Here is a 54031-nt window from a genome sequence, read left to right as displayed (position 1 = left end):
GGGCGAGCAGCGGAGTGAAGGGTCTGGGCGGTGACGACGAGCAGGCGGTGGGGGCCGTGGCGTCGCCGCGTCCCCGGGGCGCCAGACGGCGACGGTTCACGCGGGTGTTGCTGGTCGTCTCCGGCATCGTCCTGCTGCTTGCCGGGCTGTTGTGGACGCAGCGCAAACCGATCGCCGACGATCTGGTCCGCCGCGAACTGGAAAAACGCGGCGTCTCCGCGCGCTACCGCGTGGCGGAGATCGGGACGGGGCGGCAGCGGCTGGTCGATGTCGTGCTGGGCGATCCCAAAGCGCCCGACCTGATCGCCGACTGGATCGACATCGACACCAGCATCTCGCTGAACGGTGCGAAGGTCACCGGCGCGCGCGTCGGGCAGGCGCGGCTGCGTGCGACGCTGCGGCCCGACGGGACGGTATCGTTCGGACAGATCGACCGGCTGTTGCCGCCGCCGTCGGGCAAGCCGTTCGCGCTGCCCGATTTCGACGTCGGCGTGGACGATGGGCGTATCCGTCTTGCCACCCCCTATGGCGTGATCGGTGCGAAGCTCGCCGGGCGCGGCAATCTGGCGAACGGCTTTACCGGAAAACTGGCGGCGGTGTCGGAGCGGCTGTCGCTGAACGGCTGCGGGATCGACCGGCTGGCGGCGAACCTGTCGCTGCGCACCGCCAGCACCGGCCCGTCGCTAAGCGGCCCGATCCGGGCGCGGGCAGCGGCGTGCGGTGACGTGCGGCTGGCCGGACCGGTGGTGGCGGTCGAAGCGCGGCTTTCGCCCGGTTTCGACCGCTGGCGCGGACGGGCGGAGGTCGCGGCCGATCGCATCGCTGCACCTCAGGCACAGGTGGCGGCGCTATCCGGCACGGTCGGTTTCGACGGACGGGCGGCTGGAACCACCGGCACGCTCGATCTGCGGTCGGGCGACTTCGTCCTGCCACAACTGGCAGGGCAGGGGCTGTCGATCGCCGGGCGCTATGCGATCGGCGGCGTGCCGGCATTCGAAGGACGGATCGGTGCGCGCGGGGCGCGGCTCGCGCCCGCCATGGTTGCGCGGATCGCCGGCGGCGCGGATGCCGCCGCCGGAACGCCGGTCGCGCCACTGGCGACGGCGGCGATGGCGGCGGTGGTCCGGGCGACGCAACGCTTCGATCTTTCGGCCGAGGTCGCCGCCCGGCCGCTGGCGGCACGGATTGACCGGCTGGCCTTCGTTGCCGCCAGCGGCGCGCGCGCGACCTTGCGTGACGGGCCGGTCCGCTGGGTATCGGGCAAGGGCGTGACGCTGAACGGCACGCTGGCGATGGGTGGCGGCGGGTTGCCAGTCGCCAGCGTCCGCCTGTCGCACGCCGGCCCCGGCGCTCCGGTCACCGGTACGGCGACCATCGCCCCTTATGCGGAGGGTGACGCGCGGCTGGCGCTCGCGCCCGTCCGCTTCCGTGCCGATGGCGATGGCGCGACCCGGATCCAGACCCGCGCCGAACTGTCGGGACCGTTCAGCGGCGGGCGGATCGACCGCCTCGCGCTGCCGATCGATTCGCGCTGGGACGGGGCGGGGCGGCTGGTGGTGAACGACGGCTGCGTGCCGGTCGCCTTCGATCGGTTGCGGGTGTCCGCCCTGACGCTCGATCCGGCACGGCTGCGGCTCTGTGCGGCGGATGGGGGCATGGTCCGGCTGGCCGGGGGCAAGGTCGGCGGCGGCATCGCTACCGGCGCCACCCGGTTGACCGGCAGGCTGGGCGGCACCCCCGTCACTCTCGCGGCGGGAAGCGGACGGTTCGGCCTCGCCGATCTTGGCTTCGTGCTGGCAGATGTGAAGACGCGCCTGGGCAATCCCGACCGGGTCAGTGTCCTCGACCTCGGTACGTTGACCGGACGCGTCGCGAACGGCGAGGTCGCGGGGCAATTCGCACGGAGCGAGGGGCAGATCGGCAACGTGCCGCTGCTGATCCGCGATGCGTCGGGCGACTGGAAGCTGGCGGGTGGCGTGCTGTCGCTGAAGGGCGATGTCGGCGTACGCGATGCCGATCCGCAACCGCGATTCGAACCGCTGCGCAGCGACGATTTCACCCTGACGCTCAGCGGCAACGACATTCGCGCGGGCGGCACGCTGAAGCGTCCGACCAAGGGCGTGAAGGTCAGCGACGTCACCATCGTCCACAACCTCGGCACCGGGCGCGGCAAGGCGGTGCTGGCGGTGCCGGGCATCACCTTTGGCGATTCGTTCCAGCCGAACGAGCTGACCCGGCTGACCTTCGGCGTCGTCGCCGATGTGAAGGGCACGGTATCGGGACGCGGTGACATCGCATGGACGCCCGATGGTGTCACCTCGACCGGCACTTTCCGCACCGCCGGCACCGATCTTGCCGCCGCCTTCGGTCCGGTCAGCGGGCTGGCGGGCGAGATACGCTTCACCGACCTGCTCGGCCTCGTCACTGCGCCGGGACAGGTCGCGACGATCGCGGAGGTTAATCCGGGCATCGCGGTGACCGACGGCGTGGTCCGCTATCGCTTGATCGAAGGTATGCGGGTCCAGATCGACGGGGGCCGCTGGCCGCTGGGCGGGGGCGAAATGGTGCTGGAGCCGACCGTCCTCGATTTCGCCGACGACCGGGAACGCCGCATGACCTTCCGCGTGACCGGGGTCGATGGCGGGCTGTTCCTGCAGCAGTTCGCCTTCGACAATCTCAACGCCTCGGGCGTGTTCGACGGCGTGCTGCCGATGATCTTCGACGCCAATGGCGGCCGGATCGAAGGCGGCAAGCTGCAATCGCGCGGCCCTGGAAATCTGTCCTATGTGGGTGAGGTGTCTAAGGAGGATGTCGGCTTCTGGGGCAACCTCGCGTTCCAGGCGCTCAAGTCGATGGACTATCGCCGCCTGACGATCGAGCTGGACGGGCCGCTGGCCGGTGAGATGCTGACCGCGATCCGCTTCGCCGGGGTCAGCCAGGGGCAGGGGACGTACAGCAACTTCCTGATCCGGCGGCTGGCGAAGCTCCCCTTCGTGTTCAACGTCCGGATCAAGGCGCCCTTCCGCCAGCTGATCGATTCGGTGCAGAATTACTACGACCCGAAACGGCTGATCGAACGCAACCTGCCCGCGCTCCAGGCCGAACAGCGCCGCCGCGAACAGGGCTTGCCACCGGCGCCGCTCGATACCACCATTCAGCCCTCCGAAAGCGAGACTGTGCCATGAACGACAGCGTGACGATGTTCAGAGCCTTGATGATCGGTGGCACGGCGTGTCTTGCCGGCGGGTGCGTCAACGTGTCCGCGCCGGACAAGCCGATCGTCATCAACCTGAACATCAACATCACGCAGGAAGTGGTGTATCGTCTCGATGGTGAGGCGAAGACGCTCATCCAGGACAATCCAGGGATTTTCTGACCATGCACGCATATGTCAAATACGGCCTCGCCGCTGCCGCCTTCGTCGCGGTCGCCGGGATTGCCGGCACCGCATGGGCGCAACGCGACCCGGCCTATCAGGCCGCACGCGCGGCGGGGCAGGTGGGCGAGCAGCCCGACGGTTATCTGGGCGTCGTCGGCGGCGGCACGCCGGAGTTGCGCGCGCTGGTCGCCAACATCAACATCCAGCGCAAGGCGGCGTACACGCGCGGCGCGCAGTCGGGCGCGACGGTCGAACAATTCGCGTTCGTCTCTGGATGCAACCTGATCGCGCAGACCAAGCCGGGCGAGAAGTACAAGACGCCGGGCGGTAGCTGGGAAACGCGCGGCAGCGGCCCGGCGGAGCGCGACGCGCGCTGCGTGTGAGGGTTGAAAAAATCGGCCAGTTAGAATAAATGCTAATTGCGACTTCAACAGAGTATCGCCTCCTTGAACCCCGGTCATGCCAGTGGCCGGGGTTCTTTGCATTCGGGGGCCGAGCGAACCCGGCCCCCTCCCGTTATTTCGAACGGGCTACCTCGATGATTTTCAGCACCAGGGTAGTGAATGCCACCATCAGCGTGCCAGCGCCGATGATGATCGTTGCGACTTCAGGGGTCAGAGTAATCACCCCCTTTCTGACCGACGTATCGGCCGGCTCAGGTGATAAGCACCAAGCTATGGCCGCGTCATCGGGAAAATTCCTTGAAGTTTCCAGTTGACTGGTGCGGCACGTGCGTAGCGCCCGTTCATCCTCCGGAAAGCTTTCCGCGCGAACGCTATGGTTGACTCGAAACCGTCACCTTCCTAAAGCGCGCCTGCCTTGGCGGGCTCGCCATCCGGCGGATTCCGGCCCGGCCACTATGGCCCTGGGGAGGAATGATGGCGGAGAACGAGCCTGGACTAGACCCCTTGCCCGAAGATGCCCGGATCACCTCGCTCGACGAGCGATTGCGACGGGCGAAGACGGATGAGGCGATCCGGACCGGTCAGGCGCGCGACGAAGCGGGGGAAAAAAACTACCGCCTCGGCAATCGCGTGCTGGCCGAACTGATCGGCGGGATGGTCGGGGGGGCGGTGATCGGGGGAACGCTCGATTATCTGCTCGGCACCTCGCCATGGCTCCTGCTCGTGCTGCTGTCCCTCGGGATCGTCAGTGCGTTCAGGAATATCATCAGAATTTCGAACCGGCGTCCGGACTGACAGTCCTCGGGCGCCTTGGCATATCGGGGCGAAGCGACGTGGCGCAGGCAGGCAAGATCGATCCGATGCACCAGTTCGAGGTGCAGACGATCTTCAACATTCCCCTGGGCGATCACGTCCTGCCGTTCACCAATTCGGCGCTGTGGATGATCGTCGCGGCGGTCGCGCTGTTCGTGTTCATGATCGGCGGGATGAAGCAGCAGCAGGTGCCCGGCCGCTGGCAGATGGCGGTCGAGGGCTTCACCGGCTTCATCGACAAGCTGCTCGCCGCGAACATCGGGCATGAAGGGCGCAAGTATCTGCCCTATGTCTTCTCGCTGTTCATGTTCATCCTGTTCGCGAACGTCGTCGGCCTGCTGCCCTTCGGCCTGATCGGCCTGCACCCGTTCACCGTCACCAGCCATTTCACCGTGACCGGCGTCCTCGCCATCGCCAGCTTCTCGATCGTGCTGGTCGTCGGCCTGTTCAAGCATGGCCTGCGCTTCTTCAGCCTGTTCGCGCCGAAGGGCACGCCGATCCCGGTGCTGCTGCTGGTCGCGCCGATCGAGTTCGTGTCGTTCATGGTCCGCCCGTTCAGCCTCGCGCTGCGACTGTTCGTGGCGATGACCGCCGGCCACATCCTGCTGAAGGTGCTGGCGGGCTTCATCATCAATTCGACCGCGACCGGCGCCGGCATCGGCGTGCTGGTCAGCGTGCCCAGCTTCGCGCTGATGGTCGGCGTGTCGGCCCTCGAAATGCTGGTCGCCGGCGTGCAGGCCTATGTCTTCGCGCTGCTGACCTCGCTCTACATCAACGATGCCGTGCACCTGCACGACCATCACTGATCCCAACCCAAACACAGATTTTTCCAAGGGAGTTTTCGACATGGAAGCAGACGCCATCAAGTTCCTGGGCGCCGGTCTCGCAGCCATCGGTGCCGGCCTCGCCGCACTCGGCGTGGGCAACGTCTTCGCCGCCTTCCTGCAGGGCGCGCTGCGCAACCCGTCGGCCGCTGCCGGCCAGCAGGGCAACATGTTCATCGGCTTCGCCGCCGCCGAACTTCTCGGCCTGCTGGCGTTCGTCGTCGCCGTGCTGCTGATCTTCGTCGCGTAACATGCGTGACGCCCGGCGCGGGGGCTTTGCCCTGCGCCGGACCCGCCGGTCCGTCTGACGGACCGGTTTCGGCCGGGCGATGGCGCCCGGTCGACCAGACCAATACGGGACGTTTCATGCCGCAAATCGAGCAGCTCGCCGCGACCTGGGGGTCGCAGGTCTTCTGGCTGGTGCTGACCTTCGGCATCGTGTTCCTCGTCGTGGGCCTCGGCATGGTGCCCAAGGTGCAGGGCACGGTCGACCAGCGCGACCAGGGCATCGCCGCCGATCTCGCCGCCGCCGAACAGGCGCGTGGCGCGGCGGATGCGACCGAAGCGGCATGGCGTGCCCGCGAAAATGCCAGCCGCGAGGCTGCGCAGAAGCTGCTGGCCGAAGCCCGTGCCAAGGGCGCGGCGGCGGCGGCCGAACGGCTGGCCGCGGCCAATGCCGACATGCAGGCGCGCGTCGCGCAGGCCGAAGCCGATATCGCCGCCCAGCGCGGTGCGGCGATGGCGCAGGTCGAACAGGTCGCCGCAGAGGCCGCCCAGGCGATCGTCGAGCGCGTGTCGGGCGTGCGGGTCAGCGAACGGGACGCGCAGGGCGCGGTGAAGGCGGTGCTCCATGGCTAATCCCAATGTCGCGCACAACAGCCCGACGCTGAACGAAGCGATCCACGAGGAAGGCCTGCCCAGGACGGGTACGGAAGCCGTCGAGGGCGCGCACGGCAGCACGACCGGGACGGCCCATGTCGATCCGACCGCGCTGGGGCTGAACGCCACGGCATGGGTCAGCGCGGCGATGCTGCTGTTCCTGCTGGTGCTGGTCGTGAAGGGCGTTCCCGCCCTGATCGGCCGTCTGCTCGACGGACAGATCGCGGCGATCCGCACCCGCCTCGACGAAGCGCGCATCCTGCGCGCCGAAGCCGAGGCGCTGCGCGACGAATATACGTCGAAGATCGCCGGGATCGAGGCGCAGGCGGCCGAGATGGTCGCCCATGCCGAGGCCGAGGCGCAGGGCCTGCTCGCCAAGGCCGAGGCCGATGCCGCCGACCTGACCCAGCGCCGTGCCAAGATGGCGACCGACAAGATCGCCGCCGCCGAACGCGCCGCCATCGCCGAGGTCCGCGCGACCGCCGCCGATGCCGCCGCCAAGGCCGCCGGCACGCTCATCGCGACGCACCTGTCCGGCGACGCCGACCGTGCGCTGGTCGACCGGACCATCGCCGGTCTGGGCGGTAGCCGGCTGAACTGATAGGATATTTCCCGCGCGACGACGCCGCCCCGCCATCCGGCCGGGCGGCGTTTCGCGTTTCGGCCTTGGCGTCTCTTTCGGGTTTCCGGCGCGCGGCCCATCTTACCGAGCCCGTGACAGGAGAAGCGATATGGCGTGGGCCATTCTCGCGGTTGCGGTGGTGTGTGAGATCATCTGGGCGCTGAGCCTGAAATGGGCGTCGGGGCAGGGGACGTTGCTCGCTTCCGCCGTGCCGATCACGCTGTCCTTCGTGAACATGGGGCTGCTGGCGTTGGCGATGCGCGGCATTCCGGCCGGCACTGCCTATGCGGTGTGGACAGGGCTGGGGGCGGTGGGCGTCATCATCGGCGGTGCGGTGCTGTTCGGCGAACGCATCGCGCCGGTGCAGGCGGGCTTTATGGTGCTGATCGTCGTCGGCGTGGTCGGGACGAAGCTGTTCGCGCAGACGTGATCGCCCCGCGGCTATAGGCAGCGCCGCCCGCCGCTGGCATGATGTCCGCAAACGACGGTGGAGCGGACCGATGCGGTGGCGGGCAGGGATGATGGTCGTGGCACTGGCGCTGACCGCGTGCGGCGGTGGCCGGCAGATGGCGTCGGACTCGATGCAGGCCTTCGACGTGGAGGAGCCGCTGGCCGAAGCGTCGGCACCACCCGCCGCGCCGGGGGCACAAATCGCCTATGCGTACAGCGTCAGCTACGCCTTCGATCGCCGAACCGTCGCGGCGGTGCAGGGCGAGCAATTGGCGTTGTGCCGTAAATTGGGGCCGGCGCGGTGCCTCGTGGTCCGCTCGACGCTCAACACCCCCGGCCCGGACGACCATATCGTCAGCGACGAGGCGGTGCTGCTGATCGACGCGCGCCAGGCCGAGGCACTGACCCGCCGCTTCGATACCATCGCCGAGGCCGGCGGCGCGCGGCGGTCGCGCCGGGAGGTCGTGGCCGAGGATGTCACGAAGCAGATGATCGATGCCGACGCGTCGGTGCGTGCCAAACAGGCGCTGTCCGAACGGCTGCTGGCGATCATCCGGTCGGGCAATGGCAAGGTCGGCGAACTGGTCGAGGCGGAGCGCGCCTATGCCACCACCAACGAGGAACTGGAGGCGGCCAGGGCCACGCGCGCCGCGCTGGCGCAGCGGGTGGCGATGTCGCGGCTGACGATCGGCTATGTCTTCAACGACATGCCGGGCGGGTCGTCGCCGGTCGCCGCAAGCATTGCGACGGCGGGTGAGACGTTGTCGACCAGCGTGGCGGCGCTGGTGACGTTCCTGGTTGCGGCGTTCCCATGGGCGATCGTCGCCGGACTGTTGCTGTTCGGTCTGCGTCGACTTGCTCGGCGCCGTGGCTGGCGCTGGCCGTGGCGACGGCACGCGCTGGCGGGCAACGGTCGCGCGCCGCTTGGCGATGGCGGGACGGGGCGCTAAGCCCTCCATGGGCACGATGCCCATGGAGGGTTCCCTGTGAAATTCCTGATGACTGCCATGCTGATCGCGACCCCGGTCGCCGTTGTCGCCCAGACCGCACCGACATCCGCTCCGGCGCCGGCCGCCGCCGCCAAGCTGACCATCGACAGCAGCATCGAAACCATCGCGGCCGATCCGAAGGGCAAGGCGATCCTCGACGCGAACTTTCCCGGCATGGTCGCGCATGAATCCTATCCGATGTTCAAGGGCATGAGCCTGAAGCAGGTCCAGCCCTATGCCAATGGCCGCATCACCGACGAACAGGTCGCGAAGGTTTCGGCCGAACTGGCAAAGCTGAACTGACATGGTGCGCGTCGGCCTGATCGGGTTCGGCCTGGCCGGCGCGTCGTTCCACGCGCCGCTGATCGCGACCGTCGAGGGGATGGAACTGGCGGCGATCGCCACCTCCCGCCCGACCGATCGCTTCCCGCAGGCGGTGCGGCACGGCGACCCGATGGCGCTGATCGACGATGACGCCCTCGACCTGATCGTCATCGCCACCCCCAATGACAGCCACGCCCCGCTGGCGCAGGCGGCGCTGGCCGCCGGACGCCATGTCGTCGTCGACAAGCCGCTCGCCACCGACGATCCCGATGCCGTCGCACTGGTCCAGTTGGCGCGCGGTGCGGGGCGGCGGCTCAGCGTGTTCCACAACCGCCGCTGGGACAGCGATTTCCTGACGGTCGAACGGCTGCTGCGCGAGGATGCGCTGGGCGAGGTGCACCTTGCCGAACTGCGCTGGGACCGGTTCCGCCCCGCGATCAAGCCAGGCTGGCGGGAAGAGGGCGGGCCGGGTAGCGGGCTGCTGAACGACCTCGGCCCGCATATGATCGATCAGGCGATCCGCCTGTTCGGGATGCCCGATGCGGTCGCCGGCGACGTGACGACGCAGCGCGACGGTGCGGGCGCCGACGATTACTTCGAGATCGTCCTGCGCCATGGCGCGCGGCGCGTGACCATCGGTTCCGCCTCGCTGGTCGCCGCGCCCCGTCCGCGCTTCGCGCTGCACGGGACGAAAGGCAGCTACGTCAAATACGGCATCGATCCGCAGGAGGCGGTACTGCGCGCCGGCGGGATGCCGACCGACAGCGGCTATGGCATCGAACCCGACAGCGCATGGGGGCTGCTGACCGACGCGGAGGGCAACGTCCGTCCGGTCCGGTCGGAGGCCGGCGACTGGCGCGGCTTCTACCGCGCGATGCGCGACGCGATCCGGGGTGAGGGCGACGTGCCGGTCGATCCGGTCGATGCGGTGCGGGGCTTGCGGATCATCGACGCGGCGCGGGCGGGGTGAGCTACGTGGCAAACCGCAGGCGGGCTTGCGCCCGGTTCGCCATGATGGCCGGTTGACCAGACATCTTCCCTGTATCGTCATTCCCGCGAAGGCGGGAATCCATATACGCCGACGTTTTTGCAAGAGGCGCTGCCGCGGCGTCTATGGATCCCCGCCTGCGCGGGGATGACGGTTGCTGCGCGGTTGCAGGTGTTCCAACTACCCGTCTGGCGCAACCGCCCGGCACCTCCTAAATCGGCGGCAATGTCGGAAACCCCCAACGCCCCCAATCGCTTCCATGAGGACAAGGCCAGCTTCACCGTGCGCGGATCGGACGCGCCGGACATCGACGCCGGCGTCGCCGCGATCCGCAACGTGCTGGCGACGCTGCCCGCGCGGCCCGGCGTGTACCGGATGCAGGATGCGCGCGGCGAGGTGCTCTACGTCGGCAAGGCGAGAGCGCTGAAGAACCGCGTCGCGAACTATACGCAGGTCACCCGCCTGACCAAGCGGTTGCAGCGCATGGTGTCGCAGACCCGGTCGATGACCATCGTCACGACCAATAACGAGGCGGAGGCGCTGTTGCTCGAAGCGCAGCTCATCAAGCGCTACCGCCCGCCGTACAACGTGCTGCTGCGCGACGATAAGTCGTTCCCGTTCATCCTGCTGCGCGCCGACCACGAATTCCCCCGCATCCAGAAGCATCGCGGGGCGCGGCGGGCGAAGGGCAATTATTACGGCCCCTTCGCCAGCGCCGGGTCGGTGACGCAGACGCTGAATGCGCTGCAGAAGCTGTTCCTGCTGCGATCGTGCACCGACGGTTTCTTCAAGACCCGCGACCGGCCATGCCTGCTGTACCAGATCAAGCGCTGCTCGGCCCCCTGTGTCGGCCGCATCGATCAGGACGCCTATGCCGAACTGATTTCCGACGCGAAGGATTTCCTCGGCGGCAAATCGACCAAGGTACAGGCCAAGCTGGGCGTGCAGATGCAGGCGGCAGCAGAGGCGATGGACTTCGAACTTGCCGCCGTGCTGCGCGACCGGTTGAAGGCGCTGACCTTCATTCAGGGCAGCCAGGCGATCAACGCGGACGGCGTCGGCGACGCCGACATCTTCGCCATGGCCGCACGCGAAGGAACGATCGGCATCCAGGCATTCTTCATCCGCGGGGGCCAGAATTGGGGCCATCGCAGCTTCTTCCCGGCACACACCAACGACGTGCCGGAGGACGAGGTGCTGTCCGCCTTCCTGATGCAATTCTACGAAGAGGTCCCGCCGCCGCGCAACGTCTTCGTCGACCGCGACCTAGCGGAAGGCGAGATACTGGCCGAGGCGATGGCCGAGCGCGCCGGGTTCAAGGTCGCGCTGTCGGTGCCGCAGCGCGGGGTGCGCCGCCGCCTGCTCGACCAGGCGAAGCGCAATGCCGAGGAGGCGCTGGAGCGTCGCAACGCCGAATCGACCACGCAGGCCAAGCTGCTGCGCGAGGTCGCCGACCTGTTCGAGTTGGAGGGACCGCCCGACCGGATCGAGGTGTACGACAACAGCCATATCCAGGGCACGAATGCGCTGGGCGCGATGGTCGTCGCCGGGCCGGAGGGGTTCCGCAAGGGTCAGTATCGCAAGTTCAATATCAAGCAGGCGCAGACCAACGACGACTTCGCGATGATGAAGGAGGTGCTGACCCGCCGCTTCGCCCGCGCGCAGGAGGAGAATCCGGATCGCGAAACCGATCGCGACGGCAATGGCTGGCCCGACCTCGTCCTGATCGACGGTGGCAAGGGGCAGTTGAACGCAGCAAAGGCGGTGCTGGAGGACCTCGGTATCGAGGATGTCTGCATGGTCGGCGTGGCGAAGGGGCCGCACCATGGCCGCGACGGGCGCGAGGTGTTCCATCTGATGGACGGGCGCGAACTGATTCTGCCGGTCAATTCGCCGGTGCTGTTCTACCTCCAGCGGCTGCGCGACGAGGTGCACCGCTTCGTCATCGGCGCGCACCGCGACAAACGGTCCAAGGCGATCGGCGCCAGTCCGCTGGACGACGTGCCCGGCATCGGCCCGGCACGGAAAAAGGCGCTGCTGATGCACTTCGGCACCGCCCGCGCGGTACGCAACGCCAGCCTGGAGGATTTGCAGAAGGCGCCGGGGGTGAGCCGGGCGATGGCGCAGGGGGTCTATGACTTCTTCCACGCCCGCTGAGATTACGCTCGACCCGGCACTGGTGGCGCGGGCGCAGGCGGCGGGGGTCGATGTCGCCGCGACCTGCCACGCGGCGTTGCTCCGGGCGGTCGATGAGGCCGTGCTGGCTGGAAGGCGGACGGAGACGGCTGCGGCGATCGCCGAATGGAATGACTGGGCAGGGACGCCAGATTCCTGACCTCATCGTCACTCCGGATCAAGTCCGGGGTGACGATGGATATAAGATCAACGGACACCCCGCTGGATGAAGCTGCGGATCGCTTTCCAGCGCTGGGCCTCGCCGGCATCGCCACGGTTGCCGGCGCGCGTGCTGTGCGATCCGGCAATATCCGACGCAGCGCGGCCGTGGCGCGCGACGAGGAAAATGGCGTCGGTGCGGTCGATGTCGTCGATCATCCAGCCCTCCGGTGATAAAGTTACGCCGCCTAACGACGTGTTCGCGACGCCTGTTCCCCGTGTCGACCCCGTAATTCCCGCAAATTGCGCAAGGTTTTCGATACGCAGCAGTAACAATACGTGCAGCTTCGGCGATAGCGTGGTTAACGTCGCAACGGTACGCTGCGTACGAAATGTGCAGTGCAACTGGCGCGGCTTTATGGGATGTTTACGCGACCCCGTGCAGGACACGCCCATGGCAACGCCGGTTTTCCTGACGATCGACACCGAATTGATGTGGCGGCACCATGCCGCCGACCTCCCCGCGCCGATGGTCGTCGCCCGCTCGCTCGAACCCGCCGGGGTCGGAGTGACGTGGCAGCTCGAGCGGTTGCGCGACCATGGGCTGAAGGCCTGCTTCTTCGTCGATCCGCTCCCCGCGCGAATCTATGGTATGGCGGCAATCGCGCCGACCGTGGAGGCGATCCTGTCGGCGGGGCAGGAGGTCCAACTGCACATGCATCCCAATTGGGTCGGCGCGGCGGTCGGCGACCGGGGGCGGGCGCATGGGCATTTCGAACTGGTCGACCTGTCGCGGCAGGAACAGGAAGACCTGCTGGGCGAGGCCCGCGACCTGTTGCGTGCTGCCGGTGCGCCCGACCCGGTGGCCTTCCGCGCCGGCAGCTACAGCGCCAACGACACGACCATCGACGCGCTGGCCGCATTGGGCTTCGCCTATGACAGCAGCCATAATGGCGCGCACCATCCCTGGCCCAGCGCGATCACCCTGTCGCCCGACCGGATCGCGCCCGTCGCGCATCGCGGGCTGGTCGAACTGCCGGTGACCACCATCGCCATGCCCGGCGGCGGGCGGCGGCATTTCCAGATTTGCGCGCTGTCGGCGGCCGAGATGCGCGCGGCGCTGGCCCATGCCGCCGCCAACGACCATGCGGCGGTGACGATCGTCAGCCACGGCTTCGAACTGGCCAACCGGCAGGGCACGCGCGCCAACGGTGTCCATGTCCGCCGGTTCGAGGCGCTGTGCCGCACCCTGGCCGCGCGCGCCGACGTACTGCCCACCACTCATTTCCGCGACCGTCCGGCGCTGCGGCTGGGGCAGGACGACCGTCCGCTCCCCGCCAGCGCGCTGCGCACGCGGTTGCGGCAGGTCGAACAACTCTGGTCCAACTGGGTCGAGGAGCGGGCGGCATGACGATCGCCCAGCCATGGCCGCTGAAGTTCCAGATCGGCGCGCGCACGCTGTTCTCGATCCGCCGCCGGCTGGTGCGGGTGCCACTGGAACTCAGCGACGTGCTGTCGGGGCAGGCACCCGTGCTGCCGCCGCTGCCCGCCGGGGCGGATGGCTGGTCGGTCACGTCGCTCCCCGAGCCGTTGCTGGACGCGGTGCGTTCCGACAGTGGCTTCGCTTTCGTCCGCCAAAGGTACACCCGCTATCATACCGACCTGACGATCGGCTTCGACGCATGGTTCGCCGGACTGTCGGGCAATGCCCGCTCCGGCCTGAAGCGCAAGGCGAAGAAGCTGGCCGAGGCGAATGACGGCAGCCTCGACGTCCGCACCTATCGCACCGCGCAGGAAATGGCCGAGTTCCACGGCCTCGCCCGCCGCGTCGCCGCGCGGACCTATCAGGAAAAGCTGCTGGGGGCCGGCCTACCCGACACCATGGCGTTCCGCGCGGCGATGCAGGGCAAGGGCGCGGCGCGCGAGGCGTTCGGCTGGCTGCTGTTCGTCGGCGGCACGCCCATCGCCTATCTCTATTGCCCGATGACGGCGGGCGACGTCCGCTACGACTATGTCGGCCACGACCCGGCGTGGAGCGAATGGTCGCCCGGCAGCGTGCTGCACTTGGAAGCATTCCGCACGCTGTTCGCGGAAAGCGCGGCGCTGCGCTTCGACTTCACCGAGGGTGAGGGCCAGCACAAGCGCCAGTTCTCGACCGGCGAGACCCCCTGCGCCGACCTGCTGCTGCTGCGCGGGACGCTCGGCAACCGGGCGACGGTAACGGCGCTCAAGGCGTTCGACGACGGCGTGGCGCGGGTCAAGCGGGCGCGCGATTGGCCGGTGGTTGGCCCGCTGGTGGCGCGGGTGCGGCGGGGGTAGCCTCTATCGCATTCCCTATGAGCCGCACGTCATCCCAGCGAAGGCCGGGATTTCCGGGTCGTAGCGCGGGACAAGCGCCGCTTGATGCCCCCGCCTTCGCTGGGGCGACGTTTCTGGTCAGGTGGATCGAACTTCATCCCATCGGCGGGTGCCATTCGCGGCGGGGTTACTCGACGCCGGCGTGCTGACGAATGGCTGGTATCAGTAGCGCCGGATAGATCGATGCCAGCGACGCAGGGTCGGATCGGACCATCGCCGCCGGTGTGAAATCGCTGACCTCAAAACGGGTCCCTTCGATCGCCACGATCCGCATCGCCCCTTCGACACGATTTCCGGTGTCATCTTCGGCACGGACCCAGGCATAATATTTGGGGTAGGAAACGCCGCTCTGGGTCGGCCCCCTCCGGAGCAGTTCGATTGCCACGCGCTTCGCCAGGAGCTGGTTGGTGCCGAGATATGCCTTCACATCGCGTCGCAACAGCACCATGAACTCGGCGTCCGACGGTAGGTTTGCGGCGATATGGCCGGACCGCACGTCCTGCATCGTCCGCTGCGGTTCGGCGGTCGACTGGCGGGGTTCTGCCGAGCAACCGGCCGATGCGGAAAGTGCAAATGCCAGCAAGGCGACGGTGAAGCGTTCGATCATAGCACCGTCGATGCCATATAATTATGGCGGGTCAACGACGGCGATTTTCTGAGCCGCGCCGATCCTGCTAAACCAACCCCATGCACCTGACCGCCGCCGCGATCCTCCTGTCCGCCCGCCCGCACGGCGAGCACGGCGCGATCGTCCGGGCGCTGACCGAACACGCTGGCGTCCAGCCCGGTTACGTCCGCGGCGGGCGGAGCCGGGCGATCCGGCCGATCCTGCAACCCGGCAACCTGATCCGCGGCGACTGGCGCGCGCGGACCGATACGCAGTTGGCCGCGCTGACCGTCGAATTGATCGAGAGCCGCGCGCCGCTGTTCGCCGAGCCGCTGGCCGCCGCCGCGATCGACTGGATGTGTGCGCTGATCGCCTATGCCCTGCCCGAAGCGCAGCCTTATCCCCGCATCCATGCCGCGCTCGACGGGCTGTTCGCGGCGATCGCGGCGGCTCCCGGTGCGCGCGACTGGGTGGGGGCGCTGGTGCGGACCGAATTGCTGATCCTGTCCGAACTGGGCTTCGGCCTGTCGCTCGACGAATGCGTCGCGACCGGCGTCACCGACGACCTGACCCATGTCAGTCCCAAGAGCGGCGGCGCGGTGTCGCGCGGGGCGGCGGTCGGCCTCGAACCGCGCCTGCTGCCGCTGCCCGCCTTCCTGATCGAAGGGGGCCGGGCCGAGTGGGCGGCGGCGTTCGATGGGCTGGCGTTGTCGGGCCATTTCCTGTCGCGCGACCTGCTGGGGTTGAAGGGGCAGGACGTGCTGGCGGCGCGCACCCGGCTGGTCGAGCGGTTGAAAAGGACGGTTGCGTGAGCGGCCCCGACTGGGGCAGAGGCAGCCCCGCGCAATCTTCGTGCGTGAACCATGGATGATATGATGGCTTTGATCGCGATACTGCCCGGCGACGGGATCGGACCGGAAGTGGTGGCGGCGGCGCGCCAAGTGCTGGATGCGCTCGATCTGGGCCTGACCTTCGAGGAAGCACCGGTCGGCGGCGCGGCGTATCGCGCGCATGGCCATCCGCTCCCGCCCGCGACGCTCGATCTGGCCAAGCGTGCCGATGCGGTGCTGTTCGGCGCGGTCGGCGACCCGGAGTTCGACAATGTCGCGCGCGAACACCGCCCGGAACAGGCGATCCTCGGCCTGCGCAAGGAGTTGGGCCTGTTCGCGAACCTGCGCCCTGCCAAGCTGTTCGCGGGGCTGGAGGACGCATCGGCGCTCCGCCCCGAAGTCGCCGCCGCGATCGACATGGTGATCGTGCGCGAGCTGACCGGCGACGTCTATTTCGGCGAGAAGGGTCGCGGCACGACTGTCGATGGTCTGCGCGAAGGCCATGACCTGATGCGCTATGACGAGGCGGAGGTCGCCCGCATCGCCGGCGTCGCGTTCGAAACCGCCCGGACCCGCAACCACAAGCTGTGTTCGGTCGACAAGGCCAACGTGCTGGAAACCTCGCAGCTGTGGCGCGATGTCGTGATCGAGGTGTCGGCCGGCTATCCCGACGTGGCGCTGACCCATATGTATGTCGACAATGCCGCGATGCAGCTGGTGCGCAATCCGGGGCAGTTCGACGTGATCGTCACCGGCAACCTGTTCGGCGACATCCTGTCGGATCAGGCGAGCATGTGTGCCGGATCGATCGGGATGCTGCCCTCGGCCGCGATCAATCAGGACAAGAAGGGCCTGTACGAACCGATCCATGGTTCTGCACCCGACATCGCCGGACAGGGTAAGGCGAACCCGTTGGCGACGATCCTGTCGGCGGCGATGATGCTGCGCCACTCGCTGGGCTTGGCAGAGGCAGCGGACCGGATCGAGGCGGCGGTCACCGCCGCGCTGGTCGCTGGGCACCGCACCCCCGACCTGGGGGGCAAGGCGACGACGCAGGACATGACGAACGCGGTGCTGGCGGCATTGTGATCCCGGCGCGCACCCGTATCCCCGCGCAGGCGGGGATACAGAGCCAGATGCGGTGACGGTAGCGTTTGGAACTCTGGACCCCCGCCTGCGCGGGGGTACGGTAGCGCGGATATGACCCCAATCGACCTCGCCATCGTCGTCCCCGTCTTCAACGAACGCGGCAACGTGCCGCTGCTCGTCGCCGCGCTCGACGCCGCGTTGCAGGGCATCGCGTGGGAAGCGATCTTCGTCGACGACGACAGCCCCGACGGCACCGCCGATGTCGTGCGGGACATCGCCCGCCACGACCCGCGCATCCGCGTTCTCCAGCGGATCGGCCGGCGCGGCCTGTCGACCGCCTGTATCGAGGGGATGTGCGCCACCGCCGCGCCGCTGGTCGCGGTGATCGACGGCGACCTGCAGCATGACGAGGCGCTGTTGCCGCGCATGGCGGCAGCACTGACCGCCGATCCGGCGATCGACCTCGTCATCGGGTCGCGCTTCGTCGCGGGCGGCGGGACGGGGGCATGGGATGCCGACCGCGTCGCCAAATCGGCGCTCGCCACCCGCCTGTCGCGTCGCGTGCTGAAGGCGGACCTGTCCGACCCGATGAGCGGCTTCTTCATGATCCGGGGCGCGGTAATGCGCGGGATCGTGCCGCGCCTGTCGGGGATCGGGTTCAAGATCCTGCTCGACATCCTGACCGCCGCGCCGCAGCCGCTGGCGTTCGTCGAACTGCCTTACGTCTTCCGCACCCGCGCGGTGGGGGAGAGCAAGCTCGACCATGTCGTGGCGCTCGAATATCTGATCGCGCTGTACGACCGGATGTTCGGGCGGGTGGTGCCGGTCCGCTTCGTCATGTTCTCCGCGATCGGTGCGGCGGGGGCGATCGTCCATCTGGCGGCGCTGGCGCTGTGTCTGGAACTGGGCGCGGGCTTCATCGCGGCGACGATCGTCGCGACCGTCATGGCGATGACGTTCAATTTCTTCCTGAACAACCTGCTGACCTATCGCGACCGGCGACTGCGGGGGGCACGGGCGCTGGCGAACGGCTGGGTATCGTTCTGTGCGGTGTGTTCGGTCGGCGCGGTCGCCAATGTCGGCGTCGCGGCGTTCCTCTATGACGTGCGCGGCGGGGCGTGGGCGCTTCCGGCACTGGCGGGGATCGCGGTCGGCGCGGTGTGGAATTTCGCGCTGTCGTCGCGGTTCACATGGGGGCGGTACGGGCGGAAGCGGGCGGCTTAGTTTCACGCGGAGGCGCGGAGAGAAGAAGGAGTTTGTTCGCGCAGAGGCGCAGAGGGCGCGGAGAAGTTGCGATCGGGAGACGTAACCTTCCTACCCATAGAGGTTAAGAGCCTGTCGCGGCAGCCGCAACCCCTCTGCGTCCTCTGCGCCTCTGCGCGAAAATCCTACTCTTCTCCGCGCCTCCGCGCCTTCGCGTGAACCCAACTTCTTCCTGCGTTACCGCCAGCTATCGAACCACATCCACCGGTTGAACGCCTGCGGCCCCGACAGCGGCGCGGCGGAGATGATCGGATGGAAATAAACGAACAGCATCAGCACCGGCACCGCGAACCATTCGTCCGCCCGGGCGAACCGCCCCTTGGCAAGCCCATGGAACGCCGCCGCCAGCGCGAGGCACAGCCAGATGCTCGACAGATGGTAATAATAATAGAAGCCGAGCGATTTCGGGATCACCGCCCACACCGCGAGCGACCCGACCCACAGCAGCCCGACGCCCCAGAACGCCGGAGCGCGCCGCCGCAACCCCGCCCACAAACACGCGACGACGGCGACCAGCCCGCCCCACATGATCGCCGGATTGCCCAGCAGCAGCACGCCGCGCTGCACGCCGCTGTCGGGTTCGTAGAAATACCAGATCGGCCGGATCAGCAGCGGCCAGCTCCACCAGCTCGACTGATAGGGATGAGGGGCGAGGATCTGCGTCTGCCGCTGATACATCTCCAGCTGGAACGGGATCAGCCGCGCCAGCGTCAGCGGGTCCTGCGCATAGAAGAAGGCGGGGGCGAAGGTCGCGAAATAGGTGCCGATGCTGACCGTGCCGAACAGCGCGAGCGCGGGGAACAGCGGCAGCCCCGGCCAGTAATCCCGCCCATCACTCTTGCCCCAGATCAGCAGCAGCCCGGCGCCCGCGACATAGGGCACCGCCGCCCACTTCACCCCCACCGCCAGCCCGAACAACACCGCCGACAGCGCCAGTCGCCGCGCCGGCCGCCCGCGCATCGACCAGAGCAGCGCCGCGATGGCGAGCGTGGTGAACGCGCCCAGATACACTTCCAGCATGGCGGTGCGCGCCTCGACCAGCAGCGTCTGGTTCAGCATCGCCAGCACCGCGCCGAACGCCGACACATGGGTCCGCCGGAACAGCAGGTGCAGGCACGCGAACACCCCCAGCACGGTCGCGGTCCCGGCCAGCGTCCCCATGATCCGCCAGCCCCAGGGATTGTCGCCGAACAGCGCGATGCCGGCGGCGATGAACGCCTTCGCCACCAGCGGATGTTCGGTATTGGCGGGATAGGCCAGCGCCAGCAGCGTGCGTGCGGCGGGTACGTAATGCACTTCGTCGAACGACAGCTTGCCCGGTCGCCCCAGGCCCCAGCTGAACAGCAACTGCGCCATGGCGGCGATCAGCAAGGCGGTGGTCCACGGGCGATCGCGCAGGCGGGAGAGCATGGCGCGGGTGTGTAGCGGATGCTTCGGGGCGTGCCTATCCTCCCCGGTGCGGGGAGGATGGGGAGCTTGCTCCAACCACACCGAACTGGACGTCATCCCAGCGAAGGCTGGGATCTTCCGGTGGTAGCGCACGGCAGGAGCCGCTTGAGGCCCCAGCCTCCGCTGGGGCGACGTTTCCGTGTCGGTGGATCGGGCCTCGATATGCGTCCCGCCAATCACTTGCCACAATCCGCCCGTATTGGATCGTGCATGGCACTGATCGACACGTTTCTCGCCCGTACCGTGCGCCGCGGTACGCTCTTGCTGACCCATGCCGATGGCCGCACCGTTACCTTCGGCAGCGCCGATCCCGCCTTTCCCGACGTCGCGATCCGCTTCGTAAAGCCGGGCGTCGCCGGCCGCATCGTCCGCCATCCGGCGCTGGGCGCGGCGGAGGCGTATATGGACGGCGACCTCGTGATCGATCGCGGCGACATTCGCGACCTGATCGAATTGCTGACCTCCAACACCCCGTGGGGCCGGGGCAGCTCGCTCAAGCCATCGCTGCCGATCCGGCTGTTCGACGCGGTCCGCCACCGGATCGACCGGGTCAACATGGCCCGCCGGTCGAAGCGCAACGTGGCGCATCATTACGACCTGTCCGACCGGCTCTACGCGCTCTTCCTCGATAATGACCTGCAATATAGCTGCGCCTATTTCACCGATCCCGCCAACAGCCTCGAACGGGCACAGGCGGACAAGAAGGCGCATATCGCCGCCAAGCTGGCGCTGAAGCCGGGGATGCGCGTGCTCGACATCGGCTGCGGCTGGGGCGGGATGGCGCTGTATCTGCACGAAAAGACCGGCGCCGAAGTGCTGGGCGTCACCCTGTCCGAAGAGCAGATCAAGGTCGCCCGCCGCCGCGCCGCGGAGGCCGGCGTCGCCGACAAGGTCACGTTCGAGCTGATCGATTATCGCGCGGTGACCGGCCAGTTCGACCGGATCGTTTCGGTCGGCATGTTCGAACATGTCGGTCCGCCGCACTACGGCGCGTTCTTCCGCAAATGTCGCGAACTGCTGACCGACGACGGCGTCATGCTGCTGCACACCATCGGCCGCATGGGGGTGCCGGGCGTCACCGACACCTTCACGACGAAATATATCTTCCCCGGCGGCTACAACCCGGCGCTGTCGGAGATCGTGCGCGGCTATGAAGGGACCAAGCTGATCGCGACCGATATCGAGGTGCTGCGCGTCCATTACGCGTTGACCATCGATCACTGGTACGACCGAACGGTGGCGGCGAAAGATCAGATCGTCGCGCTGTACGACGAGGGATTCTACCGCATGTGGACCTTCTACCTCGCCGGCGCGGCGGCGGCGTTCCGCCATGGCGGCATGGTCAATTATCAGGTCCAGCTCGCCCGCAGCCGCCTCGCCCTGCCGCTGACCCGCGATTACATGGTGGAGGAAGAACGGCGGTTGCGGGGGTAACAGTCGGACAGCCGACCCTCTACCGTCACCCCGGGCTTGACCCGGGGTCCCGCTTCTTCTTCGACGGAGGATAGAAAGCGGGACCCCGGATCAAGTCCGGGGTGACGGTTAGGCGGGTGATCGGACCCTCAAGCATCACAGCCCTTGCCGAGCGACCCGCGAAGCGCGAAAATACGCCATGCGCAGGTTCGGCTGGCTTTTCCGGCAATCGTCCAAGCCGGTCCAAACCGACGGGTTCGGCCAAAGTCTCCTCGACGACCTGCTCTGGATCGGGCGCGTGCGTCGCTACCGGCAGATGGCGATGACATGGCGCAAGCCGACCGCTGACGAAGAAGTCGCGATCGTCGCCGATCCGCTGCTCGGGCGGTTCGGCGACGACACGATCGGCCTTGCGGAGATCAACGGGCTTCGCTGCATCGTGCGCGATCACGACTGGTTCGGTTGGCCCGATCCGCCGCGCTTCGTGTTCTTCGCGTTGGCGGGGAACCGGGTCGTCGCAGCAGCGGGCTTCCACGACTGGCCATCGTGCTGGACCCCGGCACCGCCCGATTACTCGATCGTCACCCCGACGACCTTCCAGTCGCCCCCTTCCTGATTCAGCGTCACCGTTTCGACCTTCTCGCCACCGGTCGCGAAGCGGGTGCGGAACTTCAGCATCTCGACGCCGACGGGGGGCACGGGAATGGTTTCCTGCCCCAGCAGCGACCGCGATACGACCGCGCCCAGCGGCGGGCGCACGCGCTGCGATACCTCGCTCCACACCTGTTCGCTGTTCAGCTTGCGGAACGCCGCGCCGAACCGGCCATAGCTCTCGCGCCAGCGCCCGGCATCGATCAGTTCGAGGAACTGGTGCGCGGCGGCGTCGGCGGGAATAGCCGGCGCGGCGATCGACGGCGGCGGGGCCTGTGTCGTGCCGGGCATCAGGGTCAGGGCGGCCAGGCCGAGGGCGAAGGTCATGAGCATCACTCCGATCAGGATGGGAAAGCGGCGACGCGCCGTTCCCGCGCCGGTCACCGGCGCCTGCTCCCCATCGTTCGCGGCGACGCGCCCGTCGTCCCCGGTTCTTCTGTCCCCCAGATTTTCGGGGGTCTCGGCATCCAGCAACAGCCGCGCCGCCTCGCGGCTGCTCGACACCGCCAGCTTGCGCCGCGCATCGCGCAGCCGTTCGTTGATGGTATGGACCGACAGCCCCAGCGTGACCGCGACCGACTTCGCATCATGCCCGCGCACGATCAGGCGCAGCGTCTGCTTTTCCTTTTCGGTCAGGGCGTCGAAGGCCGCTTTGCTCGGCATGGTCATGGGGTGCGGCCTATGGCCGGGGCGGGGCAGGGGCCACCCCTAAAAATTTGTGAGGTGCCGACGGCAGTCGCGAAATACACCGTCACCCCGGATCAAGTCCGGGGTGAGGAAAAGGGGACTGAACGGTCCCCCTCAATCCTCGCCGAAACGATCCTCGACCAGTTGCGCCAGCTGCCCTACCACGGCCTCGGCACCGTCGCCCGACGCGCTGATCGTGATATGGTCGCCCTTGGCGGCGCCCAGCATCATCAGGCCCATGATCGACGTGCCGGTGACGCGCGATCCGTCCTTTTCCACGCTGACCTCGATCGGCTGCGCGGCGGCCATTGTCACGAACTTGGCGCTGGCGCGGGCGTGCAGGCCGCGGCGGTTGGTGATCTGGACGGTGCGGGTGACGCTCACGCCGCGGCCTCGCCCAGCACTTCGCTGGCGACCGAGATGTACTTGCGCCCCGCCTCGCGCGCGGCGGCGACGGCTTCGGCGACCTTCATCGCTTTCCGCGCGCCGCCCAGCCGGATCAGCATCGGCAGGTTGATGCCGGCAATCACCTCGATCCGCCCGGTTTCCATCAGCGAGATGGCGAGGTTGCTGGGCGTGCCGCCGAACAGGTCGGTCAGCACGATCACGCCCTGTCCCGCATCGACATCGGCGATCGCCTTCGCGATGTCGGCGCGGCGTTCCTCCATATCGTCTTCGGGGCCGATACAGACCGTGCCGATCCGCTCCTGCGGACCCACGACATGCTCCATCGCCACGACGAACTCCTCGGCAAGACGTCCGTGCGTCACCAAAACCAGGCCGATCATGTTCGTCGTCGTTCCTACATCCGTCATGGCGCCTGCGTCACGCCTTCCAGCGAATCCTGCGGCGCGGTGCCCAGGTCGCGATGGTGTATCGTGGGCGAAAATCCTTGTGCACGCAACCATGCGCCCATCCGCTCCGCGACATGGACCGAGCGGTGCCGCCCGCCGGTACAGCCGAACGCGATGGTGACATAGGATTTGCCTTCCGCGCGGTAGCGGGGGAGGAGCGTCAGCAGCATCGTTTCGAACGACGCGATCGCGGCGTCGTACGCCGGGTCGGCCTGCACATAGGCGGCGACATCGGGGTCCAGGCCCGTGCCCGGCCGCAGCACCGGGTCCCAGTGCGGATTGCGCAGGAACCGCATGTCCAGCACGATGTCGGCGTTGCGCGGCACCCCGCGCGAAAAGCCGAACGACAGAACCGACAGCACGGGCGCGCTGCTGTCCGGTTCGGCAAAGGTCTCGCGCGTCCATTGCGCCAGGTCGTTGCGGCTGAAATTGGTCGTGTCGAGCAGCCGGTTGGCGAAGACGCGCAACGGTTCCAGCACCTCGCGCTCGCTCTCGATCCCGTCGGCGGCGGTGCGGTCCAGCGCCAGCGGGTGACGCCGCCGCGTCTCGTTATACCGGCGTTCCAGCTCGGCCTGGCTGCTGTCGAGGAACAGCACGCTGACCCCGAATTCGGGCCGGGCGCGGATTGCCGCCACGATCTGTTCGGCGTCGAACCCGCGCGTGCGGGTGCCGATCCCGACGGCAAGCGGCCGGTCGGCGTCGGCGGGGGTCGCGGCGATCAACTGGCCGAGCAGGCGCAGCGGCAGATTGTCGACGATGTCCCAGCCGCTGTCCTCCAGCGTCTTCAGGACCGTCGATTTCCCCGCGCCGGACATGCCGGTGACGAGCAGGATATGGGCGTGCTGCATTATCGTGCGATCCCGTCGAGCATGAGGTGGAGTCGGGCCGGCGCCGACGCTTCGAGCAATGCCAGCGTATAGGCCGGCAGGGCGATACCGCCGATGACATGGGTCATGCCCTCGGGCAGTCGTTCGGGCGTGCCGGCCTCGACCCAGAGGGCGACCGGAACGTCGCGGACGAATGGCCGTTCGACGATGCCGATCCCGCGCACCTCGATCCGCCCGGCGATGGTGTCGGGCGGCGTCGCATACAGCACGCCGTTCCGCGCGGTCAGCGCCGTATAGTCGTCGCTGACCAGTACCGCGCCCGTCGCGATCAGCCGCAGCGCCAGGTCGGACTTGCCCGACCCCGACGGCCCGGCGATCAGCACGCCCCGCCCGTCGATCGCGACGCACGAGGCGTGGACCGGGGGCAGCGGCGCAGCGCTCATGCCCCGGCCACCGGCAACTGCACGACGAAGCGCGCACCCTCGCGGTGGTCCCTGCGTGATTCGGCGGCGATCATACCGCCATGGCCTTCGACGATGGTCCGCGCGATGGCAAGGCCAAGGCCGGAATGTCGTCCGAAAGCCTCGTCGCCCGGTCGCACCGAATGGAACCGGCGGAACACCGCCTCGCGCTGTTCGGGGGGCACGCCGGGACCGTCGTCGACCACCTCGATCTCGATCAGGTCGCCATCGTTGATGCCGGTGATCCGCACCGTACCGCCGGGCGGCGAGAAGGAGACGGCATTGTCGATCAGGTTGGCGAACACCCGCTCCAGCCGCGCGCCCTCGCCATGCGCCACCAGCGGTTCGTCATGCTCGAACGACAGCGTCACGCCGCGCCCGACCCCGCGTTCGGTGCGATAGGCGACCAGTGCCCCGATCAGCGCGCCCAGGTCGACACCCTCGAACTTCGCCCGCGCCAGCTGCGCATCCAGCCGCGACGCGTCGGAAATATCGGTAATCAGCCGGTCGAGCCGGTGCACATCGTCCTGCACGATCGCCAGCAATTGCGCGCGCAGGTCCGGGTCCTTCACCGCGCCCAGCCCGTCGACGGCGGAGCGCAGCGAGGCGAGGGGGTTCTTCAACTCGTGCGTCACATCGGCGGCGAACGCCTCGGTCGCGTCGATCCGGCTGCGCAGCGCGCTGGTCATGTCGGACAGCGCGCGGGCGAGCATCCCGATCTCGTCCCGTCGGCTGGGCAGGCGCGGCACCACCACCTCGCGCGCGCGGCCCAGCCGCACCCGGATCGCGGCGCGCGCCAGCATCCGCATCGGCCGGACGATGGTGCGGGCGAGGAACAGCGACAGCAGCACCGACAACAGCACCGCGACGCCGAGGACCAGGCTCAGGCGAAACCGCTCGGAGCGCACCGTCGACGTGATGTCGCGGGCGTTGACCGTCGCCATCAGCACCCGGTCTTCGGGCAGCGGCGCGGCGGCGGTGACCACCGGCGTCCGGTCGGGCGCGCGCCACACGGTCGCGGCGGTCGCTCCGGTCGTGCGCACCGTCACCACATCGGGCCAGCGCAGGCCCCGGCCCGGCGCGCGTTCGCGGTACAGCGGATCGCGTTCATTGCCGACCACGGTGTCGATCCCGGCGTCCAGCGCGCGGGCGGCATCCTGTTGCCAACCATCCTTGTCCGGATCGACCAGCTGGAAATTGCGCACGCCCAGCGCCCGGCTGTCGGCGGCCAGCCGCCCGCGCCGGTCGTAGATACGCAGCCGCAGGCCGGACTTGCGCGCGAAATTAACCATTTCGTCGGTGCGGTCGTCGGGCGGTAACAGCGACAGCGCCTCGGCGATCAGCCGCACCTCGCGCTCCGCCTGCGCCACGCGGCCATCGACGATCCGCGCGCGATAGCTGTCGAGATAGAAGAACCCGCCCGCCAGCAGCGCCAGCGCGAAGATGTTCACGAACAGGATGCGCGGGGTGAGCGATACGCGCCCCGACCAGCGCAGCGACAGCGCGCCTTCGTCGGGAGGCAGGTCCTCGGGGATGTCAGCGGGGGGCATTAGCTGTTCCCCGCGCGGAAAAGGCGAACAAGCCGTTCGTCCTGAGTAGCCATTGAGCCTGTCGAAAGGGCGTATCGAAGGACCGTTGCAGCGAATGCTTCGATACGGGTCTTCGACAAGCTCAGCCCCTACTCAGCACGAACGGTTGGATTGTGGGATCATAGACCTATTCGTCCGCGAACCGGTACCCCGCGCCATACAGCGTCTCGATCGCGTCGAATGCCTTGTCGACCTGCCGGAACTTGCGGCGCAACCGCTTGATGTGGCTGTCGATCGTGCGGTCGTCGACATAGATGTCGTCCTGATAGGCGGCGTCCATCAACTGGTTGCGCGTCTTGACGATGCCGGGGCGGCTGGCGAGCGTTTCGAGGATCAGGAACTCGGTCACCGTCAGCGTCACGTTCTCGCCGTTCCACGTCACCTTGTGCCGCGCCGGGTCCATCGCCAGCCGTCCGCGCTCCAGTACCGCCTGGGCCGCGGTTTCGGGGCTGCCCGGCTCTCCGGCCAGCGCCGGTTCGGCGCGGCGCAGGATGGCGCGGATGCGCGCGATCAGCAGCCGCTGCGAAAACGGCTTGGCGATATAATCGTCCGCGCCCATCGCCAGGCCCAGCGCCTCGTCCAGCTCGTCGTCCTTGCTGGTCAGGAAGATTACCGGCAGCCGGCTCTTCTCCCGCAACCGCCGCAGCAGTTCGAGGCCGTCCATCCGCGGCATCTTGATGTCGAGCACCGCCAGATCGGGCGGATTCTCGGCAAAGGCCTTCAGCGCGACCTCGCCGTCCGAATAGACCCGCGTGACGAAGCCCTCGGTCTGCAGCGCGATCGATACCGACGTCAGGATGTTGCGGTCGTCATCGACCAGCGCGATCGTCGCGGTCATGGGCGGAAATCCGTGTGCATCACGTTCGACGGTTACGGGAAAGGGGCGTCCCGCTCAATGCCCTGTGCCGGGGGTAAGCGACATTAGCACATCGCCACTGCGTGACCGTCGTTCCGGCTCGGGACATCCGCCCGACCGTCACCCCGGGTCAAGCGCGGGTGACGTGGCGGGTAACGAGCACTCCCCCTCCTCCGCTATATATCATATAATTCGTCCGCTAACCCATTGGTCGCAATCGCAAAACATCACGGCCATAATGTTGTTTAACGTGTTTGACGGGCTGCCCCGGTGCGCTTACAGCAACGGGAAATCGCGGGGCGGGACTACCGTTCGCGAGTCGAGATCCGAGGGAGAACACAGCATGGCGATCGTCACGCCCGAACACGACCTGTCGGCAATGGGCATCGAAACCGGCGCGCAGGTGCACTGGAACCTGCGCACGCCGCAGCTGGTCGAACAGGCGGTCGCGCGCGGCGAGGGGCGGCTGGCCAAGGACGGCCCGTTGGTCGTCACCACCGGCCGCCACACCGGCCGCAGCCCGCAGGACAAGTTCATGGTCCGCGATGCCGTGACCGAAGATACGGTGTGGTGGGGCAAGACCAACCGCGCGATGACGCCGGACCATTTCGCCGTGCTGAAGGCCGATTTCATGGCCGAACTCGTCAACGAGCCGAACCTGTTCGTGCAGGACCTGTTCGGCGGATCGCAGCCCGAACACCGGGTGAAGGTGCGGGTCGTCAACACGCTGGCGTGGCACAACCTGTTCATCCGCACGATGCTGGTCCGGCCGGAGGAGGGCGACCTTGCCGGGTTCGTCCCCGACTTCACCATCATCGACCTGCCGAACTTCCGCGCCGACCCGGCGCGCCATGGCTGTCGCAGCGAGACGGTGATCGCCGTCAGCCTGACCGAAAAGCTGATCCTGATCGGCGGCACGCAATATGCCGGGGAAATGAAGAAGTCGGTGTTCGGCCTGCTGAACTTCCTGCTGCCCGAAACCGGCACGATGCCGATGCACTGTTCGGCCAATATCGGCCCGAAGGGCGATACGGCGGTGTTCTTCGGCCTGTCGGGCACCGGCAAGACGACGCTCAGCGCCGATGCCAGCCGCACGCTGATCGGCGACGACGAACATGGCTGGTCGGACACCGCGGTCTTCAATTTCGAAGGCGGCTGCTATGCCAAGATGATCCGCCTGTCGGCCGAGGCCGAACCGGAAATCTTCGCGACGACTAAGCGCTTCGGCACGGTGCTCGAAAATGTCGTGATGGACCCGGATACGCGGGTGCTCGACCTCGACGATCCGGCGCTCGCCGAAAATTCGCGCGCGGCCTATCCGATCGACTTCATTCCCAATGCGTCGGCCGACAATATGGGACCGGTGCCCAGCAACGTCGTGATGCTGACCGCCGACGCCTTCGGCATCCTGCCGCCGATCGCGAAGCTGACGCCCGATCAGGCGATGTACCACTTCCTGTCGGGCTATACGTCGAAGGTCGCGGGCACGGAGATCGGCGTGACCGAACCCGAACCGGTCTTCTCGACCTGCTTCGGCGCACCGTTCATGCCGCGCCACCCGTCGGTCTATGGCAATCTGCTGAAGGACCGCATCGCCAAGGGCAATGTCGCGTGCTGGCTGGTCAATACCGGCTGGACCGGCGGGCAATATGGCGAAGGGCGCCGGATGCCGATCAAGGCGACGCGCGCGCTGCTCAACGCCGCGCTCGACGGCTCGCTCAACGATGCCGAATTCCGCACCGATCCGTATTTCGGGTTCGAAGTGCCGGTATCGGTGCCGGGCGTCGACGCCGCGATCCTCGATCCGCGCGGCACCTGGGCCGACGGCGCGGCCTATGACCGCACCGCCGCCAAGCTGGTCGATCTGTTCAACGCCAATTTCGCGCAGTTCGCCGATGCGGTCGATGCCGGCGTCCGCGACGCCGCGCCGCGCGTCGCCGAACCGGCCTGAGGTAGGAGAGGGAGCGCCCCCGCCACGCAAGCGGGGGCGCCATTCCTGCCAGGGGATAGCAACGCCATCCCCTGCGTTGTCGGGCCATGCCCCGCACTTTCCGCGAACCGCAATCGGCCCGTCTGACCCTCCGCGCGGGACGCAAGCTGCACTTGCGGGCAGGGGTGTCGGTCACCCCGGCGGGCTTGCTGTCGATCGGCGCGCTGGTATCGTCGATCCTGTTGTCCAGCGCGGCGATCGTCGCCGCCGCGCGGCTGCCCGCCCCGGACCGGGAGAAGCGCGATGTTCCATGACTCGAACGCCTGGCCGCCACCGCCCGATGGCTACGAACCGCCGCGCCCGCCCGCCCGTCTGACTCGCCCGCAGGAGCGGGTGATGCTCGGCAGCATCGGACTGTTCCTGCTGGTGATGTTCGTCGGGCCACTGGCGGGATCGTCGGTTATTGCCGCGCTAATCGCGCTGTTTTCGTGATGGCAAGGGCAGAAGATTGGTTCACGCGAAGGCGCGGAGACGCGGAGATTTTGCCCGTAACCACCCTGCTGCCGCGCAAGCGGCCTTATCGTTCGCTGCAAGAGACGAAGCGGTCTCCCGTTCGCGGACCGCTGGCCAGGAGCGCAACCCCTCCGCGTCTCCGCGCCTTCGCATGAACCAATCTTCTATCGAACGAACGTCCACCGATCCCCCTCGGCCCCCGCAAACGCGTAGCCGTCGCTGTCGAACCCCCGCATCGCCGCGACATCGGTCACGCGATGTTCGCACATCCACCGCGCCATCATCCCCCGCGCGCGCTTCGCATGAAAGCTGACGAAGCGCGGCCCGTCCGGCCCGTTCTCGCGGAAATCGACCTCGATCACCCGGACGTCAGGCGGCAGCTTGCCCGCCACCGAATGCCAATATTCCTGGCTGGCGAGGTTCAGCACCACGTCGGACCCGCTCCCCCGCACATCCTCCGCGAGCAACTCTGCGATCCGGTCCCCCCAAAAGGCATACAGGTCCTTCGCCCGTCCCGGCGCCCAGCGCGTCCCCATCTCCAGCCGGTAGGGCCGGATCGCGTCCAGCGGCCGCAACAGCCCGTACAGTCCCGACAGGATGCGCACATGATCCTGCGCGAAATCGAACTGCGACATCTCCAGCGACCTGGCATCGAACCCGGTATAGACGTCGCCCGCGAACGCCAGCAGCGCCGGCCGCTCCTCCGCCCCGTCGAAGTCGCGATAGCGCCCGGCGTTCAACGCGGCGAGCTTCGGCGAAATCCGCATCAGGTCGGCGAGCTTCTTCGCCCCCAGCCGCGCCGCCCCGCGCGCGATCTGCCCGCTTTCCTCCGGAAAACGCGGCGCGCTCCACGTCAGTTCGGGCAGCGTGCTCGTATAATCGAGCGTCTTGGCGGGGGACAGGATCGCGATCATCGCGTGCCGCCTATCGGCCCGGGCCGGACACGTCAAAGGGGGGAAGGGAGCCGATGCGTTCAACGCGCGTTCAGCGCAAGTCCGGCAACGCATCGTTACGTGCGTGTGCTTGTGCGGACGCATGGTTCGACCTAGATGGGCCGCGCCTGCCGGGCGTATAAGTCCAGCATCAGTTTTCGGGAGAAATCACGGCATGACGTTCGTTTCCAAGGCTGCCCTGGCTGCCCTGCTCGGCATGGGTGCGACCCTGGCCGTCGCTTCGCCGGCCGATGCCCAGCGCAAGAAGAAGGACGAAGCGCCGGCCGCACCGCAGATCCAGGTCGGTGAAGCGTTCCGCACCGCCGCGCTTGCCGCCGACGCGGCGATCAAGGCCAAGAACTACGCCGTCGCCGATCAGCAGATCGCCGCGATGCAGGCGGCGATGACCGCCGGCAACCAGGACGAGGCCTATTTCCTCGCCCAGTTGAAGGTGTCGAACGCGCAGGCGAAGAACGATCGTCCCGGCCTTGCCGCCGCGATCGACGAACTGCTCGCCAGCCCGAAGCTGAAGCCCGAAGAGCGCGGCAGCCTCTATTACAACCGCGGCGTTCTCGCGCTCGACACCAAGCAGACCGACGTCGCGGTGCAGAATTTCGAACGCGCCAAGCAGGCCGGCTATAACGAACCCGACCTCGAACTGCGCCTCGCCAGCATCGCGATCCAGAAGGGGCAGGTCGATCAGGGCCTCGCCAGCCTCGAAAAGGTGATGGCCGCACGCAAGGCCGCCGGGCAGCCGGTGCCGCCGGGCTGGTACGACCTCGCCATTTCGCAGCTCTACCGGTCGAACCGCCCGGTCGAGGCGGGCCAGTGGGCGCGCCGCAAGCTGGCCGAATATCCGACGCAGGCGAACTGGCGCACCGTGCTGGCACTGTTCCGCGACCGCGCCGACAACAAGGGCGCGACGCTGGGCAACCAGGCGCGCGTCGACATCCTGCGCCTGATGCGCGATACCAAGTCGCTGGCCGACCAGAACGACTATCGCGATTATGTGCAGACCACGCAGGACATCGGCCTGCCCTATGAAACCGTCGCGGTGATCGACGAAGGGCGCGCATCGGGCAAGATTCCGGCATCGGCCGCGATCTTCAACACCGTGCGCACCACCGCCCAGACGCAGATCAAGGCCGACGGTTCGGCCGCCGCGCTGGAAACCCGCGCCAAGTCCGGCCCGAACGGCCGCGCGGCGCTGGCGGCGGGCAACGTCTATCTGGCGACCGGCAACAACGCCAAGGCGATCGAGCTGTACAATCTCGCGCTGCAAAAGGGCGGGATCGACGCCGACGAAGCGAATACGCGCATCGGCATCGCCCATGCCCGCGCCGGCCAGGCCGCCGAAGCCAAGGCGGCATTGGCCAAGGTCGCGACCACCGGCCCGCGCGCCGAAATCGCGAGCTTCTGGACCTTCTACGTCGACAACCCCCGCATCGTCGCCTCGACCCCGGTCGCCGGCAACAACTGATCGGGTGAGCCGAACAAGGAAGTGGCCCGGACCAGCGATGGTCCGGGCCGTTTTCGTTTGTGGGGTGCTCGCCGCGAAAAATACGTCACCCCGGACTTGATCCGGGGTCCCGCTTCTTCTTCTTGCCGACGGTAGCGAGAAAGCGGGACCCCGGATCAAGTCCGGGGTGCCGAGAATTGAATTTCCGTTCGTCCTGAGTAGCCACTGAGCTTGTCGAAGGGGCGTATCGAAGGACCGCACAAGTGCTTCGATACGGGTCTTAGAAAAGCTCAGCCCTACGCAGCACGAACGGTTTTGCAGAAGGCAAGTGCGTTCTGGATGCACTTGCCTCCTCAATACTCAACCGCATCCCCTCATCCCCGTTCGGTTCGAGCAGCTTCGAGCCTGTCGAGAAGCGTCTGTCGAGAACGCCCCGTTTGGGGCAAGCCCTTCTCGACTACGGTTCTCGACAGGCTCCAACCTCCGCTCGCAGCAAACGGAAGGGAAATCGGGGGTGAAGGAGTCCCCTCACTCCCCCGCCGCAACCGGAATCCCCGGCAATGCCTTCGACGTGCGCACCGTCGGCGACGTCTTCACGCTCGCCACATTGGGCGCGGTGATGAGCTGCGTCGTCAGCATCGACTGGAACGTCTCCAGATCGGCGGCCACGATCTTCAGGATGAAGTCGATTTCTCCGTTCAGCATGTGGCATTCGCGAACTTCGGGAATCGTCGCGATATGCGCTTCGAACGCGGCCAGGTCGCTGCCCGCCTGGCTCTTCAGGCTGACCAGCGCGAACACCGTGATCGTAAAGCCCAGCAGTCGCGGATCGAGCGCGGCGTGATAGCCGCGGATCGCACCGGCCTCTTCCAGCGCGCGCACGCGGCGCAGGCAGGGCGGCGCGGTCAGCCCGACGCGTTCGGCCAGTTCGACGTTCGTCATCCGTCCGTCCTCCTGCAACAGGGCAAGGATTTGCCGGTCGATACGATCGAAAGCCATGCGTGAGTTCCGTGATTGGGTTCGAATGATCGCCCTGCCTACAGCATTATAAAATTACGCGGAAGCGCAATTGTCCCACATTGCGACGTACCGAAAATGGGCAGTTCCGTATTAACGGTGTCGGGGTTAAGGGTCGTGGGCATCCCGGCTTCGCGAGGGTGCGAGTGACGGGAATCCGGTGCGCTTCGACGATACCCTCGAAACGGTTTTGGCCGCCGACCTGACGAGTGAGGGCGCGCGCGCCTCCGCATGGCGGCAGCTGGTCGACCTGATCGGGCGCGGTCGTGCCGCCGCCGATTCGCGCGCACTCGCGCTGTTGCGGGAATTGCGCGACGGCGTGCCGCGTACCGTCCGCGTCGCCAGCGCCCGCGACCTTGAATTTGCCCGTCCGCCCGCCGCGCTGGTCGACCTGCTGGCGACCGATGTCATCGAAGCGGCGGTGCCGGTGCTGCGCGGCGCCATGCTGTCGGTCGACGACTGGCTGGCGCTGCTGCCCCGCCTCGGCTCGGCGGCGCGCGGCGTGGTCCGCAACCGTCGCGACCTCGACCCCGCCGTGCAGCGCGCGCTCGACAGCTTCGGCGGCACCGATCTGGTGCTGGGCGACGATAGTGCCGCGGGCGATGCAGCCGCACCTGCCGCCATCCGTAACCCCGGCGAAGGCCGGGGTCTATCGCCGCAACCGGACGACGCCCGCCCCACAGAAACCTCAGCCTCCGCTGGGGTTGCGGCTGTTGTAGAGGCGCAAGATCCGGCGCCAAACCTGTCGACTCCGATGGCGGACGCTGAAGAAGTCCCGCCCGCCGCATCGTCGCTCGCCCCCAACCGTCATCCCAGCGAAGGCTGGGATCTCCCGCCGCAGTCGGACGACGCCAGCCTCGCAGAGACCCCAGCCTCCGCTGGGGTGACGTCCGTGGTGGAGGCGCAAAACCCGCCGCCGGACATGCCGTCGCCGATGGCGGACGCTGACCACGTCACGCCTGCCCCCAAGCGTCACCCCGGCGAAGGCTGGTATCTCCCGCCGCAATCGGACGACACTCGCCCCACAGAGACCCCAGCCTCCGCTGGGGTGACGCCTGTGGCGGATGCCGCAGATTTGCCACCCGAACCACGCGCCCCCGCCGATCAGGCCGATCTGTTCGCCCCCGCCACCGACCCGGCCGGCCCCTTCCGCATCGTCGATGTCATGGCCCGGATCGAGGCGTTCGAACGGACGAGCGACGTCGCCCCGCCGCCGCCGCCCATAACGGGCACGCATGACAGCTTCCGCTTCGAAACCGACGCCGCCGGCCTGATCCGCTGGGTGGAGGGGGTGAGCCGCGCGCCGCTAATCGGCCTGTCGCTTGATTTCGGCGCCGCGCCCGGCACCGCGCGCTTCGACGGCGTGGCGGCAGGCGCGCTGCGCCAGCGCAGCCCGTTCCGCGACGCGCGGCTGGTGATCGGCGGCGACAGCGATGCGGCGGGCGAATGGACCGTGTCGGGCGTCCCCGCCTTCGACCATGCGACCGGCCGTTTCACCGGCTATCGCGGCACCGCACGCCGCCCGCGCCGCGACGAACGCGCCGAACCGGTCGTCAACCGCGACGCCGGCGTCGCGCAACTGCGCCAGCTCGTCCACGAACTGCGCACCCCCGCCGGGGCGATCGCCGGCTTTGCCGAGATGATCGAGGCGCAACTGCTCGGCCCCGTGCCCCCGGTCTATCGCGACCGCGCCGGGGCGATCCTCAACCATTCGCGCGATTTGGTCGCGGTGATCGACGACCTCGACCTCGCCGCGCGGATCGATGGCGACGCGCTCGACCTGCGCGCCGACAGCGTGGCGTTGCGCCCGGTGCTCGACGTCATCGCCGCCGACCTCGCCTCGCTGTGCGACTTGCGCGGCACGTTGCTGGAAATCGAGCCGACCGACCTGTCGGTGTCGGGCGATCGCCGCGCGGTCGAACGACTGCTCGCTCGGCTGCTCGCGACCCTGGTGTCTGCGGGCGAACCGGAGGAATCGATCTACGTCCGCATGGGGCTGGAGGGAGACGGGCATATCGCGATCGTGCTCGACCGGCCGCAGGCGCTGGACGCATGGCCCGGCGACAGCGTGTTCGACGTCGACGATGACGAAGGCGACCAGTCGCTGCTCGGCACCGGCTTTGCCCTGCGCCTCGCCCGCAACCTTGCCAGCGAACTGGGCGGTACGCTCGTCTTCGGCACCGCCACGCTGACGCTGCGCCTGCCGGCGGCGGACGCGGCGGAGGTCGGGCAGGCGCAACAGCGGTGACTCCCCCGTTTCGGCCCGCCGATGGCCGGCCGGTGGTCTGGCGCGACGGCTTCGGGACGCGCTTCACGGTGTTCGTCGATACCGAGGAGGAATTCGACTGGCGCGCGCCCTTCCGCCACGATGGCTGGGGCGTGGCGACCACCGCCGCCTTGCCCGGCGCCCATGCCCGGATGGCCGGCATGGGGGTGCGCAGCTGCTATCTGGTCGATTATCCGGTCGCGACCGATCCCGCCGCCGTCGACGCGCTGCGTGCCGTGCTGGCGCAGGGCGACGCGACCATCGGCGCGCAGCTCCACCCATGGGTGAACCCGCCCTTCGACGAAACCTTGTCGGCGCATAGCAGCTTTGCCGGCAACCTGCCCCGCGTGCTGGAGGCGGCGAAGCTCGATCGGCTGACCGACGCGCTGACCAAGCTCGCCGGCACCCGCCCGACCGTCTATCGCGCCGGCCGCTATGGCCTTGGTCCCAATACGCTCAAGCTGTTGGCGGAACGCGGCTACCGGCTCGATAGCTCGATGCGCGCCCGCTACGACTATGGCGCGCAGGGCGGGCCGGACTATCGCGCCATCGCCAACCATGCCTTCCGCACCGGCCCCGATGGCGGCATCGTCGAATTGCCGCTGACCACGGTCTTTACCGGGCGGCTGCGGCGGGGCGGCGGGGCGCTCTACCGCGCCGCCGGCCGTATTCCACGCGGGCGCGGCATCCTGGCCCGGACCGGCCTGCTCCACCGCGTCGCGCTCACGCCCGAGGATATGCCGCTGGCGGATGTGCTGGAGGCGATCCGGGTGGCGGTGGGGGAGGGGACGCGCGTCCTCAACTTCGCCTATCACTCGCCCAGCCTCGTCCCCGGCCACACCCCCTATGTCCGCGACGCCGCCGACCTCGCCGCCTTCTGGCGCTGGTGGGGCGCGGTGCTGGCGTTGCTCGCGCGGCTGGACGTAGCGCCGGCATCGAGCGACGACATCCTCGCCGCCGCCGACTGATCCTTCGCGCGCACGGTGCGTTCGGTCCCGCGAAGGGAATTGCCGATGCTGAGCCGCCAAGACGAACACTGGATGCGACAGGCGATCGCCATCGCCCGGACCAAGGGCGACGACCCCTCCTGCTCGCCGCTCGGATCGATCATCGTCCGCGGCGATCGCGTCCTCTCCGCCGAACCCAACCAGACGGACGTGTTGCCCGACGCCACCGCCCATGCCGAGATGATGGCGATCCGCCGCGCCTGCGAGAGCGAAGGCGACATGGAGTTGCGCGGCGCGACGCTCTACTCCACGCTCCAGCCCTGCGGCATGTGCACCATGGCCACGATCTGGTCGAAGGTCGCCCGCGTCGTCTATGGCGCCGGCCGCGCCGACGTCCACGCCATGTATTTCGAGGACCGCCACATCGACACGCTGACCTTCATCGCCGATGCGTACCGCGACGACATCGTGATCGAGGGCGGCTGCCTGCGCGACGAATGCGCGGCGCTCTATTACGGTCCCGACGACGATGTTCCGGAGGAGGAACAGGGGAATATCTGAAGGGGAGTGGCGCAGGTTACTCCTACCACCACCGTCATCCCGGCGAAGGCCGGGATCCATTGTGTCGGGTGCTGCCGGCTCCAGCCGTGACCCAAGAAAAAGGGGCCGGAAGCGCAAAGCCTCCGACCCCTGTTTTCTTGTCGGCCGACGCGGGAGTAAATCCCGCGTCGTCGGTCGGGAGCTTGCGCCCCCGCCGGCCGGCCTCGGGCCGTGCCCTGCGGCACGGCGTCGGCGCTTACGCGCCTGCGACCTCGGCCGTGTCGACCTTGATCCCCGGGCCCATCGACGAGCTGACCGCAACCTTGCGGACATACTTGCCCTTGGCGCCCGACGGCTTGGCCTTCACCACCGCATCGACCAGTGCGTCGAAGTTTTCGCGGAGATCAGCGGCCGAGAACGACGCCTTGCCGATGCCCGAATGGATGATGCCGGCCTTTTCGACGCGGTATTCCACCTGGCCGCCCTTGGCCGCCTCGACCGCAGCCGCGACGTTCATGGTGACCGTGCCCAGCTTCGGGTTCGGCATCAGGCCCTTGGGACCCAGGATCTTGCCGAGACGACCGACCAGACCCATCATGTCCGGGGTCGCGATGCAGCGATCGAAGTCGATCTTGCCGCCCTGGATCGCGTCCATCAGGTCCTCGGCACCCACCACATCGGCACCCGCCGCGGTGGCTTCCTCGGCCTTCGCGCCGCGCGCGAACACGCCGACGCGCACGGTCTTGCCGGTGCCCTTGGGCAGGGTCACCACGCCGCGGACCATCTGGTCGGCGTGACGCGGATCGACGCCCAGGTTCAGCGCGACTTCGATCGTCTCGTCGAACTTGGCGGTCGCATGGGTGCGGGCAAGCGCGATGGCTTCATCGACACCGTACAGCTTTTCGCGATCGATCGCGGTGGCGAGGGTCTTCGCCTTCTTGGTCAGCTTGGCCACTATCTTAACCCTCCACCACTTCGAGGCCCATCGCGCGGGCCGAACCTTCGATGATCTTCGTCGCCGCGTCGATGTCGTTGGCGTTCAGATCCTTCATCTTCATCGTGGCGATCTCGCTCAGCTGCGACCGCTTGATGCTGCCGGCCTTCACCTTGCCCGGTTCCTTCGAACCCGACTTCAGGTTGATCGCCTGCTTGATGAGATAGGTCGCCGGCGGCGTCTTCGTCTCGAAGCTGAACGAGCGGTCGGCATAGACGGTGATGATCGTGGGCAGCGGGGTGCCCTTCGAAATGTCACCGCTGGAGGTCTGCGCGTTGAACGCCTTGCAGAATTCCATGATGTTCACGCCGCGCTGACCCAGCGCCGGGCCGATCGGCGGCGACGGCTTGGCTTCGCCCGCCGGCACCTGCAGCTTGATATAGCCGGTAATCTTCTTGGCCATGTTCACTCTCTTTCAAGTTTAGCGGTTCGTGCGGCGCGGTCCTGCCGGACCGGCCTCCCGCCATGGTTTCCAAAACTGTCGTTTGGGAAGCGGCGCGCTTAGCGCAAACGCCGCCCCCTTGCAATGTTGGATTCCGCCTGATCCGGTAGTCCCATGCCCGGACCCAAGCCACGCCCCTATTCCCGCAAGCAGGCGCTGCAAAACGCCGCGTTCCTGACCGAACTCGAACGCAGCGGCAATGCAAGAGACGCCGCCCGCGCGACCGGCCTCAACCGCTCGATGCTCACCAAGCGCCGCAACGCCGACCCAGACTTCGCCCAAAGGTGGGAGGCGGCGCTGACCCTCGCCGCCGCCCGCCTGTCCGATCCGGAGCGCACCCAAGGCCCGGCGCGCGTCGTCCGGTCGAAAGGCCGCCTGCAACTGCGCGTCTCGAAAGCCCGCACCATCGACCGCGACGCCGAACAACGCTTCCTCGCCGCCTTGAGCGCCACCGCCAATGTCCGCCTCTCCGCAGCCGCCGCCGGCTTCGCGCATTCGAGCTTCTACGCCCGCGCCCGCCACAATTCCGGCTTCGCCCGCGAGATGCGCGTGGCACTGGCGTTGGGGTCGGAACGACTGGAACTGGCGCTGCTCGAAAGCAGCCTGCCCGAAAGCAGCACCCACGACCATTGGCGCCACAACGATCCCCCGCCGATCCCGCCGATGACCGTCGCGCAGGCGATGCAGATGATCGCGTGGAACGACAAGCGCGCGAAAGGGCTGGCCGAACCCGACCTCGCCCCGAAGCGCGGCGAGAGCAACGCGGATTTTATCGCACGCAAGGCGAAGGACTATCGCGCCGGGCTGCTGCTGGCCGAGGAGGAGATGCGGATGGTGGAATATGCGCAGCTGGAGTGGCGGCGGGGTGGGCGACGCAGCCAATGGGAGCCGGGGGGCTGGGAGGTGGCGTTGGAGATTGCGTTGCGGAAGGGGTGAGATTTCAGCGAAATCCCCAACTGCATCTGTTTGCAACCGGTATTATTTTGCTTAATCTTCAAAATGTTGCCGTACTTATTTTGGTTCTGAGGTGGTGCATGATTGAAGATATAGAACTAAATTTCGGATCAAGTTTGGGTGAGCAGCCGCTCCGCTTTGAGCCTAAGTCCCTTACCGTTGTTATAGGTCCTAACAATTCCGGCAAGAGCAAGATGATAAGCGAAATAGCTCATCAATGTATGAATGGTACTATGGTACCATCTGATGTTATTATAAAAAGTATAAAATTTAAAGAATTTGATTACCATGCAGTACAAATTCTGCTGGATTCACTCGAGGTCAGGGCACCCGCTGGTCAAAGTCTATATTCCGGGCACATGTTCGTTAATCAGAGAGGTTCGGTTTCTCAGGTAAGCAAAATTATGCTTGAAAATGCTCTCCGAAATCCAAACGACTTCACTCACAGGCACTATTTTGCAGCAGCGTATTCTGGCGTTAGAACAAAAACTCTAGACGGGAAGAATAGAATTTCACTTGCTGATCCTCAAGCGGGTGGGGACCTTCAACAGCCAGCGGTTTCGACATTTCAACATCTTTTTAAAGATGACAATCTTCGTAAGAAGTATCGCCAGCTCGTATATAAGAGTTTGGGTGGGTATGCTGTTATTGATCCAACAAAGCTTGGCACATTGCGGCTGCGACTCTCTCCGACAGAGCCGGAGAGTGCTGATCTTGAGCGTGGGTTGGGTAATGCGTCCCTCAAATTCCACTCTAACGCACAGCTAGTCGAAGAGGCAAGCGACGGGGCAAAGGCGTTCACTGGAGTTCTTTCTGAGATATTGGCAGGCAATCCAGAAATATTACTAATGGATGAACCGGAGGCATTTTTGCATCCGGCGCTAGCATTCAATATGGGGCGCGAAATATCTAGATCTTTAGCGTCAAGCAATAAGCAGATGTTTGTATCTACGCATAGTGCGCAATTTCTGATGGGATGCATACAATCGGGCGTGCAAATGAATGTTATTAGGCTGACCTATAGGGAAGGAGTCGCAACTGCACGCCTTTTGCCTTCCGAAGAAATCAAGAAATTGATGAGAAATCCGCTTTTAAGGTCGACAGGTGTTATTTCCGCGTTGTTCTATGAAAGTGTGGTGGTCACTGAGGGGGATGCTGACCGAGCATTTTATCAGGAAATCAACGAGCGACTACAAGCTATTGGTGCTGGTATCCCAAACTGTATATTCATCAATGCTCAGAACAAACAAACGATACCGCTTATCATCAAGCCGCTTCGATCATTGGGAATACCTGCTGCGGCCATTTACGATCTAGATGTAATCAAAGAGGGTGGGGGCGTTGCAACGAGATTTTTCGATGCTGCGGAGATACCGGAACTGCAGCAAGCCAGCTTAAATATGCTACGATTATCTGTTTTGGGTGCATTGAGTTCGTCGGATAGTAATTGGAAGATAAATGGGGGAACTGAGGTTTTGTCAGGAAGTGACAAGATAGCTGCTGATAATTATTTTGATCAAATTGAAAAGTACGGTGCCTTTGTAGTGCGTCGAGGAGAATTGGAAAAATGGTTGCCGTCTGTTCATAATGGAGGGCATGGACCGACATGGCTAATTCCCATGTTTGAGGCCATGGGAGAGGATCCCGATGCGCTAAATTATGTTAAGCCTGAGGATAATGATGTATGGAAATTCATGAACGACATAGCATCATGGCTTCTGGACTCCTGCCGTCAAGGAATACCTAACTAGCTATGCTCCGTTGCTATAATCGCCGGGAACCCTCTCAACATGAACAAAAAACGGCGCAGGGCCTTCGCCCTACGCCGCTAACGTCGGTCGGGTTGTACCCGCCGGCCAGTGTCCGCCGTCTCACGAATAGCGTTCGCTATTCGTGTGCGGACAGCAAGTTTCGGCTTTGCCTTACTTGCTTCGTTCCACCTGCTCGAAATCCAGTTCCACCGGCGTTGCCCGCCCGAAGATCGACACCGAAACCTTCACCTTCGACTTGTCGAAGTCCAGTTCCTCGACCACGCCGTTGAAGCTCGCGAACGGGCCGTCCAGCACCTTGACCGAATCGCCGATCTCGAAATCGACCTTGATCTTCTGCTTGGTGGGCGAGGCGGCGGCCTCTTCCTTGCTGTTCAGCATCCGCGTGGCTTCCGCCTCGCTGATCGCCTGCGGCTTGCCCGACGATCCCAGGAAGCCCGTGACCTTCGGCGTGTTCTTGACGAGGTGATAGACCTGGTCGCTCAGGTCCAGCTTCGCCAGCACGTAACCGGGCATGAACTTGCGCTCGGACTGCACCTTCTTGCCGCGACGGACTTCGGTCACATTCTCGGTGGGGACTTCGATCGCCTCGACCGCATGGTCGAGGCCGAGGCGCGTCGCTTCGGTGAGGATCGAATCGCGGACCTTGCCCTCGAACCCGGAATAGGCGTGAATGATGTACCAGCGCGACATGGGTGTCCTTAAAGCTATGGGGGGTGCGACGGCGGTTACTGCGCGAGCTTCAGCAAGCCCTTGACGATCGCGTCGAACGCCGAATCCACGCCGAGGAAGAATACCGCCAGCAACGTGGTCATGATGACGACCATCACCGCGGTCATCACCGTTTCCTTGCGCGTCGGCCACGTCACCTTGGCGGTTTCGGCCCGGACCTGCCGCATGAATTCGACGGGGGTAACTTTCGCCACGAGCATGACCTTCATTATCGGTTCGACCGACTGCCGGACACAAGGCCCCGTCCGGTCCCTGTCAGAACCGGCGCGACCCATCCACGCTGTCGGATTGGGCATGGTATCTAGCGATCTCGCGCGCCGGAAGCAAGCGGGCGGGGCAGGGGCCGTTCGCACCGCCCGCCAAGTGGTTCGCCCACCACCGTTCCGCCGCCCGCCGTCCCACAGCCCGTTCGCTTACAACCGTTCCTCGCCCCTGGAGCACCGCCGCCGCCCCAATCGTCACCCCGGACGTGTTCCGGGGTCCGCCGAGCCGCGATCGCGCTCGATAGAGGCGCACACCGCACCGATTGTCGCGCCGTGGACCCCGGAACAAGTCGGGGGTGGCGGAGAGGCTTGGGGCGTCGATTAGAACGAATACCGGGCGTAGCCGAAGGTCGATCCGACCTCGATCCGGTCCGGGGCAACGTGCAGCGTCTGCCGCGCCTCCCCGCTCAGAACCGATAGCCGAACCCCGCCACCGCATGGCGCCGGTCGAAGTTCAGCCCCTCATATATCTTGTCCTTCGTGCGGAAGTTCGTCGCGACCAGTTCGGCCTTCACGAACGCGCGGCTGCCCAACCCGACTTCCCCGCCCAGCCCGAACTGCATCCCCGCATAGGTCTCGGTGGTCTTGTCGGTGCTGAACGCGAATTCCAGCGGCATCGACGCATAGCCGACCTTGCCGTACAACTGCGCCCGCTCGGCGACCCGCAGCCCCAGCCGGACGCCGCCCGACAACTCGCCCTTGGCCCGCTGGCACAATTCGGTAAACAGCCCGACATCGTCGCACCGCTTCGTCGACGCCCCGGCATAGCCGGCATAGGCCCCCAGCAGCACCGTGCCGCCGATCGCGACGTCATACCCGATCTCGCCGCCATAGCGGATGCCGTCGGCACCATCATAATATTTGGTGTCGCCGTCGATATAGTTGACCTCCAGCCGGTCGTACCCGCCCAGCACCTCGACCCGGAACCCGGTCATCGGATCGCGATAGGTGACTTCCTCGCCACCATCGCCATAGGGATCGAACGGCTTTTCCGCCGGAGCCTGTTGTGCCAGCGCCGGCGTCGCGGCCAGCATTGCCGCCGACGCGGCGACCATCATCTGCTTCATGTCTTCCCCCCTCTGCGCGATCGTCGCGCTGGCGGGGAGATGGCGGTCATGTCGTTTCGGGAAAGTTACGATTCCGGCAATCGTATCCGAAACGGTTACAACAGGCTGATCGCGGCGAACCCGCCGACCAGCGCCACGACCAACAACAGGCCGATCAGCGTCAGCCGCTTTTCGATGAAGTCCTGCACCGGCTGTCCGTATTTCTTGAGCAGGAAGGCGATCAGGAAGAAGCGAAAGGCGCGGGTGATCGCCGCGGTCAGAACGAACAGCCCGAAATTGAACTTGGCGAGGCCCGACGCGATCGTCACCAGCTTGAACGGGATCGGCGTCAGCCCTTTCAGCAGGATGATCGCCGCGCCATATTTCGCGAACGACGCCTGGAACGCGGTCGCCTTGTCCTGCAACCCGTACAGGTTGATGACCCATGCGCCGACCGTGTCCCACAGGAAGTATCCGATGGCATAGCCGACCATACCGCCCAGCACCGACGCGATCGTACAGATCGCCGCGATCTGATACGCGCGGCTGCGATGCTGCAAAATGACCGGCACCAGCACGACGTCGGGCGGGATCGGAAAGAACGAGCTTTCGCAGAACGACACGACCGCCAGGCTGCGCACCGCATGGCGATGATTGGCGAGGCGGAGCGTCCAGTCGTACAGCGCGCGGAACATCGTCGGCGAATCCAGTCCAATAGTTTCGGGGATCGGCGCGGCGGCGCGCTGGCACGAGTGGAGGGATTCGAACCCCCGGCCCTCGGTTTTGGAGACCGATGCTCTACCAGCTGAGCTACACTCGTGTGCGGACGCGGCCTCTATCCCGGTCGAACCGGAAGGGCAAGGCCAAATCCGGGATAGGGAAGCGCAGCCCTGTAGGAAAGCGAAAAATCAGGCCGCGATGGCGTAGGGTTTGATCTCACCCTCGAGGTACAATTTGCGCGCCTTGGCCCGGCTCAGCTTTCCCGACGACGTGCGAGGCAGGGTGCGTGGCGGGACCAGTTCGATGACGCAATTCATGCCGGTAACCGACCGCACCCGCTCGCGAATTTCCTCGCGCAGCCGCTGGCGCTCGCCCTCGTCCGACGCCCGGCACTGGACCAGCACGGCGGGCGTTTCCTCCCCGCCCGGCGTGGTGATGGCGAAGGCGGCGATATCGCCGGCCTTGAACCCCGGCAACTGCTCCACCGCCCATTCGATGTCCTGCGGCCAGTGATTCTTGCCGTTGACGATAATCATGTCCTTGGCCCGCCCGACGATATAGACATATCCGTCAGACAGATAGCCCATGTCCCCGGTGTCCAGCCAGCCATCGACCATGCACGCGGCCGTCGCTTCCGGATCGCGGAAATAACCGCTCATCAGCGATGGTCCCTTGCACCAGACCTTGCCGATCGCGCGCTCGGGCAGGGGGCTGCCGTCCTCCTCGCGGATTTCGATCGCCATGTCCTTCACCGGCTTCCCGCAATTGACGATCGCACGATAGCGCTGCGGCCGGTCGGCGCGGCCGGTGCCGCCGGAAAGTTCCGTCTCTTCAACCAGTTCGACGATGATCCCTTCGCCCGGCGGCATGATCGCCACCGCCAGCGTCGCTTCCGCCAGGCCATAGGATGGCAGGAAGGCGGACGCCTTGAACCCGGCATCGGCGAAGGCGTCGACGAACGACTGCATCACGTCGGGCCGGATCATGTCCGCGCCGTTCCCGGCCAGCCGCCAGCGCGACAGGTCGAACCGGTCCGCCGCCTTGGTCTGGCTCGACATCCGCCTCGCGCAGATGTCGTAGCCGAAGGTCGGCGAGTAGGAAATCGAATTGCCGGTATTGCGGGTGATGAGGTCGAGCCACGCCAGCGGGCGGCGGGCAAAATCCTCTGTTTTCAAATAGTCGGTCGATACCTGGTTGGCGACGACCGACAGGAAGCAGCCGACCAGCCCCATGTCGTGATACCAGGGCAGCCACGAAATGCAGCGATCCTGATCGGCCAGCTCCATCCCGTGGCTGTGCGCCGACAGGTTGTTCAACAACGCGGCATGGGTAATCTCTGTCCCGTGCGGAAAGCGGGTCGATCCGCTCGAATATTGCAGGTAGCAGATATCGTCGCTCAACGCCTTCGGCAGCTCCACGACGGGCGCCTCGGCGAGCGAAAAGCTTTCCCAGTCAATGCCTTCGACGCCCGCGATCCGCGCCGCCTCACCGGCCATCGCCTCCAGCTCGGCCGGGTAGAACAACGTTTTCGGATCACAGCTGGCCAGCTGCACGCGCAGCTGTTCGACATAGGCCTCGCGCCCGCCGAACGACGTGGGCAGCGGCAGCGGTACCGGCCAGGCGCCGGCATAGACGACGCCGAAGAACAGCGCGGCGAATTCCGGCCCGGTTTCGGCGACCAGCGCGATGCGGTCGTTCGGGCGCACGCCCTTGGCGATCAGGCGAAATGCCTGTTGCAGCGCATCCTCACGCATCTCACGGAACGGGTAGGGGCGCTTCAGCGCGCCACGCGCATCGTGGAAGTTCAGCCCGCGCGACCCCTGCGCCGCATAGTCCATCGCGTCGCCCAGCGTCGCGAAGTCCGCGAACCGGCGCGGCAACGCATCCACGGTCGGGGTGGCTTCCGGCGAAACTGCAACACTTCCTTCAAGATTCGTCGTCATTCTTGTCCAACTCTCAGGCTCGTTCGCGCGATACGCGGCGTTCGAAGCGTGTCGCCATAGCGGCAAAGGGCCGCGCGGCACAGTTCATTTCAAAATCGCCGGGCAGTGTGGCACAAACATGGCGCATGTCCCGAGACCCCCGCCGCCCGCTTCCGCCGCTCGACCAGCCTGCCCTGGAACGTGCCGCCTTACGCTATGTTGAACGCTATGCGACGACACGCGCGAAGCTGGTCATGTATCTGAACCGCAAGCTGCGCGAGCGCGGTGTCGACGGACCGGTCGATATCGATGCCCTTGCCGACCGGATGGCCGAACTCCGCTATGTCGATGATCGCGCCTTTGCGGAGGCGCGGGTGGCGTCGATGACCCGCCGGGGGCTGGGCGCGCGCCGGGTCCGCGATGTGCTGCGCCAGGCGGGCGTGGGGGAGGCGGATGCGGGCGAGTTTCGCGAGACGCTGGAGGAAGGGGCGGAGGGCGCGGCGCTCGCTTTCGCCCGGCGCAAGCGCATTGGACCGTTCGCGGCCGCGCCGGTCGAACGCGACAAGCGCGAGAAGCAGATCGCGGCGATGGTGCGTGCGGGCCACGCCCCGTCGCTCGCGCGTCGTATCGTGGGGCTGGAGGCGTCCGACGACGATCTGGACTGGGAAGGGTGAAGCGCAAAGAAATCGTCGCGTTCGTGAAACATCGTGTTAGGATGCACCCCAGGGGGAGCAAGCGACAATGCGTCTGGAAGCGCGAACGATTGCCGATGATTGCGTGGCGGCACAGGCGGTACCGGCCCTGATGGCAGCCGCGCATGAAGAACTGATCCCGGCCGTCCGGGGGGCGATCAAATGGTTCGACGTGACGCGCGGCTTCGGTTTCGCGGTGGCGGACGATCCCGCGATCGGCGACGTCCTCGTTCATTTTTCGGTCCTCGAGGCGCATGGCCGGCGGACCCTGCCCGAAGGGGCAATCATCACCTGCAACGCGGTGCGGCGTTCGCGGGGGATGCAGGCGGTCGAGATCCTCGACATCGACCTGTCGAGCGCGATCGAACCGGTGCGCCGTGTCGCCGACCGGCCCGATCGCACTGCGCTGGCCGATCAGGCGGGGCCGTTCGAACCGGTGACGGTCAAGTGGTTCAACCGGCTGAAAGGCTATGGCTTCCTTGTCCGCGACGGCAAGCCGGGCGACGTCTTCGTCCATATGGAAACGCTGCGCAGCGGCGGGATCGAGGAAGTCGACCCCGAACAGCGGCTTGTCGCGCGCATCGTCGAGGGGCAGAAGGGGCCGTTGGCCGTGATGGTCGAGGTAGGCGAGTGAAGGCGTGAGAGCATTGCGATTTTCCGGGCTGGCGGCGGTTGCGCTGCTGGCGTCGCTGGGCGGCTGCAAGAAGGAGGGCGGGGACGTCCCGACGGGGCTGGCCAAGACCGACCTGACCATCACCACCGCCGACGGCAGCGCGCACCGTTTCACCGTGGAGGTCGCTGCGACCGAACCGCAGCAGCAGCAGGGGCTGATGTACCGCCCGCCGCTTGGCGCCGATGCGGGCATGTTGTTCGCACCCTATCCCCCCGATGGCGGACCGCCGAGAGCCGCCAATTTCTGGATGAAGAATACGCCCAGCCCGCTCGACATCCTCTTCATCCGCCCCGACCGCACCATCGCGACCATCGCCGAAAACACCGTGCCGTTTTCGGAAGCGCCGGTACCGTCGGGCGAGCCGGTGTCGGCGGTGCTGGAACTGGGCGGTGGCCGCGCCGCCGAACTGGGCATCGCGGCGGGCGACAAGGTGACGTGGAAATGATCCACCCCATTGTCGTGCGCCTGGGGCTACGCTAAGCGGTCGCGCATGGGAATCCTCGCGAACGTCTTCACCTGGTGGAACGGTGCCACCTTCGGCACCTGGCTCGGTCTGCGCGGCAAGACGCAGGTCGGCACCGACGACCTCGGCAACGCCTATTACGAGGGCGGTCGCGACACCGCGGGCAATCCGCGCCGCTGGGTGATCTATGCGGGGTCGAACGACGCCAGCCGCGTGCCGCCCGAATGGTTCAGCTGGCTGCATCACCAGATCGAGGGCACGCCCGACCAGTCGCTGCCGCCGGTGCGCCAGTGGCAGCAGCCGGCCATCCCCAACCAGACCGGGACCGCGCTGGCCTATCGCCCGCCGGGCGTGCTCGACAAGGGCGGCGCCCGCGTTCGCGCTACCGGCGATTATGAGGCGTGGAGCCCCGACGCGTGAATTCGCGCCGCTGGCTGGCCGGGCTGGCGATCGCGGCCCTGCTGGCGGTTGGCGGCTGGTTCGGCTGGCGTAGCTGGCAGTCGCGACAGACGACGCCCGCCGGTCCCCGTGCGGAGGTTGCCGTTCCCGAATCGGCGCGCCCGCGTCCCGGTGCGCCGGAAGTTGTCAGCGTCGACGCCGGACTCGACACCCGCCTGCTGGCCGGTGCCACGCCGATGGCGGAGCGGGTGGCGGTCGTCGGCCTGCTCAACAAGCGCAACGGCGAAACCCGGGAACTGACGCTGAAGCCCGGACAGGCCACGCGTATCGGCGACGTAATCGTGCGCCTGCGCGCCTGCGAACGCACCGCGCCGTGGGAGCAGGAGCAATATACCGGCGCGTTCGTGCAGATGGACGTACGAGGGACAGACGCGAAATGGCGTCGCGCCTTTTCGGGCTGGCTGTTCAGGGAACGTCCGGCGCTGAACGTCGTGTTGCACCCGATCTACGACGTGTGGCCCAAGAGCTGCACGATGTCCTTCCCCGACACCGGTCCCGATACCGTGTCGGCCGGGGCAGGGGCCGCACCGGCGGCAAGCACGCCGCGCCGGTCGAGCGCATCGAACGCAGCGGAGGCCAGCCCGGTGCCCGCCGAATCCATCCCCAGCGCGTCGGACAACAGCGCCGAATAGGCTTTGCGCGGGATTTCGACCGCCCCCATCGTCGCCAGATGGTCGGTCTGGAACTGGCAATCGAGCAACCGGAAGCCGCCGACCTTCAGTCGCGCGACCAGCCACGCCAGCGCGACCTTAGACGCGCTGGGCGCCCGGCTGACCATCGATTCGCCGAAGAACGCCTGCCCTAGCGCGAGGCCATAGAGGCCACCGGCCAGCCGAGCCCCGTCCCATATCTCGATCGAATGGGCGAACCCCATTTCGTGCAGGCGCAGAAAGGCCCGCTCGATCGTGCCGTTGATCCAGGTTTCGGGGCGGTCCGACGCGCTTTGCGCGCACAGCTCGATAATGTCCTCGAACGCGGCATCGGCGGTGACGCGGTAGCGGTCCGATGCGATCAGCTTGCGCAGCGATCGCGATGCGTGGAAGCCATCGAGCGGCAGCACCCCGCGCAGCTTCGGCTCGACCCAGTAGATGCCGGGCGCATCGCGATCGTCCGCCATCGGAAAGATACCGCTGGCATAGGCGCGCAGCACCGTCTGCGGGTCCAGTTCGAAATCGGGTGCCATCGGGCGCACCCTATCGCCCCAATGCCCGCTGGCAATGGCCGATCATTCCCCGGCCAGATAGCGGGCGACCGGTTCGATCATTTCCTCCGGAATGCGCCGGGCAATGACCGGCATCGTCGCCTGATCCTTGCGGGCGTCGACGACCTCCTTCTCGCCCCGCCAGTGGCGCAACCGTTCGGCGATATAGACCGACCGCTGGCCGTCGATCACCGGGAAGCGCTTGGCTCCCGCCGCATCGTGGCAACTGCGGCAGGCGGGGAGCTGCTTGGTCGGAAGGCCGCGCTCGACGATCTGCCGTGCCGCCGCGTCGCCATTGCCACCGCGTCCTGGGGCGATGCCCTGCATGGCGGCGAAGCGCTGCGCCAAGGCGACGCGCTCTTCCGGCGTCAACTGCGCGGCGGCGTTGCCCATGACCGCGCTCTGGCGTTTGCCGGTGGCATAGGCCTCCAGCGCGGCGGCGAGATAGACGGGGTTCTGTCCGGCGAGGATCGGAATGTCGCGCTGCCCGCGGCCTAGACCGTTCTCGCCATGGCAGCCGGCACAGCTGTCGAACCGGCCGTTCGCCGCGCCGAAGCCTTGCGCATTGCTGCCGGCTAGCACGCGATATTCCTGCGGGGTCATCGTTGGCAGGCGGCGGACGAAGGCGACCATGCGCTTTACCTCGTCCGGCCGGTCCTTCGCGGCCCAGGCGGGCATTCCGCTGAACTTCACGCCATGTTCGAGAATCCAGAACAGCTGGCGGTCGGTCCATTCCTTCGCGTTCTTCGACAGGTCGGGGGCGGGGGGCGTTGCCGCCTGCATCAACGGCAGCGGGCGGACGCCGGGCGCGCCGTGGCACGATGCGCAGGACGACGCGTAGTAACCCGCTGCGCTGACCAGCCCGCTATTATCCTTCGCGTCCTTGGGGCTGGAGAAGGCGGCACGGGTCTGCACCGAATTGCGCATTACCCAGTGCAGGAACCAGTCGGTGACCGCCCAATGCCCCGACGACGCGGCAACGTTGAACAGGCCGGACCACGCATAGGCCATGCCCAGCGCGAAGATGCCGAGCAGCGTCACGATCACGCGCTTCCAGGTGAGGCGAATGGTCATGGCGTCGGCTCCGGATGGCGCAATAGTGTGGCGAGCAGGGCAAGTCCGCCGAGGAAATAACTGGCGGCACCGATCATCAGCATGACGACCCCGCCCAGTTGCTGGTCGGCCAGCGCGTCGTGCATCCCGTGCGCCATCGCCGGATAGAGGGGGCGCGGGGCAAGACCGATCAGCGCGCCGAGCAGGGTCATGTGCATTGAGGTGAGCAGCAGCGCGCCGACCCCCGCCGCGCGCCGGTCCGGCCCGGTGCCAAGGACGGCGGCCCAGAGCAGCCATCCGGCGATCAGGAACATTGCCTGTTCGACGATCATCGCCGCAAGGTGCGTGTCGGCGAGCATCCGCAGCGCGGGCAGATGCCAGCCCCACACCGTCGCCAGTTCGACCAGCGACATGGCGAGCGGGGTGACGGCGTGCGGCCAGCGTCGCGCCGGATCGAACCGGCCGTCCGCCAGTCCGAACGCGATCAGCGGCGCGGCGATGGCTACCGCGATCATATGCCCGGCCATATGCCCGACCATCCCCGCCTGCGCCGCCGCCAGCCACCCGGCGGGCAGCAGCACCAGCCCGGCGATCAGGCTCGCGCGCTTCATCGGCAGTCCGTCAGGAACAGCACCGGCGCGGCGGTGAAGATCACCCCGACGAAGCTCAACGCCGCCAGCAGCACGGTCGAGAAGGCGAGGAAGCGGATGCGGTCGCTGTCGGTGCCTTCCTCATGCGGCGCAGGGTCGCCGGGCACATGCGACTGAAGATGCGCGACGATCCCCGCCGCAAGGATCAGGGCGAGGGCGACCACGGTGCCGACCGTGTAGAGGACCGGAAAGCGCGGGAACCCGCCGACCTTGGCGCAGTGGATCGCCGCCCACAAATAAGAAAACAGGAAATGCACCGCCCACACCGTCGGCGGCACGATCAGCGACCACAAGGTGACCTTCAGCTTGGCCACCATGCCATGCAGCCCGCGCTTCATGCGACCCCCGGGAACAGGCCGATCGTCGCATAGGTGACGATGGCGGTGAGTGCCATGAAATGCTGGTACACCGTGATGTTGCGCAGGTCGGCGTCGTAGGTCGGGGTCATCCGACCGGCGATGCTGCGCGCCAGCGTATAGCCCTGCATGATCGCGCCGACCCCGGCATGGGCGGTTGTCCAGATCACCAGTACCCACACGATCGCGGGATAGCTGTGCAGTTCGGGGTCCAGCCCGGTGGTCAGCGGACCCTGCAACCCGGCCCAGATGCCGGCAAGGCTGGCGAGGATGCCAAGCGCCAGCAACCCGCGCGCCGCCGTGACGCCGCCGCGCCGGTTGCTCTCCCGCGCCGCCACCGTCGCGATCCAGCTAACCGCCGCGACACCCAGCGCCACCATCGGCCAGAAGGTGCCGGGGCCATCCATGCCCGGCCCCGACGGCGGAAATTCGGGATGCACCGTCCAGAAGAAATAATAGCCGAACACCAACCCGGAAAAGGCGGTCGCGTCGGCCATCATCGTGATGAACATCGCCCACCACCCCGGCGCGGCCGATCCGGAGACATAGAGCGGCAGTTCGATGCCGTGCCCGATCGGCTTGGACGGCTTTTCGGGGATTTCGGCGGTGCCCGTCCACAGCCAGTATAGGACGAAGCCCAGTGTCGCGATCGCGCCGGCCAGCGACCACCAATACAGGTGATAGGTGGTCAGGATGAACACGCTGCCCAGCGCGATCGCGGTCAGCATCGGGATCCAGCCGGGCGTGCCCAGCCGCACGACGAAGAGCGGGCGGGCGTCCAGCACCGTCGTCACGATCGTTTCGCGCCGGCCTTCCTCCGCATCGGGCAGGAAGAAGCGGCCCTCGTCGACCTTCCGCACGAAATCCTTCTGATCCCAGATCGGATAGCGGCTCTCGATCAGCGGGACCGAGCGGATGCCCCAATCCTCGTCATCCGGGTGCGCCAGCCATTCGAGCGTGCCCGCGTGCCACGGGTTGCGCACCGCCTTGGGCCGCCACGGCGAGCGCGCCAGATCGATGCACACCACCAGCGTGCCGAGCGCGAACAGATAGGCGCCGATGGTCGAGGCGAGGTTGAGATAATCGATGCCGAGTTCGCTGGGATAGGTGAACACCCGGCGCGGCATCCCGTACAGCCCGCTGAAATGCATCGGAAAGAAGGTCAGGTTGGCGCCGACGAACAGCATCCAGAACGCGGTGCGCCCCATCCGGTCGGACAGCTTCTTGCCGGTAATCAGCGGCCAGTAATAGTACAGGCCCCCGAACAGCGGCAGCAGCGTCCCGCCGATCAGCACGTAATGCAGATGCGCCACGACGAAATAGGTGTCGTGCGCCTGCCAGTCGAACGGCGCGATCGCGACCATCACGCCGGTCAGGCCGCCGATGACGAAGATGGCGAGCGACCCGCTGGCGTACAGGAGTGGCGTCGACCACTTTACCTTGCCGGCCCACAATGTCGCGATGAACGCGAAGATTTGGATGCCGGTTGGGATCGCCACCGCTTCGGATGCGGCGGAGAAGAAGGCGAGGCTGATCTTGGGCAGGCCGGTCGCGAACATGTGGTGGACCCACAGCCCGAACGACAGGAACGCGGTACCGACCGCCGCCAGCACGATCCACGGATAGCCGAGCAGATGGCGCTGGGCGAAGGTCGGGATCATCATCGCAAACAGCGCGATGGAGGGCAGAAAGACGATATAGACTTCCGGATGGCCGAAGATCCAGAACAGGTGCTGCCACAACAGCGGGTCGCCCCCACGCGCCGCGTCGAAGAACGGCCAGTTCAGCAGCCGCTCCATTTCGAACAGCACGTCGCCCGCGATCAGCGGCGGAAACGCGAACAGGATCATGACCGCGACGACGAGGATATACCACGCATAGAGCGGCATCAGGTTGAGCCGCATCCCCGGCGGCCGGCATTTCAGCACGCCGACGATCAGCTCGACCGCCGCCGCCACCGACGATACCTCGATGAAGCTCAGCCCCAGCATCCAGATGTCGGCGCCAAGACCCGACAGGTCGGTGCGGGTGGTGAGCGGCGGGTACATGAACCAGCCGCCATCGGGCGCGGCGTTGAAGAAGATCGATCCGCCGACGAACACGCCGCCGATCAGGAACGACCAGTAACCGAACGCCGACAGCCGCGGAAAGGGCAGGTCGCGCGCACCCAGCAGCTGCGGCAGCAGGATGATCGACACCGCCTCGAACATTGGCACGGCGAACAGGAACATCATCATCGAGCCGTGCAGCGTGAACAGCTGGTTGAAGCTGTTCGCCGAGACGAGATCGTTTTCCGGCACCGCCAACTGGGTGCGCATGATGAGCGCCAGCACGCCAGCGAACAGCATGAAGCCGAACGCGGTCAGCGTGTACCACGCACCGACGCGGTTGTTGTTGCAGTCGGTCCAGCGCAGGAAGATGCCCTGCGGCGCTTTCCAGACGGCGCGCAGCCGTTCTTCCTGCGCGGCGCGGAGCGCGGGATCGTCTTGCGCGTGCAGGCTCATTTCAGGCTTTCCAGATAGGCGGCGATCGCCTGCGCGTCCTGGCGCGGCAATTGCGGATAGGCGGGCATCCGCGCACCGGGTTTCACCGACGGGGCGTCGACGATGAAGCGGACCAGTGCGTCGCGGGTCATCGGTGTCGTGCCCGCGCCCAGCGACGTACGGCTGCCGATATGGGTCAGGTCGGGGCCGATCAGTCCGGCGGCGGGCGTGCCGGCGATCGCGTGGCAACCGGTGCAGCCATTGGCGGCGAAGGCGCGCGCGCCGGCGGCGGTCCCGGCGGCTGGAACGGCGGGGCGGCGCTCGTTCGCCAGCCACGCGTCGAAGGCCGCCGGCTCCATCGCCACCACGTCGAACGCCATCAACGCGTGGCTGAGGCCGCAGAATTCGGTGCAGACGCCGCGAAACTTGCCGGCTTTGGTCGCGCGGACCACCAGCGTGTTGGTCCGGCCGGGGATCATGTCCATCTTGCCGGCAAGGCCCGGTATCCAGAAGCTGTGAATGACATCGCCGGCGGTAAGGTCGAACTGGACGGTGCGACCGACCGGAATGCGGATTTCGTTGGCGGTGACGACCGGGGCCGCGCCCGGCGGCTGA

59 protein-coding genes, 1 tRNA gene and 1 pseudogene (2 of these 61 running past the window's edge) are annotated in these 54031 nt (G+C 66.8%); 35 read left to right on the top strand and 26 right to left on the bottom strand.

The window, feature by feature from the left end:
* The 14 genes from ASE83_RS11535 to ASE83_RS11470 form a co-directional block, all read left to right on the top strand.
* Positions 1 to 3185: the 3' portion of an intermembrane phospholipid transport protein YdbH family protein gene (locus ASE83_RS11535; protein WP_235513225.1), read on the top strand. 31 nt of this gene lie to the left of the window's left edge; the window shows 3185 of its 3216 coding nt (coding positions 32–3216); its start codon lies beyond the left edge, outside the window; it ends in the stop codon at positions 3183 to 3185.
* Positions 3182 to 3376 (top strand): YnbE family lipoprotein, encoded by a 195-nt coding sequence (locus ASE83_RS11530; protein WP_055789857.1) that lies wholly within the window; start codon positions 3182 to 3184, stop codon positions 3374 to 3376. Before ASE83_RS11535 ends, ASE83_RS11530 begins: the two co-directional genes overlap by 4 nt.
* A 2-nt stretch (positions 3377 to 3378) precedes the next feature.
* Complete coding sequence (locus tag ASE83_RS11525) at positions 3379 to 3762, top strand: YdbL family protein (protein ID WP_055789854.1); 384 nt, start codon at positions 3379 to 3381, stop codon at positions 3760 to 3762.
* Positions 3763 to 4257: 495 nt separating this feature from the next.
* Positions 4258 to 4578 carry an AtpZ/AtpI family protein gene (locus tag ASE83_RS11520; protein ID WP_055790254.1) on the top strand — a complete coding sequence of 107 codons (321 nt, stop codon included), beginning with the start codon at positions 4258 to 4260 and terminating at the stop codon, positions 4576 to 4578.
* A gap of 38 nt (positions 4579 to 4616) precedes the next feature.
* On the top strand, positions 4617 to 5402 hold the full coding sequence (locus tag ASE83_RS11515) for a F0F1 ATP synthase subunit A (RefSeq protein WP_055789851.1): 786 nt from the start codon (positions 4617 to 4619) through the stop codon (positions 5400 to 5402).
* A gap of 40 nt (positions 5403 to 5442) precedes the next feature.
* The gene (locus tag ASE83_RS11510; RefSeq protein WP_055759731.1) at positions 5443 to 5670 is read left to right on the top strand and encodes a F0F1 ATP synthase subunit C; all 228 of its coding nucleotides are present in this window, start codon (positions 5443 to 5445) and stop codon (positions 5668 to 5670) included.
* A 116-nt stretch (positions 5671 to 5786) separates the two neighbouring features.
* Positions 5787 to 6278, top strand: coding sequence for a F0F1 ATP synthase subunit B family protein (locus tag ASE83_RS11505; protein WP_055789848.1), 492 nt, complete (start codon positions 5787 to 5789; stop codon positions 6276 to 6278).
* Entirely contained in the window at positions 6271 to 6900 is a 630-nt protein-coding gene (locus tag ASE83_RS11500) for a F0F1 ATP synthase subunit B family protein (protein ID WP_055789845.1), read from the top strand. Before ASE83_RS11505 ends, ASE83_RS11500 begins: the two co-directional genes overlap by 8 nt.
* A 130-nt stretch (positions 6901 to 7030) precedes the next feature.
* Positions 7031 to 7351, top strand: a complete 321-nt coding sequence (locus ASE83_RS11495; protein WP_055789842.1) for a DMT family transporter — start codon at positions 7031 to 7033, stop codon at positions 7349 to 7351.
* Between the two features lie 70 nt (positions 7352 to 7421).
* Positions 7422 to 8321, top strand: a complete 900-nt coding sequence (locus tag ASE83_RS11490) for a DUF4349 domain-containing protein (protein WP_082443305.1) — start codon at positions 7422 to 7424, stop codon at positions 8319 to 8321.
* A gap of 36 nt (positions 8322 to 8357) precedes the next feature.
* Positions 8358 to 8663: a hypothetical protein gene (locus ASE83_RS11485; RefSeq protein WP_055899627.1), complete on the top strand. Its 306-nt coding sequence runs from the start codon at positions 8358 to 8360 to the stop codon at positions 8661 to 8663.
* Between the two features lies 1 nt (position 8664).
* The gene (locus ASE83_RS11480; RefSeq protein WP_055789832.1) at positions 8665 to 9654 is read left to right on the top strand and encodes an oxidoreductase; all 990 of its coding nucleotides are present in this window, start codon (positions 8665 to 8667) and stop codon (positions 9652 to 9654) included.
* Between the two features lie 243 nt (positions 9655 to 9897).
* Entirely contained in the window at positions 9898 to 11829 is a 1932-nt protein-coding gene (gene uvrC, locus ASE83_RS11475) for an excinuclease ABC subunit UvrC (RefSeq protein WP_055789829.1), read from the top strand.
* On the top strand, positions 11807 to 12007 hold the full coding sequence (locus ASE83_RS11470; protein ID WP_055789826.1) for a type II toxin-antitoxin system CcdA family antitoxin: 201 nt from the start codon (positions 11807 to 11809) through the stop codon (positions 12005 to 12007). Before uvrC ends, ASE83_RS11470 begins: the two co-directional genes overlap by 23 nt.
* A gap of 47 nt (positions 12008 to 12054) precedes the next feature.
* On the opposite strand, the gene ASE83_RS18535 is transcribed toward ASE83_RS11470, so the two are convergent.
* Positions 12055 to 12225: a hypothetical protein gene (locus ASE83_RS18535; protein WP_156353061.1), complete on the bottom strand. Its 171-nt coding sequence runs from the start codon at positions 12223 to 12225 to the stop codon at positions 12055 to 12057.
* Positions 12226 to 12460: 235 nt separating this feature from the next.
* On the opposite strand from ASE83_RS18535, the gene ASE83_RS11465 reads away from it, so the two are divergent.
* Positions 12461 to 13417, top strand: a complete 957-nt coding sequence (locus tag ASE83_RS11465) for a polysaccharide deacetylase family protein (RefSeq protein ID WP_055789822.1) — start codon at positions 12461 to 12463, stop codon at positions 13415 to 13417.
* The gene (locus ASE83_RS11460) at positions 13414 to 14325 is read left to right on the top strand and encodes a GNAT family N-acetyltransferase (RefSeq protein ID WP_082443304.1); all 912 of its coding nucleotides are present in this window, start codon (positions 13414 to 13416) and stop codon (positions 14323 to 14325) included. The genes ASE83_RS11465 and ASE83_RS11460 overlap by 4 nt, the downstream gene beginning before the upstream one ends.
* Before the next feature lie 166 nt (positions 14326 to 14491).
* Here the strand turns inward: ASE83_RS11460 and ASE83_RS11455 are convergent, their stop codons facing one another.
* Positions 14492 to 14971, bottom strand: a complete 480-nt coding sequence (locus ASE83_RS11455; protein WP_055789819.1) for a hypothetical protein — start codon at positions 14969 to 14971, stop codon at positions 14492 to 14494.
* A gap of 80 nt (positions 14972 to 15051) precedes the next feature.
* Between ASE83_RS11455 and recO the strand changes: the two genes are divergently transcribed.
* From recO to ASE83_RS11440, 3 genes are all read left to right on the top strand, one after another.
* Entirely contained in the window at positions 15052 to 15783 is a 732-nt protein-coding gene (gene recO / locus ASE83_RS11450; RefSeq protein ID WP_055789816.1) for a DNA repair protein RecO, read from the top strand.
* A gap of 63 nt (positions 15784 to 15846) precedes the next feature.
* Positions 15847 to 16890 carry a 3-isopropylmalate dehydrogenase gene (gene leuB, locus ASE83_RS11445; protein ID WP_055790247.1) on the top strand — a complete coding sequence of 348 codons (1044 nt, stop codon included), beginning with the start codon at positions 15847 to 15849 and terminating at the stop codon, positions 16888 to 16890.
* 111 nt (positions 16891 to 17001) lie between these two features.
* Positions 17002 to 18114 (top strand): glycosyltransferase family 2 protein, encoded by a 1113-nt coding sequence (locus ASE83_RS11440; protein ID WP_055789814.1) that lies wholly within the window; start codon positions 17002 to 17004, stop codon positions 18112 to 18114.
* Positions 18115 to 18330: 216 nt separating this feature from the next.
* On the opposite strand, the gene ASE83_RS11435 is transcribed toward ASE83_RS11440, so the two are convergent.
* Positions 18331 to 19563 carry a glycosyltransferase family 39 protein gene (locus ASE83_RS11435; RefSeq protein WP_055789812.1) on the bottom strand — a complete coding sequence of 411 codons (1233 nt, stop codon included), beginning with the start codon at positions 19561 to 19563 and terminating at the stop codon, positions 18331 to 18333.
* Positions 19564 to 19812: 249 nt separating this feature from the next.
* Between ASE83_RS11435 and ASE83_RS11430 the strand changes: the two genes are divergently transcribed.
* Both ASE83_RS11430 and ASE83_RS11425 read left to right on the top strand, forming a co-directional pair.
* Positions 19813 to 21036 carry an SAM-dependent methyltransferase gene (locus ASE83_RS11430; RefSeq protein WP_055789808.1) on the top strand — a complete coding sequence of 408 codons (1224 nt, stop codon included), beginning with the start codon at positions 19813 to 19815 and terminating at the stop codon, positions 21034 to 21036.
* Between the two features lie 178 nt (positions 21037 to 21214).
* Entirely contained in the window at positions 21215 to 21631 is a 417-nt protein-coding gene (locus ASE83_RS11425) for a hypothetical protein (protein ID WP_055789805.1), read from the top strand.
* Here the strand turns inward: ASE83_RS11425 and ASE83_RS11420 are convergent.
* From ASE83_RS11420 to ASE83_RS11390, 7 genes are all read right to left on the bottom strand, one after another.
* Positions 21586 to 22335 carry a helix-turn-helix domain-containing protein gene (locus ASE83_RS11420; protein ID WP_055789802.1) on the bottom strand — a complete coding sequence of 250 codons (750 nt, stop codon included), beginning with the start codon at positions 22333 to 22335 and terminating at the stop codon, positions 21586 to 21588. The genes ASE83_RS11425 and ASE83_RS11420 overlap by 46 nt on opposite strands.
* Positions 22336 to 22467: 132 nt before the next feature.
* Positions 22468 to 22737: an HPr family phosphocarrier protein gene (locus ASE83_RS11415; protein WP_055789800.1), complete on the bottom strand. Its 270-nt coding sequence runs from the start codon at positions 22735 to 22737 to the stop codon at positions 22468 to 22470.
* Positions 22734 to 23141, bottom strand: coding sequence for a PTS sugar transporter subunit IIA (locus ASE83_RS11410; protein WP_055761511.1), 408 nt, complete (start codon positions 23139 to 23141; stop codon positions 22734 to 22736). The genes ASE83_RS11415 and ASE83_RS11410 overlap by 4 nt, the downstream gene beginning before the upstream one ends.
* 23 nt (positions 23142 to 23164) lie before the next feature.
* Positions 23165 to 24055 (bottom strand): RNase adapter RapZ, encoded by an 891-nt coding sequence (rapZ, locus tag ASE83_RS11405; RefSeq protein ID WP_055789798.1) that lies wholly within the window; start codon positions 24053 to 24055, stop codon positions 23165 to 23167.
* Positions 24055 to 24477: an HPr kinase/phosphorylase gene (locus tag ASE83_RS11400; RefSeq protein WP_055789795.1), complete on the bottom strand. Its 423-nt coding sequence runs from the start codon at positions 24475 to 24477 to the stop codon at positions 24055 to 24057. Before ASE83_RS11400 ends, rapZ begins: the two co-directional genes overlap by 1 nt.
* Positions 24474 to 26045 carry a sensor histidine kinase gene (locus tag ASE83_RS11395; RefSeq protein WP_055789791.1) on the bottom strand — a complete coding sequence of 524 codons (1572 nt, stop codon included), beginning with the start codon at positions 26043 to 26045 and terminating at the stop codon, positions 24474 to 24476. Before ASE83_RS11395 ends, ASE83_RS11400 begins: the two co-directional genes overlap by 4 nt.
* A gap of 166 nt (positions 26046 to 26211) precedes the next feature.
* On the bottom strand, positions 26212 to 26922 hold the full coding sequence (locus ASE83_RS11390) for a response regulator transcription factor (RefSeq protein ID WP_055789788.1): 711 nt from the start codon (positions 26920 to 26922) through the stop codon (positions 26212 to 26214).
* Between the two features lie 361 nt (positions 26923 to 27283).
* Here ASE83_RS11390 and ASE83_RS11385 point away from each other — a divergent pair, with 361 nt between their 5' ends.
* The 3 genes from ASE83_RS11385 (at position 27284) to ASE83_RS11375 (ending at position 29362) form a co-directional block, all read left to right on the top strand.
* Complete coding sequence (locus tag ASE83_RS11385; RefSeq protein WP_055789785.1) at positions 27284 to 28891, top strand: phosphoenolpyruvate carboxykinase; 1608 nt, start codon at positions 27284 to 27286, stop codon at positions 28889 to 28891.
* 86 nt (positions 28892 to 28977) lie between these two features.
* Positions 28978 to 29184, top strand: a complete 207-nt coding sequence (locus ASE83_RS11380; protein WP_055789782.1) for a hypothetical protein — start codon at positions 28978 to 28980, stop codon at positions 29182 to 29184.
* A complete protein-coding gene (locus ASE83_RS11375) occupies positions 29174 to 29362 on the top strand; it encodes a hypothetical protein (protein WP_055789779.1) in 189 nt (62 codons plus the stop codon). The genes ASE83_RS11380 and ASE83_RS11375 overlap by 11 nt, the downstream gene beginning before the upstream one ends.
* Before the next feature lie 185 nt (positions 29363 to 29547).
* Here ASE83_RS11375 and yaaA read toward each other — a convergent pair whose 3' ends face one another.
* Positions 29548 to 30297 (bottom strand): peroxide stress protein YaaA, encoded by a 750-nt coding sequence (gene yaaA / locus ASE83_RS11370; RefSeq protein ID WP_055789775.1) that lies wholly within the window; start codon positions 30295 to 30297, stop codon positions 29548 to 29550.
* Between the two features lie 193 nt (positions 30298 to 30490).
* Here yaaA and ASE83_RS11365 point away from each other — a divergent pair, with 193 nt between their 5' ends.
* The gene (locus ASE83_RS11365; protein ID WP_055789773.1) at positions 30491 to 31795 is read left to right on the top strand and encodes a tetratricopeptide repeat protein; all 1305 of its coding nucleotides are present in this window, start codon (positions 30491 to 30493) and stop codon (positions 31793 to 31795) included.
* A 507-nt stretch (positions 31796 to 32302) separates the two neighbouring features.
* Here ASE83_RS11365 and ASE83_RS11360 read toward each other — a convergent pair.
* A complete protein-coding gene (locus ASE83_RS11360) occupies positions 32303 to 32773 on the bottom strand; it encodes an Lrp/AsnC family transcriptional regulator (RefSeq protein ID WP_055789770.1) in 471 nt (156 codons plus the stop codon).
* Between the two features lie 178 nt (positions 32774 to 32951).
* Between ASE83_RS11360 and ASE83_RS11355 the strand changes: the two genes are divergently transcribed.
* From ASE83_RS11355 to ASE83_RS11345, 3 genes are read left to right on the top strand one after another with little or no spacing between them, the layout of a single operon-like run.
* The gene (locus ASE83_RS11355; protein ID WP_055789768.1) at positions 32952 to 35039 is read left to right on the top strand and encodes a histidine kinase dimerization/phospho-acceptor domain-containing protein; all 2088 of its coding nucleotides are present in this window, start codon (positions 32952 to 32954) and stop codon (positions 35037 to 35039) included.
* Entirely contained in the window at positions 35036 to 36025 is a 990-nt protein-coding gene (locus ASE83_RS11350) for a polysaccharide deacetylase family protein (protein ID WP_055789765.1), read from the top strand. Before ASE83_RS11355 ends, ASE83_RS11350 begins: the two co-directional genes overlap by 4 nt.
* A 45-nt stretch (positions 36026 to 36070) precedes the next feature.
* Positions 36071 to 36565, top strand: coding sequence for a nucleoside deaminase (locus tag ASE83_RS11345; protein ID WP_055789762.1), 495 nt, complete (start codon positions 36071 to 36073; stop codon positions 36563 to 36565).
* Positions 36566 to 36800: 235 nt separating this feature from the next.
* On the opposite strand, the gene rplA is transcribed toward ASE83_RS11345, so the two are convergent.
* Together rplA and rplK are read right to left on the bottom strand one after the other, a co-directional pair.
* Positions 36801 to 37499: a 50S ribosomal protein L1 gene (rplA, locus tag ASE83_RS11340; protein WP_055789759.1), complete on the bottom strand. Its 699-nt coding sequence runs from the start codon at positions 37497 to 37499 to the stop codon at positions 36801 to 36803.
* A gap of 4 nt (positions 37500 to 37503) precedes the next feature.
* Entirely contained in the window at positions 37504 to 37941 is a 438-nt protein-coding gene (gene rplK, locus ASE83_RS11335; RefSeq protein WP_055759834.1) for a 50S ribosomal protein L11, read from the bottom strand.
* Between the two features lie 153 nt (positions 37942 to 38094).
* On the opposite strand from rplK, the gene ASE83_RS11330 reads away from it, so the two are divergent.
* Together ASE83_RS11330 and ASE83_RS18205 are read left to right on the top strand one after the other, a co-directional pair.
* Entirely contained in the window at positions 38095 to 38916 is an 822-nt protein-coding gene (locus tag ASE83_RS11330) for a hypothetical protein (RefSeq protein WP_055789756.1), read from the top strand.
* Positions 38917 to 39014: 98 nt separating this feature from the next.
* Positions 39015 to 40685, top strand: a complete 1671-nt coding sequence (locus ASE83_RS18205; RefSeq protein ID WP_235515986.1) for an ATP-dependent nuclease — start codon at positions 39015 to 39017, stop codon at positions 40683 to 40685.
* Positions 40686 to 40856: 171 nt separating this feature from the next.
* Here the strand turns inward: ASE83_RS18205 and nusG are convergent, their stop codons facing one another.
* The 6 genes from nusG to ASE83_RS11300 form a co-directional block, all read right to left on the bottom strand.
* A complete protein-coding gene (gene nusG, locus ASE83_RS11325; RefSeq protein ID WP_055789753.1) occupies positions 40857 to 41396 on the bottom strand; it encodes a transcription termination/antitermination protein NusG in 540 nt (179 codons plus the stop codon).
* 35 nt (positions 41397 to 41431) lie between these two features.
* Positions 41432 to 41629: a preprotein translocase subunit SecE gene (gene secE, locus ASE83_RS11320; protein WP_082443319.1), complete on the bottom strand. Its 198-nt coding sequence runs from the start codon at positions 41627 to 41629 to the stop codon at positions 41432 to 41434.
* Positions 41630 to 42105: 476 nt separating this feature from the next.
* Positions 42106 to 42765: an outer membrane beta-barrel protein gene (locus tag ASE83_RS11315; protein WP_055789747.1), complete on the bottom strand. Its 660-nt coding sequence runs from the start codon at positions 42763 to 42765 to the stop codon at positions 42106 to 42108.
* A 95-nt stretch (positions 42766 to 42860) separates the two neighbouring features.
* Positions 42861 to 43439, bottom strand: a complete 579-nt coding sequence (locus tag ASE83_RS11310) for a YqaA family protein (protein ID WP_055790244.1) — start codon at positions 43437 to 43439, stop codon at positions 42861 to 42863.
* A 49-nt stretch (positions 43440 to 43488) separates the two neighbouring features.
* Positions 43489 to 43564 (bottom strand) — tRNA-Trp (locus ASE83_RS11305).
* Positions 43565 to 43652: 88 nt separating this feature from the next.
* Positions 43653 to 45407: a fatty acyl-AMP ligase gene (locus tag ASE83_RS11300; protein ID WP_055789745.1), complete on the bottom strand. Its 1755-nt coding sequence runs from the start codon at positions 45405 to 45407 to the stop codon at positions 43653 to 43655.
* Between the two features lie 125 nt (positions 45408 to 45532).
* On the opposite strand from ASE83_RS11300, the gene ASE83_RS11295 reads away from it, so the two are divergent.
* The 5 genes and pseudogenes from ASE83_RS11295 to ASE83_RS18200 form a co-directional block, all read left to right on the top strand.
* On the top strand, positions 45533 to 46060 hold the full coding sequence (locus ASE83_RS11295) for a regulatory protein RecX (RefSeq protein WP_156353057.1): 528 nt from the start codon (positions 45533 to 45535) through the stop codon (positions 46058 to 46060).
* 130 nt (positions 46061 to 46190) lie between these two features.
* On the top strand, positions 46191 to 46712 hold the full coding sequence (locus ASE83_RS11290; RefSeq protein ID WP_055790241.1) for a cold-shock protein: 522 nt from the start codon (positions 46191 to 46193) through the stop codon (positions 46710 to 46712).
* A 4-nt stretch (positions 46713 to 46716) separates the two neighbouring features.
* Positions 46717 to 47196, top strand: coding sequence for a DUF192 domain-containing protein (locus tag ASE83_RS11285; protein ID WP_156353055.1), 480 nt, complete (start codon positions 46717 to 46719; stop codon positions 47194 to 47196).
* A gap of 45 nt (positions 47197 to 47241) precedes the next feature.
* Positions 47242 to 47634 carry an NADH:ubiquinone oxidoreductase subunit NDUFA12 gene (locus ASE83_RS11280; protein ID WP_055789737.1) on the top strand — a complete coding sequence of 131 codons (393 nt, stop codon included), beginning with the start codon at positions 47242 to 47244 and terminating at the stop codon, positions 47632 to 47634.
* A gap of 215 nt (positions 47635 to 47849) precedes the next feature.
* Positions 47850 to 48083, top strand: a pseudogene (locus ASE83_RS18200) (DUF2155 domain-containing protein); the annotation flags it as partial.
* Between the two features lie 35 nt (positions 48084 to 48118).
* On the opposite strand, the gene aat reads toward ASE83_RS18200, so the two are convergent.
* The 6 genes in view from aat to coxB are tightly spaced (at most 42 nt apart) and all read right to left on the bottom strand, a layout consistent with a single transcriptional unit that may run on beyond the window.
* A complete protein-coding gene (gene aat, locus ASE83_RS11275) occupies positions 48119 to 48856 on the bottom strand; it encodes a leucyl/phenylalanyl-tRNA--protein transferase (RefSeq protein WP_055789734.1) in 738 nt (245 codons plus the stop codon).
* Positions 48857 to 48898: 42 nt separating this feature from the next.
* A complete protein-coding gene (locus ASE83_RS11270; protein WP_055789732.1) occupies positions 48899 to 49948 on the bottom strand; it encodes a c-type cytochrome in 1050 nt (349 codons plus the stop codon).
* Complete coding sequence (locus ASE83_RS11265) at positions 49945 to 50538, bottom strand: cytochrome c oxidase assembly protein (RefSeq protein ID WP_055789729.1); 594 nt, start codon at positions 50536 to 50538, stop codon at positions 49945 to 49947. The genes ASE83_RS11270 and ASE83_RS11265 overlap by 4 nt, the downstream gene beginning before the upstream one ends.
* The gene (locus ASE83_RS11260) at positions 50535 to 50915 is read right to left on the bottom strand and encodes a hypothetical protein (RefSeq protein ID WP_055789727.1); all 381 of its coding nucleotides are present in this window, start codon (positions 50913 to 50915) and stop codon (positions 50535 to 50537) included. Before ASE83_RS11260 ends, ASE83_RS11265 begins: the two co-directional genes overlap by 4 nt.
* On the bottom strand, positions 50912 to 53437 hold the full coding sequence (ctaD, locus tag ASE83_RS11255; RefSeq protein ID WP_055789725.1) for a cytochrome c oxidase subunit I: 2526 nt from the start codon (positions 53435 to 53437) through the stop codon (positions 50912 to 50914). Before ctaD ends, ASE83_RS11260 begins: the two co-directional genes overlap by 4 nt.
* Positions 53434 to 54031, bottom strand: partial view of a cytochrome c oxidase subunit II gene (gene coxB / locus ASE83_RS11250; protein WP_055789723.1) — the 3' portion only. The gene runs 377 nt beyond the window's last position; 598 of the gene's 975 nt are visible here — the last part of the coding sequence; the start codon falls outside the window, past its right edge; it ends in the stop codon at positions 53434 to 53436. Before coxB ends, ctaD begins: the two co-directional genes overlap by 4 nt.

This window comes from Sphingomonas sp. Leaf32 (assembly GCF_001421765.1).
In the GTDB taxonomy this organism is placed as follows: domain Bacteria; phylum Pseudomonadota; class Alphaproteobacteria; order Sphingomonadales; family Sphingomonadaceae; genus Sphingomonas.
The sequence above is the reverse complement of the archived record's forward strand: the minus strand, read 5'-3'. Positions and strand labels throughout refer to the sequence as shown.

What these genes read in the sequence shown, in the direction of transcription:
- ASE83_RS11530 (WP_055789857.1), top strand. Translation starts at nt 3,182, where the DNA reads ATGAACGACAGCGTGACGATGTTCAGAGCCTTGATGATCGGTGGCACG.
- ASE83_RS11525 (WP_055789854.1), top strand. Translation starts at nt 3,379, where the DNA reads ATGCACGCATATGTCAAATACGGCCTCGCCGCTGCCGCCTTCGTCGCG.
- ASE83_RS11520 (WP_055790254.1), top strand. Translation starts at nt 4,258, where the DNA reads ATGGCGGAGAACGAGCCTGGACTAGACCCCTTGCCCGAAGATGCCCGG.
- ASE83_RS11510 (WP_055759731.1), top strand. Translation starts at nt 5,443, where the DNA reads ATGGAAGCAGACGCCATCAAGTTCCTGGGCGCCGGTCTCGCAGCCATC.
- ASE83_RS11505 (WP_055789848.1), top strand. Translation starts at nt 5,787, where the DNA reads ATGCCGCAAATCGAGCAGCTCGCCGCGACCTGGGGGTCGCAGGTCTTC.
- ASE83_RS11500 (WP_055789845.1), top strand. Translation starts at nt 6,271, where the DNA reads ATGGCTAATCCCAATGTCGCGCACAACAGCCCGACGCTGAACGAAGCG.
- ASE83_RS11495 (WP_055789842.1), top strand. Translation starts at nt 7,031, where the DNA reads ATGGCGTGGGCCATTCTCGCGGTTGCGGTGGTGTGTGAGATCATCTGG.
- ASE83_RS11490 (WP_082443305.1), top strand. Translation starts at nt 7,422, where the DNA reads ATGCGGTGGCGGGCAGGGATGATGGTCGTGGCACTGGCGCTGACCGCG.
- ASE83_RS11480 (WP_055789832.1), top strand. Translation starts at nt 8,665, where the DNA reads ATGGTGCGCGTCGGCCTGATCGGGTTCGGCCTGGCCGGCGCGTCGTTC.
- uvrC (WP_055789829.1), top strand. Translation starts at nt 9,898, where the DNA reads ATGTCGGAAACCCCCAACGCCCCCAATCGCTTCCATGAGGACAAGGCC.
- ASE83_RS11470 (WP_055789826.1), top strand. Translation starts at nt 11,807, where the DNA reads ATGACTTCTTCCACGCCCGCTGAGATTACGCTCGACCCGGCACTGGTG.
- ASE83_RS18535 (WP_156353061.1), bottom strand. Translation starts at nt 12,225, where the DNA reads ATGATCGACGACATCGACCGCACCGACGCCATTTTCCTCGTCGCGCGC.
- ASE83_RS11465 (WP_055789822.1), top strand. Translation starts at nt 12,461, where the DNA reads ATGGCAACGCCGGTTTTCCTGACGATCGACACCGAATTGATGTGGCGG.
- ASE83_RS11460 (WP_082443304.1), top strand. Translation starts at nt 13,414, where the DNA reads ATGACGATCGCCCAGCCATGGCCGCTGAAGTTCCAGATCGGCGCGCGC.
- ASE83_RS11455 (WP_055789819.1), bottom strand. Translation starts at nt 14,971, where the DNA reads ATGATCGAACGCTTCACCGTCGCCTTGCTGGCATTTGCACTTTCCGCA.
- recO (WP_055789816.1), top strand. Translation starts at nt 15,052, where the DNA reads ATGCACCTGACCGCCGCCGCGATCCTCCTGTCCGCCCGCCCGCACGGC.
- leuB (WP_055790247.1), top strand. Translation starts at nt 15,847, where the DNA reads ATGGCTTTGATCGCGATACTGCCCGGCGACGGGATCGGACCGGAAGTG.
- ASE83_RS11440 (WP_055789814.1), top strand. Translation starts at nt 17,002, where the DNA reads ATGACCCCAATCGACCTCGCCATCGTCGTCCCCGTCTTCAACGAACGC.
- ASE83_RS11435 (WP_055789812.1), bottom strand. Translation starts at nt 19,563, where the DNA reads ATGCTCTCCCGCCTGCGCGATCGCCCGTGGACCACCGCCTTGCTGATC.
- ASE83_RS11430 (WP_055789808.1), top strand. Translation starts at nt 19,813, where the DNA reads ATGGCACTGATCGACACGTTTCTCGCCCGTACCGTGCGCCGCGGTACG.
- ASE83_RS11425 (WP_055789805.1), top strand. Translation starts at nt 21,215, where the DNA reads ATGCGCAGGTTCGGCTGGCTTTTCCGGCAATCGTCCAAGCCGGTCCAA.
- ASE83_RS11420 (WP_055789802.1), bottom strand. Translation starts at nt 22,335, where the DNA reads ATGACCATGCCGAGCAAAGCGGCCTTCGACGCCCTGACCGAAAAGGAA.
- ASE83_RS11410 (WP_055761511.1), bottom strand. Translation starts at nt 23,141, where the DNA reads ATGATCGGCCTGGTTTTGGTGACGCACGGACGTCTTGCCGAGGAGTTC.
- rapZ (WP_055789798.1), bottom strand. Translation starts at nt 24,055, where the DNA reads ATGCAGCACGCCCATATCCTGCTCGTCACCGGCATGTCCGGCGCGGGG.
- ASE83_RS11400 (WP_055789795.1), bottom strand. Translation starts at nt 24,477, where the DNA reads ATGAGCGCTGCGCCGCTGCCCCCGGTCCACGCCTCGTGCGTCGCGATC.
- ASE83_RS11395 (WP_055789791.1), bottom strand. Translation starts at nt 26,045, where the DNA reads ATGCCCCCCGCTGACATCCCCGAGGACCTGCCTCCCGACGAAGGCGCG.
- ASE83_RS11390 (WP_055789788.1), bottom strand. Translation starts at nt 26,922, where the DNA reads ATGACCGCGACGATCGCGCTGGTCGATGACGACCGCAACATCCTGACG.
- ASE83_RS11385 (WP_055789785.1), top strand. Translation starts at nt 27,284, where the DNA reads ATGGCGATCGTCACGCCCGAACACGACCTGTCGGCAATGGGCATCGAA.
- ASE83_RS11380 (WP_055789782.1), top strand. Translation starts at nt 28,978, where the DNA reads ATGCCCCGCACTTTCCGCGAACCGCAATCGGCCCGTCTGACCCTCCGC.
- ASE83_RS11375 (WP_055789779.1), top strand. Translation starts at nt 29,174, where the DNA reads ATGTTCCATGACTCGAACGCCTGGCCGCCACCGCCCGATGGCTACGAA.
- yaaA (WP_055789775.1), bottom strand. Translation starts at nt 30,297, where the DNA reads ATGATCGCGATCCTGTCCCCCGCCAAGACGCTCGATTATACGAGCACG.
- ASE83_RS11365 (WP_055789773.1), top strand. Translation starts at nt 30,491, where the DNA reads ATGACGTTCGTTTCCAAGGCTGCCCTGGCTGCCCTGCTCGGCATGGGT.
- ASE83_RS11360 (WP_055789770.1), bottom strand. Translation starts at nt 32,773, where the DNA reads ATGGCTTTCGATCGTATCGACCGGCAAATCCTTGCCCTGTTGCAGGAG.
- ASE83_RS11345 (WP_055789762.1), top strand. Translation starts at nt 36,071, where the DNA reads ATGCTGAGCCGCCAAGACGAACACTGGATGCGACAGGCGATCGCCATC.
- rplK (WP_055759834.1), bottom strand. Translation starts at nt 37,941, where the DNA reads ATGGCCAAGAAGATTACCGGCTATATCAAGCTGCAGGTGCCGGCGGGC.
- ASE83_RS11330 (WP_055789756.1), top strand. Translation starts at nt 38,095, where the DNA reads ATGCCCGGACCCAAGCCACGCCCCTATTCCCGCAAGCAGGCGCTGCAA.
- ASE83_RS18205 (WP_235515986.1), top strand. Translation starts at nt 39,015, where the DNA reads ATGATTGAAGATATAGAACTAAATTTCGGATCAAGTTTGGGTGAGCAG.
- nusG (WP_055789753.1), bottom strand. Translation starts at nt 41,396, where the DNA reads ATGTCGCGCTGGTACATCATTCACGCCTATTCCGGGTTCGAGGGCAAG.
- ASE83_RS11315 (WP_055789747.1), bottom strand. Translation starts at nt 42,765, where the DNA reads ATGAAGCAGATGATGGTCGCCGCGTCGGCGGCAATGCTGGCCGCGACG.
- ASE83_RS11310 (WP_055790244.1), bottom strand. Translation starts at nt 43,439, where the DNA reads ATGTTCCGCGCGCTGTACGACTGGACGCTCCGCCTCGCCAATCATCGC.
- ASE83_RS11300 (WP_055789745.1), bottom strand. Translation starts at nt 45,407, where the DNA reads ATGACGACGAATCTTGAAGGAAGTGTTGCAGTTTCGCCGGAAGCCACC.
- ASE83_RS11295 (WP_156353057.1), top strand. Translation starts at nt 45,533, where the DNA reads ATGTCCCGAGACCCCCGCCGCCCGCTTCCGCCGCTCGACCAGCCTGCC.
- ASE83_RS11290 (WP_055790241.1), top strand. Translation starts at nt 46,191, where the DNA reads ATGGCAGCCGCGCATGAAGAACTGATCCCGGCCGTCCGGGGGGCGATC.
- ASE83_RS11280 (WP_055789737.1), top strand. Translation starts at nt 47,242, where the DNA reads ATGGGAATCCTCGCGAACGTCTTCACCTGGTGGAACGGTGCCACCTTC.
- aat (WP_055789734.1), bottom strand. Translation starts at nt 48,856, where the DNA reads ATGGCACCCGATTTCGAACTGGACCCGCAGACGGTGCTGCGCGCCTAT.
- ASE83_RS11270 (WP_055789732.1), bottom strand. Translation starts at nt 49,948, where the DNA reads ATGACCATTCGCCTCACCTGGAAGCGCGTGATCGTGACGCTGCTCGGC.
- ASE83_RS11265 (WP_055789729.1), bottom strand. Translation starts at nt 50,538, where the DNA reads ATGAAGCGCGCGAGCCTGATCGCCGGGCTGGTGCTGCTGCCCGCCGGG.
- ASE83_RS11260 (WP_055789727.1), bottom strand. Translation starts at nt 50,915, where the DNA reads ATGAAGCGCGGGCTGCATGGCATGGTGGCCAAGCTGAAGGTCACCTTG.
- ctaD (WP_055789725.1), bottom strand. Translation starts at nt 53,437, where the DNA reads ATGAGCCTGCACGCGCAAGACGATCCCGCGCTCCGCGCCGCGCAGGAA.